Here is a 56,741-nt window from a genome sequence, read left to right as displayed (position 1 = left end):
TCCCTGAGGGCCTGGTCGCCCAGATCCACGTACGGCCTCCTGGGGTGGCCGCCGGGCAGACCCAGGATCCGCAGCATCGCCTTGTAGACGACGACCCTGGGCGCGGAGCGGGCGGCGGAGAATCCGGTGATCTCGCCCCACAGCGCCGTCAGGGTGCGGTAGGCGTCGCCCGTCGCGGCGAGGTCGCCGCGGAGCAGGGCGTCGTAGAAGGTGCGGCTCAGGCGCGGTGCCACGTTCTGGAGGTTGTCCAGTACGCCTTTCGCCCCGGCGGGTGCGGCGAACAGCAGCCTCTGAAGCATCGTCAGGACGGTGGTGCGCGGTGCGAACCGAGTGACGAAGTCCGCGATGTTCTGCTGGTCCGGGTGGTTCTTGAACACCCCCGCCACCTGCGGGTGTTCGGCTATCGGCCGGTCCAGGACGGCGGCCGGCACCTCGAACCCGGTCATCTGGTTGCTGGAGAGGACCACGGGCGTGTCCGCCGACGAGAGGACCTCGTCGTAGAACCGCTCCAGCATCTCCGGGCTCGGGACGGACGAGTGGCCGAGGGTCGGCGGGTACAACTGCACCGCGTCGGCGCCCCGCTGCCGCGCCTCCTTCATGTAGGCGATGTTCAGCGCGGCCGTCGGGAACTCCAGCCCGCTGGCGATCACGGGGACCCGGCCGGCAGCCTCCTCGACGACGATCTCCAGGGTGCGGAAGATCTCCGCGTCACTCATCTGCGCGCCCTCGCCGGTGGCGGGGCTGGCCGGCCAGAATCCCAGGTTCTCGTCGGCCAGCCGTCGCGTGTGCTCGCGCAGGGCGCCCTCGTCGAGGTCGCCGCGCCGGGTGAAGGGGGTCAGGCCCATCACATGGCATCCCGGCAGGAGTTCCGCGGTCTGGGCGGTCCGGGCGGTCTGCGTGGCCTGTGGTACGTCGTGCGTCATGCGGGAGCCTTCCTCAACTGCCGTGGCCCATGAGGCTGGGCATCGGGTCGGGCAGGCCTGACTTGAGCGCCCAGGCACGGTCGGACAGCTCCTCGACCGTGGCCCCGGCGCGCCGGGCCTGGAGCAGGGCCTCGGGGTCGAAGGCGGGACCTACGGAGTCGGCCCGGTACTCCGCGCCCTTCATGTAGGCGGTGGCGTCGTCCGGTTCCTCGAACCGGTCGATCTGCATCTCGACCATGTTGCCGTCGGGGTCGCGGTAGTACAGCGAGGTGGTGACGCCGTGCGCGATGCAGACGGCGGGCAGGACCCCCTGGTCGCGCAGCCGGACGTACCGGTCGAGGAGGTCGTCGAGGTTGTCGAAGGTGTACGCCACGTGGTGCATCGCGGCGGTGTCGGGCGTCTTGGGCCTGAGCGGCGCGGGCGGGTGGATCAACGCGACGCGGTGGTGCTCCTCGTCGAACGTGATGAACGACAGGGCTTCGTCCGAGTGGACGACGTGACCGTCGAGAACGGTGCAGTACCAGTCCCGCATGGGCTGCGGCTGGCCTGTCTGGAATACGACGTGGGCGAACTTCGGGCTCGCTGGCATGACAGCTCTCCTGAATTCGTTCCGCCGGCTCGCGCGGGCGACGCTGACGTCGCCGTCCTGGCGCCGAGGACCGGGTGACTCGGAACACCGTAGCTTTGATATGTGATAACACCAACCCTTCGGACACCGTCTTTTCGGCCTGGGCGTCGTTTCCTGGCCGTTGCGACGCCGTGTACCCGGTGTGAAAGGTGACGTGACGAGGAATGGGGCGCCTGCCCGCCGGGGCGATGGAAGCCCTAGGAGGGCCCGTGCGGCGGTTGGGCGACCAGGTTCGCGGCGTGCGCCGACGCGGACGGCCGGTGCGAGGTGCTGCGGGGACGGTTTCCCAGGGGTACGCGTCCGCACAACCCGGCCGCGCCGGAGGGGTGTTGATCTCCGGTGCTCGCGCCCGGCCCCGGTCCGAGGCACGGCAGTGCCGCATCCGCCGACGGGCCCGCGGGCCGAGGGCGCGAATCCGCGGTCGGGCCGCAGGGCTGCCGGACGCGGAAGTCCCGTCGACGCGCCAGGGGTTGGGCCTCCGTCGGCGGGTCAGTCGGTGATGCCCGCGATGCCCGCGATGCCCTCCAGGGCGAGCCGCTCGTTGGCGTCGAGGTGGTCGGTGACGGCCTGGGCCGCCAGTCGGGGGTCCCGGCACAGCACGGCGTCGAGAAGCAGGGCGTGGGCGGCCTCCCTGCGGCGCGGCTCGTCGGGATCGTCGACGCGGGCGCCGAAGGAGAGCTGCACGTAACGCTCCGCCGCGTGCCAGAGCACGCCGAGGACGCGCAGGTCCCAGCCGGTGGCGGCGGGGCGGAGCAGTTCCAGGTGGAACCGGTGGTGCGCCTCGTAGACCTCGTCCGCGTCGAGGCTCGCGTCCGCGAGGGCCGCCAGCAGTTCGACGAGCTGTGTGTGACCCGGACCGGTCAGCAACAGGCAGGCGCGTGCGGCCAGTTCGGGTTCGATCTGACGGCGCAGACGGTAGACGGCCCGAAGGTCCTCGCGGCTGAGGGGGGCGACCGTGGCGCTCCTGCCGGGAGTGGTGACGACGAGGCCCTGGCTTTCGAGCTGTCTGAGGGCCTCGCGCACGGGGATGTTGCTGATGCCCAGCCGGTCGGCGATCTCGCGGAGGGAGAACTCCTGACCGGGGCGCAGTTCGGCGGCGAGGATCGAGCGACGGATCTCCCGGGTCACCTTCTCGACCAGGGACAGAGGCTTCACCCGAGGCGTGCCGGCAGCGCCTCCAGTCACAACGGGCCCTCCCTTCATGGCGGTTGCTCCTTCATTCGCCTCGGCGAGTGCGAACGATATACAAAATATCGGTGCACCGTCAGGAGCTCGCTCTTGCTGTCCGGGGTTGAGCAGGATGCGCAGCCTTCTCGGGGGCGGGGGAGCGGGATTGGGCATCCTGCACTGTTATATCGCAGGTCCTTGTCATGGCCGGGGGTTAAGTGGTGTCCTCGGACGAAGCGCAGCGCCCCGGCCCGGTGCCCGCACGGCCGCGATCCGGCCCCTTCGCCCATGGACCGACGACTCCCCCGGACACGCCTGTCCGGCCGGGTCGCTCCAAGGCACCCGACCCGACCACCACCACACGGGCTTCGCCGGTACGCGCGCGTGGTCCGGACCGCAGTGGCCGGCCGGCTGCTGCGCCCGATCTGCTGCCGGCTTCCTCGCCCCCTGTCCCACTTACGTAAGGAACATGCCATGAAAGCTCTGAGCGGCATCGAACGTGCCTGGTCGGGAGCCCGTGCGACGGTGTGCGAGCCGTCGCCCGCCCATCGGGCGCACCGGCACCTCGCGATCGGTGGACGCATCGGCGAGGTCGTCCCGCGCAGGGCGAGCGACACGGACGGGACTTCGGTGGACCGGCGTGCCGATGACCACGACCGGGACGGGGCCGCCACCGGCGCCCCGTGACCTGGACGAAGCACCCGCCGGTCCGGGCCCCGAAACCGGGTGGCAGCGCCCGTGCCCGTCCTGGACACGGGAGAGAGCCGACCCCCAAGAGCTCTGCCTGGAGAGGCGTTCCGCATGGACAAGACATTCCCCTCCGCCGCGGATGCGGTGGCCGGCATCGCTGACGACGTGTCCCTGGCCGTCGGGGATTCGGGCTGTGCGGTATCCCGAGCACTTTGATCAGCGCGCTGCACGCCCGGGGCGCGCGGGAGTTGCACGTGGTGTCGAACAACTGCGGTACCGCCGACCACGGTCTCGGTGTCCTGCTGGCTGCTGGCTGCTGGGCGCGGGCCAAATCGCCCGCGTCACCGGTTCGTACGTGGGCGAGAACAAGGAGTTCGCACGTCAGTACCTGACCGGGGAGCTGGAGGTGGAGCTCGTCCCGCAGGGCACGCCGGCGGAGCGGTTGCGTGCCGGAGGCTGAGGCATCCCCGCCTTCTACACCCCCGCCGGGATCCGGGGCGGGCACATCGACACCGCGATCCTCGGGGCCATGCAGGTTTCGGCCGCCGGTGACCTGGCCAACTGGATGATTCCCGGCAAGATGGTCAAGGGAATGGGCGGGGCGATGGACCTCGTGCACGGGGCGCGCCGTGTCGTCGTCCTGATGGAACACACCGCGTGGGACGGCAGCGCGAAGATCGTGCCGGAGCGCACCCTCCCGTTGACCGGGCGCTCCTGCGTCCACCGGATCATCACCGACCTCGCCGTTTCGACGTGACAAACGACGGCCTGGTCCTCGTCGAGACCGCGCCGGGTGTGTCGTCCGCCGAGGTCGTTGCCGCCACCGCGGCACCTGTGCGCACCCGCACTCGGCTGCGCGTCGGCTGACCGCCGACCCGCCCCCACAAGACCCGCCCGAAGCTCAGTCCCCTCGATGAGCGACGGCGGCGACGATGCGGATCCGGAGCGCGGGGCCCGTCCTGCCGACTGACATCTGCCGCTCCGGGTCCGTGTCGTCACACATGTTCCCCGTCCGCCGGAGACACACCTGTCCGCCTCGTGCGGGTGCCCCCGGTGCAGGGTCCGGGGGCGCCCGCACGAGCAGGTGCGTCCCTCGGGACGGCGGACGCCGGCTGCGCAGCGTCCGGGCACCGACTCGCCGCCGGGCGAAGGTGCGTGCAGACCGGGCAGTTGGTGACTGTCGGGTGGCCGCCGGTTGAGGCGACTCGGCGTCAGGAGCACTGTCGGCATCGGCGCGTTGACCGCGCGGGAGCGGAGCCTCGGCAGTCGTGTTGATCAGAGAGTGTCCGGAGGTCCGGGGTGCCGGTCGAGTCTCTGAACACACGAGTGAGTAGCGAAGTGCGCGGCGTACGAGGGGGCGCCGTCCCGCACGGAGTTGGAACGGTTCTTCCTCCTTGACGACGTGGACCGGGTGTTGATCGAGCCGAAACCGCGGTCCCACAACCGGCTCGGGTTCGCGGTGCAGATGACCACGGTGCGGTTCCGGAGTGTTCCTGGATGATCCGACGGACGTGCCGGCGGAAGTGGTCGACTGCCTCGCCGAGCAGTCGGGCTCGCGGACGCGTCTGCGTTGAAGACGTAAGGCGAGCGGGAGAACACCCGGCTCGATCCCGTGTGTGAGCTGCGGCGGGTGCTGGAGCAGTCAGCCGGCAGAGCGTAGGACGGGCAGCCGGCCGTCAGGCTGCCGACGCGGTCGGCATATCCCACGGCCAGGGCCCGGAGCTCCGGGTCGTCAGCGTGGTGGAGCAGCAGTGCTCGGCCGCCGTGGAGGTGGTCCGCGAGGCTGCCACCGGTGAGTTCGAGGTCCGGGGTGCTGCGGCCGGTCAGCGGGTGCTCGCCCGGCAGCTCGTACCGCACCCCGCCACCGTTGAGCCGCGCGGTGAGACATGTGGTGCCCGCCACCGTCTCCGCCAGGTCGCTGACGATCTCGCGCAGGGCCCGGGACTGCGGGTCCGGGCGCATGGCCGCGACCTGGGACCGGGTCCAGTCCAGGACCCACGCACCGACTGGGTGCCGCTCGGCGGTGTACGTGTCAAGCAGCCCTTTCGGCGCCCGGCCGGCGATCACCGCGGCGAGCTTCCAGCCCAGGTTCACCGCGTCCCCGATACCGAGGCTCGGCCCCTGGCTGCCGAACGCGGAGTGCACGTGCGCCGCGTCGCCCGCCGGCAGCACCCGGCCCTTGCGGTAGCCGGTCACCTGGCGGGCGTGGTCGGTGAAGCGGGTCGCGGTCCGCACTTCGGTGATCGTGACGTCCACGCCGGAGACGCGGCGCAGCCGCGCCTGGAGGTCCTCGGTGGTGACCGGCGCGTCCCGGTCGGCCGGCGGGCCGTCGAACTCCGCGGGACGTCGTAGTCGTCGTCCAGGTCGGAGAGTCGTTCGACCAGAGGCCGCTCGTGCCCGAAGCGCTGATGGTCCTGGAGGCCGGCTCGCGTGGCGTCAGTTCGACGGCCAGTGTCCGGGCGGCAAGTGCTCGCGCCACGGCTTCCGGTTCGGCAACGCTGCCCACTGGGTAGAAGGTGAGGCCCAGTTCGTCGAGGGCCGGGGGAAGGAGATCGGGGACGTCGTAGTCCGCCTCCGCGCGTGTGCACGCGGCCGGCATCCGCAGGGCGGGACTGTCGAGGCCGGCGAAGGCGCTTCGCGCCCGTCTGCCGCGACGCCGTGGGGTGCGGCGTGGCAGGCGCCCGGCGTCAGGCCTGCGCGACGAAGCGCTGGCGAAGTTCACCGATCCCCTCGATGGTGCTGACGAGTTCGTCGCCGGGAGCGAGCCAGCGCTGCGGGGCACGGCCCAGACCGACGCCGGCCGGGGTCCCGGTGAAGACGACGTCGCCGGGCAACAGGGGGATCACCGATGACAGGCGTGCGACCAGTTCGGGCACGGAGAAGATCAGGTTGCTGGTCCGACTCTTCTGCACCTCTTCGCCGTTGACGGTGCAGCGAAGGCCCAGGTCGTCGGGGTCGTCGAGTGCGTCGGGAGTGACCAGGCACGGCCCGATGGGGGCGAAGCCCGGGAAGGACTTGCCGAGGCTGAACTGCGGCGAGGGGCCTTCGAGTTGCGTGATGCGTTCGGAGATGTCCTGGCCGGCGGTCAGTCCGGCGACATGGTCCCAGGCGGATTCCGCGGGGACGCGGTGTGCGCGGGTGCCGATGACGACGACGAGTTCGACCTCCCAGTCGGTGTGCCCGCCGGGCGGCAGGCAGACCTCGCTGACGGGGCCGGTGATGCTGGTGGCGAACTTGGTGAAGACCGGTGGCATGGTGTCGGGGAGGGCGAAGCCGGACTCGGCGGCGTGGTCGCGGTAGTTCAGGCCCGCGGCGACGATCTGGCGAGGGGCGGGGGCGGGCGCGCCCAGGCGCGCGGGCTCGACGGGGATCCCTTCGGGCAGGTGGGCCTGTTCCGCCCACTGGCGGAATTCCTCCCACCGCTCGTAGACGGCCTGCGGGTCCGCGGCGAAGCGGCCGTCGCTGGCCTTCTCGACGTCGACGGCGAGACCGTCGACAAGGAGGACCAGGCGTCCGGAGAGGTTGGCGATGCGCACGGAACTGCTCCTGTGTTCGTCGATGGGGTGACACGGGGTGGAGGGAGCCGCCGGCAGGCGGTGACGGCGGCGGGGCGGCGGGCGGACTCGGCGGTGTGCGGGCGGTTGTTGTACTGACCACACAGCATAGGTAGCTATATGTGATAACAGCAAGGTTCTGGACCGGGCCGGCTGAGGCGTGTTGTCCGGCCGGGCTGTCGGCGAGCCGGGACGGACGCCTGTGCGGTGGCGTCCCGATCAGCGAGCGGCGGCTCGGCGCAGCAGCGGGGCGAGCCGGTAGGGGACCAGCTGACGCATGACGAGTGCCGTACTGGTGCGCTCGACCCCGGGAATGCCGAGAATCTGACCGGCCACGCGGTACAGGTCCTCGGCATCGGTGGCGACCACGTGCACGAGCAGATCGGCGTCACCGGTCAGACCGTGCACCTGGACGACTTCGGGGATCGCCGCCAGCGCGTGGGCGACCTCGTCCAGTCTGCGCTGGCCGACCTGGGTGGTCACGAAGGCGGGCAGCGGGTAGCCGAGGGCCGCGGGGTCGATGCGCCGCTCGAAGGACTGCAGGGCGTCGTGGCGGTCCAGTGCCGTCAGGCGGGCCTGGACGGTGTTGCGGCTCAGTCCGCTCGCTTCGGCGAGCGCGACCGTGGTGGCCCGGGGTTGCGCGGCGAGTGCGAGAAGCAGACGCGCGTCGGTGGGGTCGATCCGATCGGAGCTGGGCACAGTGCGCACCTTCCGTGGCTGAGGGGTTGGGTGATTTGGCATTCTGCGTAACTTCCGCGGTGGTCCTTGTGCGGCGTCCCGGTCCGGTGGTCTGCTCGTCCGCAACGATCCTGCCCCTGGCTGCACGCCGCCGACCGTGATCCGGTCCCGAGCCGAACCGATGTGTGCCGGGGCACATCCGGCGCCCTGTACGCGGCCGAGGTTCGTCCCACGTCACTGCCGTCCGCACCTCCGAACGCCGGGGGTGCCGAACGCGAGGAGACCGTTCCGCCATGACCACCGCACCAGCCGCCCCCCGGCGGATCACGGCTGCCGACCTCGACCTGCTCCACGAGATCGAGGACCGCGTGCTGTGGCTGTCCAGCGCGATCGTGCACCACGCCAACCGGGTGCGCCCCAACCCCTCCGGACTGAAGGTCGGCGGCCACCAGGCATCCTGCGCCTCGATGGTGTCCATCATGACGGCTCTCTGGTTCGGCCATCTGCGCCCCGAGGACCGGGTCTCCGTCAAGCCGCACGCCTCGCCGGTGCTGCACGCCGTCAACCACCTGCTCGGTGACCTGGACGCCTCCCGCCTGACCACGCTGCGGGCCTTCGGCGGACTCCAGAGCTACCCGAGCCGCTCCAAGGACCCCGACACCGTCGACTACTCCACCGGTTCGGTCGGCATCGGCGCCACGGCGACGATCTGGGGGGCCCTGGCGCGCCGTTACGCCGACGGGAGCACCGAGGGACGATTCAAGGGCCGCCAGTACGCGCTGGTCGGCGACGCCGAGCTGGACGAGGGCGCGGTGTGGGAGGCCCTGCTGGACCCGCAGGTCGCCGAACTCGGTGAACTGGTGTGGGTGGTCGACCTCAACCGGCAGTCCCTGGACCGCGTCGTGCCGAACATCGCGGCGGGCAGGCTGCACGGCATGTTCGCCGCGGCAGGCTGGCAGGTGCTCACCCTCAAGTACGGCACTCTGCTGGAGAGGCTGTTCGAGCGCGCCGGCGGTGCCGCGCTGCGGGCCCGCCTCGACGAGATGGCCAACCCCGAGTACCAGCGCCTGCTGCGCTGCTCGGCCGAGCAGCTGCGCGAGCGGCTGCCCGGCACCGGCGCGGAGGCCCCGGCGATCAGCCAACTGCTCGCGGAGATCGACGACGCCACCCTCATGGAGGCGGTGTGCAACCTGGGCGGTCACGACCTCTCTGCTCTGGACAGCGCACTGTCCGAGGTGGACGACCACCGCCCCACGGTCATTTTCGCGTACACCGTCAAGGGCCGCGGCCTGCCCACCCAGGGCCATCCGCAGAACCATTCCTCCCTGCTGACGGAGGATCAGATGCGTGAGCTGGCCCGCGAGGTGGGAACCGACCTCGACAACCCCTGGGAGGGCTTCCCCGCGGGATCGGCGGCGGCCCGCCTGTGCGCGGAGACCGGAGCGCGACTGCGCCGGGAAGCTGTCACCGAGACGGCGCCCCCGGCGATCCCCGAGGACATCGGCCGTACCCCGACGGGTGTCGCGACCACCCAGGCGGCTCTCGGCCGCACGCTGCTCGACCTGACCCGCAGCGCACCCGAGGCCGCCCGCCGGGTGGTGACCGTCAGCCCGGACGTCAGCTCGTCGACCAACCTGGGCGGCTGGGTCAACAAGGTCGGCGTCTGGTCGCCGGCCGAGCGCGTCGACTGGTTCGCCGACGACGCGGAGACCATCCTGCACTGGCGGGAGCGGCCGACCGGCCAGCACATCGAGCTGGGTATCGCGGAGACCAATCTCGTGGGGCTGCTCGGCGAGCTGGGCGCGACCTGGAGCCGCTGGGGCGAGCCGCTGCTGCCGATCGGAGTGATGTACGACCCCTTCGTGAACCGCGCTCTGGAACCCTGGTCCTACGGTATCTACGCCGGCGGCCAGTCGATCCTGGTCGGCACCCCGTCCGGCGTCACCCTGGCGCCCGAGGGCGGTGCGCACCAGTCCATCACGACGCCGTCCCTGGGCATCGAGCAGCCCGGCTGCACGACCTGGGAGCCGGCGTTCGCGCTCGACACGGAGTGGACGCTGCTTGCGGCGCTGTCCCGTCTCGGCAGGCCCGACGGCGGCTCCGCCTACCTGCGCCTCTCCACCCGTCCCGTCGATCAGAGCCTCGCTCAGGTTCCCGCCGATCCAGCGGCCCGCGAACGCCGCCGACGCCAAGTCGTCGCGGGCGCCTACCCGTTGCGCCGCCGGGACGGAGCCCGGGTCACCATCGCCGCGATGGGCGCGATGGTCACCGAGGCCCTGGCGGCGGCGGACCGTCTCCAGAACCTCGGCATTCCGGCCGACGTCGTGTGTGTGACCAGTCCGGGGCTGCTGTACCGGGCTCTCGACGCGCGCGCCGGACAGGGTGAGGCGCCGGACTGGATCCTGGACCAGGTGTTTCCGGTTGAACGCGCGGCACCGCTGGTCACCGTTGTCGACGGCCATCCGCACACCCTCGCTTTCCTGAGCACCATCCACGGTGTGCCTGCCCGCAGGCTGGGTGTCACACGTTTCGGCCAGTCGGGCTCCCTGGACGAGGTCTACCGGTACCACCACATCGACACCGACAGCATCGTGAGCGCGGCACTCGACCTCACCCAGTGAGGCGAGGCGCTCATGACGGCCGGTCTCCCGGCGCCACTTCCCTGGCGTCGGGAGCCGGGTCCTTCCTCGTCCCACCACGATCCGTTCAGCCCTTCGCCGTGTCCCGGTCCGGCCTCCCGGCCACCGGCAGGGGCACGGTCCGACACCAGAACCCGACTGCCTCCGGCAGCGACAGTGCTCACCTGCCGGCGGCTACGGAACCGAGCATTCCCCGGCCCCTTGGTTCCCCTTAGGCGGTAGGGGTGTACTCCACGCCGCCGATCCACACGCGCCGCACCGCGCGGGTCGCGGTGATGTCGGCGAGGGGGTCTCCGTCGACCAGGACGAGGTCGGCGCGGTTCCCGATGCGGACGGCGCCCCGGTCCCGCAGGCGGAAGGCCTGGGCGGGCAGGCTCGTCGTGGCGCGCAGGGCCTCGCGGTTGGTGAGCCCCGCGCGGACGAGGAGCTCCAACTCGTGGTGCAGGCTGGTCCCGTACGGTGGCTGCACCGGAATTCCCGGCGTCAGGTTCGAGTCCGTGCCGGCGAGGATGCGCACCCCCGCCCGGTGCAGTGCGGCGACGCTGCCCTCGGCGGCCGCGTAGTCCATGCCGGGTATCCCGAGGTTCCCGAAGCCCTCCATCATGGTCAGGGTGGGTACGGCGACGGTGCCCGTCGAGACGTACCGGGCGGCCAGCGAGGCCGGGAGCGGGTTGTCCATCGGCACGTGATGGATCATGTCGACGCCGGCGTCCAGCGCCCGCACCACCGTGACGGTCGAGGTCGCGTGGGCCATCACGAGCCTGCCGGCCGAGTGCGCGGCCGTCGTCACGGCCCTGACGGTCTCCAGTGAGAGTCCCGGCTCATCAATGATGATCTTGATGTAGTCCGAGCCCTCGGTGATGCGGGAACGGACGAACCGAACGGCCTGCTCGGGACCGGTCAGCACCGCGTCCGCGGGGAAGGCGGGGATCTGACTCTGCGGGCTGCCCGGTGCCACGGCGGGGGTGCCCGCGCTGCGGATGTCGGTGAGGCCGGTCAGCCCGCGCAGCGAGTCGACGAGCGAGGGCGGGAAGGACGCCATGTCCAGACCGGTGGTCACGCCCGAACCGGCCAGTGCGTGCAGGGTGTTGACGTCCCGCAGATGGATGTGCGCATCGGTCAGGCCGGGGAGCAGTACCCCGCCGCCGCAGTCCACCCGGCGTGCGCCGAGCGGGCTGACGCCGATCCGTCCGGCGTCCATGACCACGGTGCGCGGGGAGGTCACCTGGTCGCCGTCGAAGACCCGGACATTCGTCAGCGCGATCCTCTCGCCGAGGCCGGCGCTCTGTTCCTGGGCCTGGGCGTCGGCGGGCGTGGCCAGCGCCGTCACCCCCACGACAGCGGCGCCGGCCGCTGCGGCCGTCTTGAGGAAGTCACGCCGATCCGTTGCGTTCATGCACATCGTTCATGCCTCTCTGGCTGGCGGGTGCGGAAAGAACAGGGTTCGTGCTCCTGGTCGCGTGCGATGCCGATGGAGTTCAGCCGTTGGCGCGGGTGTCCGGTGTGCGGGACCGTCCGCGGTGAGGGCCCGGTGGTGCGGGCAGGGGTGGCGGTCCGGGTCGGCGGCGTCGGCAGCGCGGCCGAGCGGGGCGGCGCGGGGCCGGTCGTCAGGACGAACCGACCGTATCCGCTATATGTTATAACAGCAACCCGTCGGGGCCACTTGCTCACCCGGCCGCCCGTCGGTACCGGTGTGCACGGGACGGCACCGCGGGGCCGCCGCGAAGGCTCGCCGGCAGCTGCGTCCGGCGCCGCCGTGGCAAAGGCATCCGGCGGTCCATGGCTGGCAGGGACGAGGGCGTGCGTCGCGAGGCGCGGCCGCGTTCAGGACAGGGCGGAGAAGGCGATCTTCTCGTTGCGGGCCAGGTGCTGCTCGACGGCGACGGCGACCGTGTCGGGGTCGCGGGTGCGGAAGGCCTCCACGAGGTCCTCGTGTGCCTTGCCGCGCCGCCGGCGCTCGGCGGGGACGGGGTCGAGCCGGCCGAAGCCGATGCGGATGTAGCGCTCTCCGGCCCGCCACAGCGTGGTGAGGATACGGATGTCCCAGGTGGTCGCCGCCGGGGCCAGCAGGGCCAGGTGGAAGGCGTGGTGGTCGTCGTAGATCTCGGCCATGCCGTGTTCCCGGGCGCCGAAGTCGGCCGCGTGGGACGCCAGCCTGTCCAGCTCCTGGTCGGTCAGCAGGGTGCAGGAGCGCCGGGCGATCTCCGGCTCCAGGGTGCGCCGCAAACGGTAGATGCCGCGCAGGTCGTCGAGGTTGAGGGGGGCGACGACGGCGCTGCGGCCCGGCCGCATGATGACCAGGCCCTCGCTCTCCAGGCTCCGCAGCGCCTCGCGGATGGGGATGAAGCTGATGTTGAGCATCCCGGCCAGCTCGCGCAGCGAGTACTCCGTACCGGGCGCGAGGTGCCCGGCCAGAATCGCACGGCGCAGTTCGTCGGTGGCCTGCTCGACCACCGAGCGCGACATGATGGGCTGCACGGCCCCTTGAGGTGTCGCCACGGTGTGTCCCTCGCTTCGGCCGGCCAGTCGTGGATATCAACTATAACGACGCCTTCCACGTGGGGACTGCCGGTAGGGGCAAGGGGGTTGCGGTTGCGTCTGCCGCCGGAGCCGCCCCGGCGGGGGCGGTGCGTGGGTCAGCAGGACGATCAGAGTTTGAGGATGCGCTCGGCATTGCCGCCGGCGATCTTCCGTCGGTGGTCCGCGGAGAGGTTGGCCCCGCGCAGGAACCCGACGGCCTGCTCGCTCTTCTCGAAGGGGTAGTCGATGGCGAAGAGGACGTTGTCGATGCCCACCGACTTGATGGCGGCCTGGAGCATGTTGTCGTCCATCACCCCCGATGTGGTGATGGAGACGTTCCGGGTCAGGTATTCGGAGGGCTTCCTCTTCAGCGGCACCTTGGTGTTGATGTTCTGGATCTGCACGTCGAGACGGGGGATCTGGTAGGGCAGGAACTCACCCATGTGGCCCACGATGAGGCGGGCGCCCGGGAAGTCGTCGAAGACGCCGCCGAGGACGATCCGCAGTGCGTGCCCGCCGGTCTCCGCCGCCCAGCTGTAGAGGGGTCCGACCAACTCGGGGCGGTCCTTCAGCAGGCCCCACTCGCCCGCCGGGGCCGGCGTCGGATGGAGGTAGATCGCGGCGCCCAGTTCCTCGAGCGCCGCCCAGACGGGCCGGAACTGCGGCTCGTCCAGGTACTGGCCGTTGGTGTGGCCGTTGACCAGGAACCCGGCCATCCTCAGGTCACGTATGGCACGCCGCGCCTCGCGCACGGCCGCCCCGGGGTCCTGGAGGGGCAGCGCGGCGAGTCCGCCGAAGCGGGTGGGGTGCTCGTCGATGACGGCGGCCAGCGCGTCGTTGGCCACCTGGGCGTCCCGAACCGCGATGGCCGCGTCCGGCTGCATCTGCACTCCGGGAGGGGTGAGGGAGAGCACCTGCATGGTGACGCCGTTGGCATCCATGTCGGCGAGACGGTACTGGCTGACATCAGGCAGGCGCTTGAACCACTCGGCGGTGACCTCGGGCCTGAAGGGGATCGCGCCGTTCAGTGCGGTGCCCTGGGTGATGAGTCCCGGCAGGATGATGGCTTCCTCGATGGCGATGATGCGCAGCTTGCCGTGCGGGTCGGGCCGGCCGCCGCGGGCCTCGGCGGCGAGAGGAGTCGTCAGTGCGGATGCCCCGGCGAGCGCGGTCGTGCCTGCCGCGGTGTTCAGGACCCGACGTCTCGTCCACTGGTCAGCACTCATACGTATGCCTTCCTTCCGGTGAAGGGGTTCCTTGTGTTCCGTGTGTCCTCGACGAAGGTGTCCGGTGACCCCGAAGTGCGGGGAGCCAGGTGCGCGTCGCAGGCCGGGCTGTGTCGTGGCGGCCGCTGCTTCGTGCGTCCGTCCCGCGCGCACCGCTCAACGGGGTTCTCCGGCAGTCGAGTTGACGGGAGTCAGAGGCTGCGGGAGGCCGCCGCCCCCTTCCGGGGCGTGCCACCGCACACGACGCCGACGAGAGCGAGGGCGTCGTCGGGGGCCTTGTCGCCGAGCCAGGCCACCACCTGGTCCGGACGGACCAGGGCGAGTCGGGCGCCGAGCCGTCCGGCGTATCCGCCGGCCGCGGGCCCCGGCAGGCGGACCACGGTGAGCGGTACGTTCCGCAGGATCGCGGCTTCTTCGAAGGGCGTCACCGACACGTTCTGGTCGAGGGCGAGCAGCGTCAGATCGGCGCCGAGCAGGTCGTACAGGGACCGGCCGTCTTCCAGGAACAGGTGGGGCAGCCGGGCCCCGGTGCACGCCGGACCGTCTGCGTGCCCCGGTTGGGCGGGGATGAGGGGCGAGGTGGCGATACGGAGGCCGAGGACCAGGTCGAGGGAATGGAACTCGGCCTTCTTGGTCTCCTGGATCCGTGCGCCCGCGGCGCGCCGTGCCTGCGCGCCCGCCGGATGGTCGGCGTCGAGGTTGTCGGCGAGCAACTCCGTGGACAGCACCCGCATGTTGGCGGTCGCCTCGCGGATGACGCGCTCCTGCACCGGGCGGCGTTCCGCCTCGTAGCTGTCGAGCATGTCGGGGCCGGCCCAGCCCTTCAGCACGGCCGCGAGCTTCCAGCCCAGGTCGACGGCGTCGCCGATGCCCGTGTTGAGCCCGTGTCCGCCGAAGGGCGGGTTGAGGTGGGCGGCGTCGCCGGCGAGGAAGACCCGTCCGCGCCGCATGCGGTCGACGATCTGCATCCGCGCCGTCCACGGATCGCTGGACAGCACTGTCGCCTGCACCGGGCGGCCCGCCACGGCGTCGATGATCTGCCGCGCCTCGCGCTCCCCGGTCTCCCGGTCGACGCCGAAGCCGATCACCCACCATGTGCCCGTGCGGTCCAGCGGCCCGACCAGTGCGGGCGCCGTCGGGTTGACCACCCAGTACTGCACGGCCGGCCCGTGGGCCACGTGCTCCCACAGGCCGGGGCTCTGGAAGACCATGCCGAAGTTCGGGCGCAGGGCCTCCCCGCCGACGTAGCGGGCGCCCATCTCGTCCCGTACGACGCTGCGCGGGCCGTCGCAGCCGATCACGTGGTCGGCGGTGACGACGGTGTGCGCACCGGCGCCGTTCTCGACGGTCACGGTCACCCGGGCGTCGTCCTGGCTGACGCCGACGACCTTCGAGCCGAGGACGAGCCGCCCCGGGAGGATCTCCTCGACCGCCTCGCGCAGTACCTCCTCCAGGACGTACTGCGGTGCCTGCTGGCCGAGTTCGGGGAAACGGTCGTCCTCCGGGGCGAGGCCGAGGACGCCTGTGAAGCGGGACAGCTCCCTGCCGGTCAGCGAGGTGCAGAAGACCACGTCCTGGGACCAGGAGGTGGGCAGAGGGGCGCGCTCGCGCAGCCGCTCGGCCAGGCCCCAGCGGCGAAGGTGCTCCATGGTGCGCACGTTGAGGGTCTTGCAGCGGGGCCGCGCGCGGGACACGGTGGTGCGCACCTCGACGACCAGGCAGTCGATCCCGCGGCGGCCCAGTTCGACGGCGGCGGCCAGGCCGACCGGTCCGCCGCCGGCGATGAGGACCTGCACGTGCCGTGGCAGGTGCCCGTTGTCGTAGGAGGGCATCAGCGCGCGTTCCCGTTCTTGTGGTGCGTGGCCCAGTGCGCACACTCCTCGGCGAACGCGAGCTGACGCAACTGCGTTGCGACGCCGAGCGTGTGGTGGTCGATGCAGTGGCCCGTGCCGCGGGCGACGCCGGCGTCGACGAAGGGCGCCTCGGTGAACAGCGCGGCGAACGCGGCGACGTTGGCCGCGCCGCTGCTCCACAGGGCGTCGAATTCGGCGAGCGCGTTGTGCACGGGCACGCGGACGCGGGGGGCAAGGGCGGGCAGGTGTTCCGTGGGCCATTTCGGCGCCTGGATCAACTCCCTGACGGGCGTGGGCGCGTAGGAAGCGTGGGCCTGGCGCACCCCCTCGGCCCGGTAGGTGTGGGCGGGGCCGAACATCACCTGGTCCCGCTGGTCGTACGGCAGGTCCACCGTGTCGTCCGGGGGCAGCGAGCCAAGGGCCTCGGCGGCTCCGCCGCTCGGGATGACGGCGCCCATGCCGGTTGCGGAGACACCGATGAGCGGGATGTCCGGCTGGGCGGCGGCGATCATCAGCGCGATCATGCCGCCGATCGAATGGCCGACGAGGAACACGCTGTCGGCGCCGAGGCGTTCGGTGGCCTGTGCCAGGGCGTTGGCGAGCATGTCCGCGTGGCGGGAGAAGGTGTTGGCGGCCGGCTCCAGCGCGGAGCTGCCGCCGTAGCCGGGTCGGTCGAAGGCCACCACCGGGTGGCCGTGTGCGACGGCGACGTCCAGGAAGGACCCGTCGCGGGAGCCCGCGACGTCGTAGTACTGCGCGGTGTACGTGCCGCCGTGCAGGGCTGCGATCAGGGGCTTGCCGGTGGGCTCGGCGGGCTCGGCGACGAGCGCCGTGATCTTGTGTCCGTCGACCTCGAAGGTCAGAAGGTCGCGCTTCTTGGCCATGTGGGGCCTCCTGCCGGGGTGGGTTGTCGGGGCGCCGCGCGGGCGGAGGCCGCGTTCGGCGAACGGAGGGCGCACCCGCGGGGGAGCCGGCCGCGCCGGACACATGGGTGCGAACACCCTGTTCACGGACTCACCGGACCCTGCGAGCGTAGGCGCTATATGTAATAACAGCAAGGCTCCGGGAGCCCCTCGGAAACCTGGTGGTGCGTCCGTGTCCGGGCCCCGTCGTCGAACCCGCCGTGCCGCCGGAGGGCGGCTTCCTGTGCCGGCCGTTCCCGGGCCGCGTGCCGATGGCGGTGGCCCGGCGGCGGGGTGCGAGGGCACGATCCCGCCCGCCCCGGGATACCCGTCAGTGGTGCTGCGGCACGTAGTCCTGGGTGATCTGCTTGTGCTCCAGGAAGTCCTCCACCGACGCCAGGCCGCCGAGCCGGCCCAGGCCGCTGGACTTGAAGCCGCCCTCCTCGAACTCGACGGTCAGGTTGGCCCAGCTGTTGATGGAGACGAGACCGGCGTCGAGCTGTCGCGCGACCCGCATCGGACGGTCGGCGTCACGGCTCCAGACGCAGGCGCTGAGACCGTACTCGGTGTCGTTCGCGAGGGTGATCGCCTCCTCCTCGGTGTCGAAGACCTGGACGGTCTGCACCGGTCCGAAGGTCTCCTGCTGAACGATCGGCAGCGAGGAGTCGGAGACTGCGAGGAGGGTCGGGTGGTAGAAGGCGCCGCCGGCCAGGTCGGGGCGCGTACTGGGACCGCCGCGCACGAGCGGTTTGGCGCCGGCCGCGACGGCCGCCTCCACAGCGGCGTCGACGCGGGCCACCGACGCCGTGTCGATCAGGGGCCCGATCTGGCTCGCCGGGTCGTCGGCCGGCCCGGGGCGTACGTTCTCCAGACGCTGCGCCAGCGCGGCGGTGAACTCGTCCGCGATGTCCCGCTGGACCAGGACGCGGCTGCCGGTCATGCAGAACTGTCCCGCGAAGACGGTGCACGAGGCGACGGCCGTGGCCAGCGCGGCCTCGATGTCGGCGTCGGCGAAGACGAGGTGGGGTGTCTTGCCGCCCAGTTCGAGCCCCACCCGCTTGAAGCGGGGCGCGGCAGCCTGGGCGATCAGCCGTCCCGTGGCGGTGCTGCCGGTGAAACTGATGGCGGGCACCCGCGGCGACTCGACCAGCAGGCGGGCGACGTCCGAGCCGGACTCGACGACGACGTTCACCACGCCCTTCGGCAACTCGGGCACGGAGCCGAGGATCTCGCTCATGAGCGCTGCGGTGAGAGCCGCCTGTCCCGGCATCTTCACCACGGCTGTGCACCCCGCGGCAAGGGCCGGTGCCAGCGCGCGAACGCACAGGTACGCGGGGGAGTTCCACGGCACCACGATGCCGGCGACGCCGACCGGCTGGCGGATCGACATGGCCTGGAGGCCGGGCTGGGTGTCGGTGACACGGCCGTGCGGCTGAACGGCGAGACCGGCCGCGAAGCGCAGCGCGCGCAGAATGAAGTGGGTCTCGAAACCCGCCTCGTGCCGCAGTTTGCCGTTCTCCAGGCACAGGGTGTCGATCACCTCGTCCATGCGCGCCGCGTACGCGTCGGCGAGATGGCTGAGGGCGGTCGCCCGCACCATCGGGTCCAGGCGCCAGTCACCGTCCTTGAACGCGCGGTGGGCCGCGTCGACGGCCCGCTGCCCCACCTCCGCGTCGGCGTCGGCGTATGTCCCGATCACCTCGCCCGTGGCCGGGTTGACGCTGTCGCGGGTGCGGGCGGAGCCGACCCACTCGCCGTCGATCCAGTGCTGTGCGCTTCTCTCACGGGTCATGTCAGCAACTCCAGAGCGGACTTGAGGGACAAACGGAGCGAGAGCCTTCAGAGGCCGAGCAGTTGCTCGGCGTTGACGTGGGCGATCTTCTCGCGGTCGGCATCGCTGATCGGGGCCGACCGCAGGAAACCGGTGGCGGCCGCCATGTCCTCGAAGGGGTAGTCGGTGCCGAAGAGGATGTGGTCCGAACCCAGGGTGAGCAGCGCGCACAGCAGAGGGGCGGGCGAGCATACGCCGCTGGTCGTGATGTACAGGTTGTGGCGGAGGTACTCCGAGGGGTTGCCCCTGGCCAGCTCTACCCCTTGGTGGTTGTGGTAGTCCCAGCGGGAGTCCAGCCGCCACAGGACGTAGGGCAGGCCCTCGCCCATGTGCCCGAGCAGCATCCTGGCGTCCGGGAAGTCGTCGAAGACGCCGCCGAACACGCACCGCAGGAAGTGGGTGGCGGTCTCCGCGCCCCAGCTCCACATCGGGCCGACGAGCTCCGGGTGCCCTGCGATGACGTGGGGGACGTCGACACCGTTGGCGGGGTGCAGATAGAGCGGGACGCCGAGGCCCGCGGCGCGCTCCCACACGACACGCAGTTCCGGGTGGTCGAGGTAGCGGCCCTGCGTGTGCGCGTTGACCAGGGCGCCGCACATGCCCAACTCGCGTACAGCGCGCTCCAGTTCGTCGGCGGCCGTCTTCGGGTCCTGCAGGGGCAGCGCGGCGAGGCCGGCGAAGCGGTCCGGGTGGTCCGCGATGACACCGGCGAGCAGGTCGTTGACGGCCGCGGCCCGGGCGACCGCGGTGGCGGCGTCGCTCTCGGCCTGGATGCCCGGGGAGTTCAGGGACAGCACCTGCATGTCCAGACCCGCCGCGTCCATCTCGGCCAGGCGCGCGCCGGTGATGTCCAGCAGCCGCCGCGACGCCTCGCGCCACTTGTCCGGCTGGAGGATGGCGGCCGCCGGGGCGCCGTACTGCTCCAACTCGGGGGTGACGAAGTGTTCCTCAAGACCGATGGTCCGCATCGCGGCTCCTGATTTCACTTATATGCATTGACTTCATTGATGGTGAAACGTACGTTCCATCGGTGTCAACCCTTGGGAGCGGACGAGTAGTTGGAGGTGATCCATGACGGGCACGGGTGCCGCCGCGGCGGCTCCGGTTCAGAACGGAACCGCGGTGGACGTGATCGTGGTGGGCTACGGTCCGGTCGGCATGGTCGCGGCCGCCGAGCTGGGCCTGGCGGGCCACCGGGTCCTTGTCCTGGAGCGCTACGCGGGCCTGTACAACCTGCCTCGCGCCGCCAGCTTCGACGACGAGACCATGCGCACCCTGGCGCGACTCGGCCTGGCGGAGGAGCTCCTGCCCAAGGTGCGCATCCAGCCCACCTACGAATGGCGCAACGGCAGCGGTGACCTGCTCATCGAGCAGACCTTCGCCGCGACCGGGCGCAGCGGCTGGGCCGAGTGGAACATGATGTACCAGCCCGACCTCGAAGAGGCGCTGGACACCGCATGCCGCGCGATGCCCCGGGTGCAGGTACGGCACGCCAGCTCCGTCGTCGCCCTGGAGCAGACCGAGGACCAGGTCACGGTCACCGTCGAGGGAGCCGGAGGACGCGAGACGGTCCGGGCGCGCTACGTCCTGGGCTGCGACGGCGGCAACAGCTTCGTGCGGTCCGCGCTCGGAGTGGATGTGCACGATTACGGCTTCTCCGAGCCGTGGATGGTGTGCGACTTCCGCTTCCGCCGCCGCACCGAGGTCCCGTGCGCCCTGCAACTCGGTGACCCGCTGGGCCCGACCTCGATCATCTCGCTCGGCCCCGCGCACCACCGGTTCAGCTTCATGCTCGACTCGACCGACGACTTCGAGACCGAGCGGGACCCGCAGCGCGTCTGGAAACGGGTCGCCCCCTACCTCGTTCCCGACGACGCCGATCTCATCCGCGTCGCCACTTACACCTTCCGCTCCCTCGTTGCCGACCACTGGCGGCGGGGCAGGGTCCTGCTCGCGGGCGACGCGGCCCACCAGATGCCCCCGTTCCTCGGGCAGGGCATGTGCTCCGGCTTCCGTGACGCGCAGAACCTGGCGTTCAAACTGGACCTCGTGCTGCGCGGCCATGTGTCGGACGACGTGCTCGACACCTATCAGACCGAGCGCGAGCCACACGTGCGCGCGGTGATCGAGAAGGGCATCGAGCTGGGCCACCTCCAGACCCTGCGCGATCCCGAGCTGGCCGCCGCACGGGACCGGACACTGCTCGCCCGCCGTGCGGAGACCGGCGCACCCGAGCCCACACGCTTCCCGGACCTGGGCGACGGCATGTTCGCCCGGGGCGCCGGTGCCGGCCGGGGCCGGTTGTCGGTGCAGGGCGTTGTCGATGACGGCACCCGCCGCGACCGGCTGGACCAGGTTGTGGGCGGCGGCTTCCACCTGCTCGTCGACGAAGGACACCTGGCCGCCCTGGGGGACCGGCGGCTGCTCGACGACCTGGCCGAGGCGGGCGTTCGCGTCGTCGTCCCCGGCAGACGGGCAGCCGATCATCCCCGAGCAGTCGTGGTCCAGGACGTGGACGGCACCTACCGCGGATGGCTGGCGGAACTGGGCTGCTCGGCTGTCGTGGTCCGCCCCGACTTCTACGTGTACGGCACTGCGAGCGGCTCCGACGCGGTGGCCGCTCTCGCGGCCGAACTGCTGGACACGATCCGGGGCAGCGCGGGCGCACGGGGGCCGAGGACGGGCACCTGACCCCCGCCTTCGCGGAACCTAGGCGGGCGAAGCGGACAGTCCGGGGCCGCGGCATCGGGCCGGTCACTATGATCGCTCCCGTGAAGACGCCGCCCCCCTCCGACTCCGCGCCCGAGCAGGCGTCGCCCGCCCGGCAGGGCATCCAGTCCGTCGAGCTGGCGATGACGGTTCTGCAGGCCCTTGAGGAGGGGCGGGGCCCGATGAGCCTGACGCAGATAGCCACCGCCAGCGGAATGCAGCCCAGCAAGGTCCACCGCTACCTCGTCAGCCTCGCCCGGGTCGGCCTCGTGGCACAGTCCCCCAGTTCCGGCCGCTACGACATGGGCCCCGCCATGCGGCGGCTCGGCGTCGAGTCGCTGCGCAGGATGGACGAGGTGGCTCTGGTCAGCGAACATCTGCCAGGGCTGCGGGACCGCACCTCCCACGCCGTCAACCTCTCGGTGTGGGGCGACCACGGCCCCGTTGTCGTGCGGTGGGAGTACGGCGCCCACGCGCTGCCGATCACCGTGCGCGTCGGCGCCACCATGCCCCTGCTGACGTCGGCCATGGGCGGGGCGTTCCTCGCGCACCTGCCCGTGCAGGTGACCGAACCGGTGCTGTGCGCGCAACTGGAGGCGCGGACACTGGACACGGCCACCCGGGAGCACGTCGAACGGATCAGGGCCACGGTGCTGCGGGAGGGCGTGGCCTCCACCGTCGGCGGCGTGATCCCCGGCGTCACCTCGGCGGCGGCGCCCGTGTTCACCGCCGGCGAGTCCTTCCCGCTCGTCGTCACCCTCGTGATGCCCGCCCGGGGCGTCACGGAGCGGGATGTGGCCGACCTGTCGGCCGAACTGCTGCGCTCCACCCGCGCCATGTCCGAGGTGCTCGGTCATGTCCTGGAACGCCGCCGGCCGTAGGAGCCGCGAAGGCCCGGTCCCGACTCCTTGCCGTTCGGGAGGACCGCCTTCTGCCCGCGGATCCCCGGCACGGGTCAGCGCGTCACGGATGCGGCAGGTCGCCGACAGCACCGTCGACGGGCCTTGACCCTGAATCCCGAACACGGGTTGTGCGGCTGGTGCGAGCGTAGGTCGTGTGCCATGGAAGGCGTTCTCGAAGGCCACGGGTGATCGTTGTCCGAGCGGGAGTGCCGGCGTCCCTGCGAACGCAGAGTCCGCAGGCCGCCTTCCTCCCAGGTCTGCCGCCACCGCGGGAGCGACCGAACACCGACCCGCAGGTCTCCGGGACCGACTGCGGAATGCCCCTGACCGAGGCTGAAGACCTTCTCGGTCCGGGGTGCCCCCCCGCCCACAGCATGAAGGGGCCCGATGTCGACGGCTACCCCTACTCCTGGAACGGGCTGCGACTGGTGGTCATGCAGCGGGCCGTCAGTGGCATCTGGATCAACCTCTGGCCTGGTTCGCGGAGGAACCTCCCTGTGGGAACCGTCTGTCCGACGAGAAGCAGCATCGTCGCCGACACGATCGGCCTTCTCGCGGTGCGCCGAGCGCGCGCCGGTCACCGCCTGAGAACGCCGCTGTCGGGGCGGGTTGGAACGCGCGGGACGGTAACTGTCCGTGCACGTAGGGGAGTTCGGCGGAGCGAGCGGGTGGCCAGGCCTGGGCAGGCGCGGGCTGCGGGGTCGCGGCGTGTCCGGTCGGGACTCTTGACACCTCTCGTCCGTCGGCTCACCATCGCCTGTGTGGAAGCGCTTCCAGAAGCGTGGTGACAGGACTTCCTGTTCTCCAGGCTGCGTGAGGCGCATGACTGTAAAGCACCGGATCAGAGCGCCCATGGGCGTTGGTTCTCGGGGAGCGTCGTGAGGGAAACGCTTCCAGTATTGAGGGCCCTTCGCCTTCGTGCCGCGAACCGGCCGGCCTCAGGGTTCTCCCTCGTGAGCTCAACGGCCGAGCCCGTCATCGTGCTCTGCCGGCTCCCTTCGGCCGTCGAGGCCCGCGCGCAGCGGGTCGGCCGGTGGCCGAGACGTCCGCACCACCCGACCCGCACCGGGAGGTACCACCGTGTCCCTGACCCTCGTGAGACCCCTTCGCCTGCTGATCGCGGCCCTGGCGACCGGCCTGCTCTTCACTCTCACAGCCAACCCCGCCCATGCCAGTGGCTGGGGAGCACCCCAGAGCCTGAACTCGCTCAGCTCCTGGAACGTCGTCAGCGGCCGGTGGACGGCCAACAACGAACTGGAGACGTACACGCCCAACTGCGTCTGGTACGACGGCAGCACCCTCATGATCAAGACCTACAACGCCGGGGGCGGCGTGTACTACTCGGGGCGTGTGGAGTCCAAGGCCCTTTACGGGTACGGCACTTACAGCTTCACCGCGAGCATGCCCAGCGGCAACGGACTGCTGCCCGCGGTCTGGGGTGCCTACCTCAACCCGTGGCTGCCCGAGATGGACGCCGCGGAGATCATCGGCTCGCAGCCGAACACCGCCTACCAGACCTATCACGACCCGAGCAACAACCAGACCCAGTGGGCCGTGAACAACTTCAGCGGCTGGACCAACGCCTTCCACACCTACTCGTTCACCTGGTGGCCGGACCACATCGACTTCAGCGTCGACGGCGCCTTCACCGGCACCAAGTGGTACACCATCGCCTCCGGCGTCGGCATGCACTTCATCATCGACACCGCCGTCGGCGGCGACTGGCCCGGCAACCCCGACTCCTCCACCTGGGCCACCGGCGACGGAGCGCGCTACCTCAAGGTCAGCGCCGTCACCTACACCCCCTACATTCCCTGACCCCGGGCTCACCGCCCCGATCTCCTCGGCGGCGTCCGCCCCGACAGGCGGACGCCGCTCCGGCCGCCCGGCGCGCCCGCCCGGCCTTCAGCCGAGGCTCTGGCGGGCGGGGGCGGTGCTCTCACGGACCACCAGCCGGGTGGGCAGGATCAGCGGGCTGGGGTCTTCGCCGTTGATCAGTGCGAGCAGCATCCGGGCCATCTCGGAACCCAGTTGACGGATCGGCTGCCGCACCGTCGTCAGGCGCGGGGTCATCAGGCCGGCGACCGGGGCGTCGTCGAAACCGACGACCGACACGTCGTCGGGGACGCTGCGTCCGGCGTCCCGCAGCGCACGCAGTGCCCCGGCCGCCATGTTGTCGGAGGCGGCGAAGACGGCGTCCAGGTCGGGGTGCTGATCCAGCAGCCGCCGTGCCGCCTCGTACCCCCCGGACTCGTTGAAGTCGGCCTCGGCGACGAGGGAGGTGTCCAGGCCGGCGACCGCCAGCGCCTCCTGATGGCCACGCAGTCGCTGCACGCCGACGTCCGTGTCGAGCAGGCCGGTGATGGTCGCGATGCGGCGGCGGCCGAGGCCGATCAGGTGCTCGGTGGCGAGCCGTGCTCCGCCCCGGTTGTCGGCGTCGACGTACCAGCGCGGCTCCGCGCCGAGGGGGCGACCGCCGCAGACGACCGGGAGGTCGGTCTTGTCGGCGAGGTGGTGCAACGGGTCGTCGCCGTGCAGGGAGAGCAGCATCAGGCCGTCCGCGCGGCGCGCGCGCAGGATGCGTTCCAGGCGGGCGCGCCCGTGGTCGGAGTCGGCCAGCACCAGCATCAGGACCAGGTCGGTGCGCTCCAGCACCGCGCTCACGCCGACCAGTACCTGGGTGTGGAACGGGTCGGCGAACAGTTCCGGGTCGTGGTGGGACACGGCCAGGACCACCGCTTCGGCCCGCTGGGTTGCCAGGGCGCGGGCGGTCGGGTTGGGGACGTAGTCCAGCTCCCGTACCGCGCGTTCCACCGCCTCGCGCGTGGCGCGGCTGACGTGACCGCTCCGGTTGAGGGCGCGGGAGGCGGCCGCGCGGGAGACTCCGGCGGTTCTGGCGACCTCGTCGAGCGTGGGGCGGCGCTTGGGTGGAGTGGACACGAGGAGATGCTATCCGTGGTGGAGAAAGCATGGAAGCGCTCCCAATCCTGCGTTCAACTCATTGACAGGGAGGGGGTGAAGAAGCACGATCTCGTCCAGCTTCCACCGGCGCGGCGACTCCGGTCGAATGGTGGAAGCGCTTCCAGTATTCCTCGCACCCGTGGAGTCATCGTGCAACCACGTTCTCTCAGACGGTCGTTGACCGCTGTCATGGCCCTGGTCCTCGGCGCCGGCCTGGCGGTGCTTGCGCCCGGCACGGCAGGGGCCGCGTCCGACGGGCACGCCATCAGTCCGTCCACCCGCTTCTTCGTGCCCCCACCGGCGAAGGGATCCGTGCAGCAGATCGCCCAGTTGGCGAAGAAGGGGGCCCTCAAGGACGCCGCCCTGCTGGCACGGATGGAGGCGCAGTCGTCCGCGGTCTGGCTCACCGGCGGCACGCCGGCCGAGGTCGGCAAGCAGGTGCGGACCACGCTGGCAGAGGCAGCCCTGCAGCGGGCCGAGCCGGTGTTCGTCGTCTACGACATACCGGGCCGCGACTGCTCCGAGTACTCCGCGGGCGGGGCCACCGACCAAGCGGCGTACGAGAGTTGGGTGGACAGCGTGGCCGCCGCGGTGGGCAACGCCCACGCCGTGCTGCTGGTCGAGCCCGACTCGCTGGGCAACGAGCCCTCCGACTGCCACCTCCCGGCCTCGACCTACCCGTACACCGACGCCGAGCGGAGCGCCGAAGTCGCCTACGCCGCACAGACGTTGGAGAAGGCACCGAACGCCGCCGTGTACCTCGACGGCACGAACCCCCACTGGCAGGCCGTCCCCAACATCACCGCACGGCTGCTGGCCGCGGGTGTACAGGGGACACAGGGCTTCTTCCTGAACGTCTCCAACTTCCGTACCGACGCCGAGTCACAGGACTACGGCACGTGGATCTCCGACTGCATCGCCATGGTCACCGACCCCTCGCACTTCGCCCACGGCCACCCCGAGTACTGCGCCAGCCAGTACTATCCGGCCACTGTCGACGACTTCAGCACCTGGGGCCTGACCACCGACTGGTACAACCAGAACCTGAACGGCGCCGTTCCCACGACCCACTTCGTGGTCGACACCAGCCGCAACGGCAAGGGCGCCAACACGATGGCGGCGTACGGCGCTGCGCCGTACGACCAGAGCGCCGCCACGGTGGCCACGCTGATGCAGGGCAACTGGTGCAATCCGACCGGCGCGGGTCTGGGCGTCCGGCCCACCGCCGACACGGGCGTCCCCCTGCTCGACGCCAACCTGTGGGTCAAGACTCCGGGCCAGTCCGACGGCCAGTGCGACGCCCTGGGCGGCGTGCGTGCCTGGGACTACTCCGCCTACAGCCGCCCCGACTGGCCCAACGACGAGAGCGGCCGGGCGGAGTTCGACCCCCTGTGGGGCCAGGTCGACCCGGCCGCCGGCGCCTGGTTCCCCGCGCAGGCCCTCCAACTGGCGCGCCTGGCCACCCCCAAGCTGGGCTGAGCACAGGCACGGGCCCTTGCCCGGAGCTCACCCCGCAGGTCTCCTTTCCGATCCCGGCACAGTGCTGCCGGGATCGGAGGGAGGCGGGGGCGGGCGTGGCGGGCATGGCGGATTTCCGGTCGGCGGGGGAGAGGGATCGGCGGAACCGTCCCGCCCTTCGACACCGGCTCCACGGAGCCCTGCGCGGCCACAATGACGTTCGGCGGCACGGCATTGCCGGGATTCGGCTCCGGGTCCGCCGCGGGTGCGGGTGGGGCGTGCTGGTCGTTGTGGCCGCTGCGAGGCAAGCGGTGCTGGCGGCGCAGCCGGTGAGTGCGTCAGCGGTGTTGTCGAGGACGTCGACGACGCTTCCGACGGTTGCTCACGGCTGCCCCTGCCCGGTCATCGCCTCTGACCGGGCAAGGGAGTCCGGGTTCAGTTCCTGGACCAGGTCGTACAGCAGACCGTGCAGGGTGGTGTTGTCCGCCGGAGAGAGGTGTGAGGTCGCCTCGGCCGTGATGCGGCTGGCGATCTCGTCGGCACCGGCTCCTGCGTTGTGCCCCTCGGCGGTGGCGAAGAGGCACATGCTGCGGCGGCTCGTCGGATGGGGTTCCCGGCGCAGCAGTCCTCGCTCGATGAGCTGGTTCACCGCGGCCCCCATGGACTGGGCCGTGAGGCCGGAGCGGCGCGCGATGTCCGCCGAGGAGAGCCCGGGGGTGCGCACGGTGTGCAGCAGGGCGTTGTACTGCGCAAGCGTCAAGTCCATCGCCCGCAGCTCCCGCTCCAGCCGCCCGGCGATGTTCTGCGAGACCTGCCAGGCGAGGTATCCGATGGTGGGGAAAACGGTGTCCGTCACCCCTCCAGTCTAGGAACTGCAGTGTCGCGGTGGGCGGGAGCGGGTCCTGTCCCGCTGTGTCAGGCGGTTGCCCGGCGGCGGGTGCTGTGCGAGTCCCGCCAGTACAGCAGTGCTGCGGCGGCCAGGGCCCAGGTCGCGAGGGTCAGGACGCCTACGACCAGGCCGTCGTTGTCGAAGTGCGACAGTCCCTGCAGGGCGCGCACGCCGACGCCTCCGGGAAGGATCCCGGACAGTGGCTTCAGCCAGTCCGGGAGGTAGGCGGGCGGCAGGGTGCCGCCGCTGGTCGCGTTCCCGAAGGTCAGCAGAACGACGGAGGCGAGCGACATGCCGGCCTTGCCGAACAGCCTGACGAAGGCCATGGTCGTGCCACCGACGGCCGCCGCTATCAGGGCGACGATCACCGCGATCCCCAGGAAGGGGCCGGGCAGTGCCGCGAACCCGAGGCTGCCGGTGATCAGCGCCACGATGATGCCGCCGAGCACGGCGAACGTGCCCAGGCTGGCCATCCGCCGGCGGTACTGGAGACGCGGCGCCATCTGATAGGTCATCGTGCCGAACAGGAAGCCCGCCAGGACGATGCCGAAACCGGCGTAGAAGACGGACATGCCGCGGGTGTCGCCGGCCGAGGCGGGGACGACGTCTTTCTGGACGAGACGGTCACCGCTTGCCTGGGCGACGCCGGAAAAGGCGCCGACGAGGGTGGAGGTCACGGTCGGGCCGTTGGCTCCGGCGTACAGGAGTTCGGAGGAGGCGCTGTCGCCGACGACGTAGGCGGCGTAGACGTCGCGTTCCTGGAGGGCGTGGCGTGCGGAGTCCTCGTCGGCGTAGTCCTTTACCTCGAAACCGCCGGGGAGGCCGCGCTCCAGGCCGTCGGCGACCTGTTCGGCCTGTGCACCGGTTCCGACGACTGCGACCGGCAGGTTGTGGGGTTGGGGGGCGTGGAAGGCGGCCAGGAAGATGCTGACGAAGAGGGAGCCGGTGATCAGCACGATCATGACCGGGAGCAGGACACCGGCGACTCCGGAGGCCCCTCCTTGCGCGGGTGCGGTGTCCATCTTGTGGTGGGGCGGCGCGGGGTGCGGTTCGGTGTGCGTGGTGGGTTCGGGCATGGAAGGGTCACCGGTCTCTGTTAGTAAGCTGCCCTCTAATTTCTAAGCGAAACTATAAGGTAGCTTACTGATGGTCCGGCAGGCCGGGCTCCGAACTGAAGCCCTTCACTTCGCGGCCGGTGCGGGCGTCCAGGGAGAGCGCCGGCGACACGTCGGGCCTCGGGCATGTCGGCGTGCGGGTAGCCGTGGCCCTGGTGGCGTGCAGCTCGGCGTTGAGTTGCCGGGGTGACTCTGTGGGGCGTAACCCTCGCGGCGCCCGTTCGTCGCCTGACGTCCGACCAGCCACCCCGCCACCGCACGGCGCACAGACAGAAATCCCCGACCGCCACACTGCCGACGAGACCCGACGCACCCCGCCGCCGCTGAGGCCACGGCGCTGCCCGGCCGTCACCCGTTCTTCGATCCTGCGCCAGTACTCGGCGGATACCCCGTCCGGCCGTGCACCGCGGGGGCAAAGCACCACCTCCTGAACCGAGCCGCCAACCCCACAGTGGGCGCCCAGCTGGCACCCCCGGCGGTGAACACCCGCGGGCGGCCGGACGTTCTTGGCCGGATGGGGAACCCGCGAGAAGCTCGAGGTCGTGCTGGAGGTGGCCGTCTACTCGCCCTTGCGCAGCGGGCGGTGGCGACACCGGTTAGGACCCATCGTGTCCAACTTGACCGGCCTCGACGACGTACCCGCCCTTCGACGAGTCCGACACCCGCGCACCCCGTGACCACGCTCGGCACCGTGGCCGGACCGTCGGCAGGGCGCCGCCGCAGCCTGGTTGGGAGTCGTGGTGAGGTCTTGGCGCAGGTCGAGGCAGGCGCCTCACGGCACCAGGCTGTCAAGGAGACCAAGGCGATGGGCGACGACACCGCCCGTCACCGGGTCAACCGGGCCCAGTTCGAACGCGGCCAGCGGGCCCGCGAGGACTTCGAGGAGAACAACCGCTCGCCCTGGCGAGCCGTGCAATCGACCGGTCGGTGGAGTTCCTCGACCTCGTCACCGCCTGCCACGCGTTCGTCGCTGCGGCCGGCCGCGTCGTCCCGGGCATGCGCGACCGGCAGCTCGGCGATGACGAACGCGTCCTCGCTCATGAGAACGTCGCCCGGGTGCGTGCCACCCTCGACTGGATCGAGACGGCCGTCGACACTGGGAAGGTCGACGTCGACGGTGAACTTGCCCGGCTTCTGCAAGGCGAATAGCCGGTGCCACGCGCTTCCGAGCGCAGATCGGCGGCCTCCCAGCGGTACGCCGACACCGTCCGGTTCGTGCTCTTCGAGGCCCGCCCGGCCGGGCTGGCGGTCCCTCAGCTCGTCCGCTCGGGCGAGCTGACGCCCGGCCAGACCCGCGCGAGACTGGCCTGCCTGCGCGACATCATCGCCGAACGGGGTTGGCCGCCCCTGATCTGGACGAAGAAGGACGGCTACCGGTTCTGCACCGAACCCATCGAACTCTAGGCATAAGAACTCTCGATCGTGAGGGAGAAAATCACCGAGGTCCGCCGGTTCATCACCGCCGTCGTCGGCCCGCATGCCGCTCTCCAGCTGAAGGGACGGTGGATCAAACACCTCAACACCCAGCTCGGCTCGGTCGAGTCCACGCTCGATATCATCGCCGAGTACATCGACACCTGACCGGGTTGGGGGACGGCACAGCCGTCCCCCAACCACCGCTCCAGGAAGGGAGGTTGAGTTTGTCCCGGCACCGCCGCTACCCCTCCGACACCTACGACGACGAATGGGCCCTCATCGTGCCCCTCCTCCCACCACTCGCCTGCGAATCCCCCAAGGGGGGACGACCCGAGAAGCACCCTCGCCGCGAGATCGTCGATGCGATCCGCTACATCGTGGACAACGGATGCAAGTGGCGGGCTCTGCCCAGAGACTTCCCGCCTTGGCGGACCTGCTACAACTTCATGGCCCGCTGGGCCGCGGCCGGCGCCGTCGGACAGATCCGCGACCAGCTCCGCAAACGCATCCGCCGCGAGATAGCCGGGCACCCGGCGCGGTCGCCACCGTCATCGACTCCCAGCCCGTCAAGGCCGCCGAGACCGTCGGGCGCGACTCGCGCGGCTACGACGGCGCGAAGAAAATCAACGGAGGCAAGCGGCACCTGGTCGTTGATACCAAGGGCCTGCCGCTGTTCGTCATGGTCACCCCAGCCGACACGACCGACCGCGACGCGGCGAAGGAAGTCCTCTTCAGGCTCCGGCCGATGCACCCCGAGATCACCCTCGTCTGGGCCGACTCCGGCTATCCCGGACAGCTCGTGACCTGGGCGAAGACCCGCCTGAACCTGACGCTCAAGACCATCAGCCGTCCGAAGGGCGCCACCGGATTCGTCATCCTCCCCCGCCGCTGGGTCGTCGAGCGGGGCCTAGCCTGGATCATGCACGCCCGCCGTCACGCCCGGGACTGCGAACGACTCGTCCAGCACTCGGAATCTTTGATCACCTGGGCCGCGATCACACTGATGACCAGGCGCATCACCCGCCGGTCCTCCCACAGGAGCACACAGCCCGCCTCCCGCGAGGCCAACCGGGACTGATCGTTCTCGTGTTCACGGTCGGCAACACCACCAGGACCGACCCGTGCTCCCGGCCGGGAGCCCACTGCCCCACGAACTGCTGTGATGCCGCAGGAGACCGGTCGACTCTGACTAATGACGGGCTCTAGTGGGAGTACCCGGGTGCTACTCGGCCTGCAGCACGAAGAACAGGAAGCACAGGAAGCGACGCTTGGCTGCGATGGCTTCGGGGTACAGCTCGCGAGCGGCTGGATCAGGCTCCGGCTCGCTGATGACCGTGATCCGGAAACCAGCCCCGGTGAATGCTTCGATCATCGCGTGCAGCGGCCTGTGCCAGATACTCATCAGAGCGGTCTGACCGCCCATGGTCCACTCTTCGGTCCAGTTGGTGGTGTCGAAGTAGTCGTACTCGGCCTCGCGGCCAGCCTGGCGGTGCATGAGGTTGATGGCAAAGGGATGGTCGACAGACGCGATCAGCCGACCGCCGGGCTTGAGCACGCGGCGCAGCTCAGCCAGCGCCGGCTCCCAGTCCTCCAGGTAATGCAGCACCAGGGAGGCGACGACATCGTCGAACGTGTCATCGAGGTAAGGAAGCGGGCCGCCCAGGTCCGCCACCTGCAGATCCGCGCTGTCGCCGAGCCGCCGACGGGCCAGCTCCAGCATCCCGGCACTCGCGTCGAAGCCGCTCACAACGGCGCCACGCTCGCGTAGCGCCCCGAACAAGGGCCCGGAGCCGCAGCCGGCGTCGAGTACCCGCCGACCGGACACATCTCCGGCGAGAGCCAGCATCGCGGGCCGCTCGTAATGGGCATTGATGAGGTTGGATTCAGTCTCGGCCGTGTACGCCTCGGCGAAGCTGTTGTAGTCGTTGGCCTTCGGCGGATCCCCAGCTAACGCGGACGGTGCGGTCAACCGTGCGGAGCTCACGTGCTCCTGGTGCTCATTGGAGATCATGGTGCGGGAGACGTTGTGCCGCATCACTTCGGTTCCTGGCCGCTCCCGATCGTCCTCACAGCCTCGAGGATCCAACGAGCCGTTCGTTCAAGCATCACGACCACCGTTATGTCATGTCGGCCTCAGGAGCAGGCACTGAGCTTGTCGTTTAACCCTCAGGCTGCCCTCGGTATATCAGTCGATCCAGATCAGCATCGCGTGACCGGCGGATGCGGCGCCGTGGAAGAACTCGGTCAGGGGAGTGAAGAGGTCGCCGGCCCACTCCAGTGAGGCAGGCGAGTCCCAGATTTTGGGGGTAGATCTCGGCCTTGGTGAGTTCGGAGGGGTCGACACCTTGGATGAGCTGGTCATACGTCGTCCGGTGCAGGGTGTCAGCGGCTAGCTGTACTCCCTCTGGAGTCAGGTACTGCGGCGGTCCGTAGCCCCAGTCGTCGGTGGCGAGGGGTTCCTCGCCGTGGACTATGTCGACGGGGAAGGCCGAGCGTTGCAGAAGGAACCCGAGCAGGTGCCATGTCTGGTGTGTGGTGAAGTGTCGCGCTTCGGCCGGTGCAGGTTCGCCCTCCGCATCCTCAATCTCCTCGACGAGACCCCACGCCCACTCGGGATCCTTCAGTTCGGCAGGCGTGACGCGCAGGTACTCCCCGTTCATACTCATGGGCGGCAGCATACGGAGCGTGTCCGACAGTGGCGTTGGTCGACCCCGAACCGGACTCACTCTGTGCGGCGGGGCTTGGTGCCCTTTTTGTGGTGAGCCGGCCGGGCGTATGCCTCGCCAGTGGCAAGCACCCTCTCGACGTCGTGGCGGGGTGCCGGTCGCTGGTTTTTCGAGCCGCGTGGTCGTCCCGGACCCGGGCGGGAAGGTTTTGGTGCACCGGCTGGCGAGCCGGTCTTCACACGTAGGTTCCTGAACCCCCTGCGGACCCTTGCTGGCGTGAGCTTGTTCGGTTCGGCCGGTCTTTCCCATGGCCGACGAAGGTTCGTGTGCCAGCGGGCGGGCGAGCCGGTCCGCGGATGTGTCGGCGTCTGGCCGCAGCCACGGGGAGACGTCGACTGTCAGGACCAGCCGACCACCGGAGGCACGGGGCAACGGCAGGCCAGCCAGCGTCTGCCGATACCGAGCGATGTCGATCCGGCCCCGGTTGAGCCGGGCATACAGGGCCCCGTGCCCACGACGGTGTTCAGGCGCGAGTGCCAAGTCCACGAGAGTGCGAACCGGACCATCGGCGCACAGCAGTGTGTCGCACAGCTCGAACAGCGTATCGGCTCGTGAGGTCAGACACGCATACAGCTGCGACCGGAACTCCGACACCTTCTCAAACGCTTTGCGTTGGACGCTGTGCTCAGCCAGTCCCACGATCTCGGCTTCCGTGCGGCGTTGACTGCTGAGCACAGGTTGAGGCCCCGGCCTCGTATCCGTCCGGTGAACAGGGAAAACACCGACCAAGTACGAGCCTCGTTCGACGTCCGGGGTTAAACGACAAGCTAAGCGCGAACCGGGCTTTGTGCGGCGCCCGTTGAGGGTCCGGTCCGGGCCTGCGTGTCCGCGTCTTCCGGGCCCTGGCCCCTGGCTTCGCTCGCGACCTGATCCCGTGGCGTCGGCTGGGCGTGTGGCCCCGCCGCGCTGAGCCGGTGGGTGGCCTTCAGTCGTCGAGGGTGGTGGTGAGGTGGTCGAGAACGTGCCGGATGCCGGGTTGCCGACCGGTCCCCGAGCGGTGGAGGGCGTGGATGCTCCGGTGGACGGGCACGCGCAGTGTGTGGATGCTCAGGCTCGGTCCGGGGGCAGGCAACGCCATGCGGGGGATGAGAGCGACTCCTGCGCGGCGGGCGACCAGGGCGGTCAGAACGGCGAAGTCGCTCGCCACAGCCACGGCTCGCGGGACGAAGCCGGCGGCGCCGCAGGCGCGTTGTGTCATTTCGTGGCAGGCCGTCTCGGGTCCGGGAAGCAGCCAAGGGGCTTCGGCGAGCCTGTGCAGATCTGCCGGAGAACCGGGAGCGAGGCGGTAGTCGGCGGCGTCGGCGGGGTGCAGGACGAGATGGACGGGTTCGTCGAACAGGGCCGTGTGTTCACAGCCCGCGGGAGTCGGGCGGGGAAGCAGGCTGTAGGAGTGGGTGACCGCGATGTCGACCTCGCGGCGGCCGAGGGCGGCCTCCGCCTCCGGGGGTTCGTGTTCGACCAGGAACACGGCGGGCCCTTCCGGGGCCGGTGCCGTGCCGGGCTCGGGCCAGAGGCTGGGGATGATCGTACGTGCGGCGGAGGCGAACGCCGCGATGCGGACCGTGCCGCGTTCGCCGTGGCGCAGTGCCGTCAGATCCGACTCGGCGGCGGCGAGGTTGCCGAGGAGGACATGCGCGTGATCCACGAGACGCTGTCCCGCGCCGGTGAGGTGAAGGGTACGGCCCCGTTTCTCCAGAAGTTGCACCCCTGCTTCCTTCTCCAGTACAGCCAGTTGCTGGGAGACGGCCGGGCCGGTGAGATGCAGAGCCTGGGCCGCGGCGGCAACCGTGCCGTGCGAAGCGAACTCGGCCAGCACGCGGAGCCGACGGACATCCAACAAGGAAGTTCTCCTACCTGGTAAGCAAGAAAAAGATAACTAGACCTAATTGATGCTACCCGGCAGAGTCGACAGGGTGAAGCTCAACAAGACCTCGCTCGCCCTCGCCGCCACCGTGCTGCTGTGGGCCACCGCCTTCCCCGCGATACGGGTGGCACTGGACGGCTACGGACCGGCCCAACTGTCCTTCCTCCGCGTTGCCGTCGCCTCCCTCGCCCTCGGGGCCGTCGCCCCGTCGCTGGGAGTACGCCGCCCCGCGCGCACCGATCTCTGGCGCATCGCCATCGCAGGGGGTGCCGGGATGAGCGCCTACCAGCTGCTGCTGAACTGGGGGGAGATTCACGTACCCGCGGGCACCGCCAGCCTGATTGTGGCCGCCGTTCCCGCGATGAGCGCCGTCCTGGCGTCCTGTTTCCTGGGCGAACGGTTCACCCCGACCAAGGCCGGCGGGTCACTCGTCGCCCTCGCCGGCGCGGCCCTCGTCGCCGTGTCGGGCAAGGAGAGCGGATACACGGCAGCGGCCTGGGCCATCCTTGCGGCCGCGTGCAGCCAGGCCGTCTACCACCTGACGATCAAGCCTCTGCTGCAGCGTTACAGCGGGCTCGAAGTCGCCGCCTACGCGATGTGGGCCGGAACGGCTCTTCTCGTCCCCCTCGCCCCCAGCACCGTCCGGGCCGTGCTCGATGCCCCCGCCGGTGCGACCGGAGCGGTCGTCTTCCTCGGCCTTCTGCCCTCGGCCGCCGGCTTCGTCATCTGGGGCTACGCCGTCGCCCGGCTCAGCGTCACCGCCGCCACCGCCGCGCTCTACCTCGTCCCCGCGGTCACACTCGCCGCTTCCTACCTCTGGCTCGGTGAGCAACCGCGGCCCCTTGCGATCCTCGGTGGACTCGTCACCATCGCCGGCCTCGTCCTTCTCAACAAACGCGGCAGCTCCACCAAGCGCGTCCAAGCCCCGCGCCCGTCGCCCTCCCGCGCCGCCACTCCTGAAGCTCCTGTCACTGAAGGACTCCCCGCGGCTACGAGGCGGTGAAAGGGATCAACGGCGGGAATCGTCATCTGGCCCGGCTCATGCACGCCCGCTGCCACGCACGGAACTGCGAACTTTCGGTGAAGGTTACGGCCACGTCGCGCAGGCCCCCCAGTGCGATCCAGAGATCACCCCCGGCGCCCGCGACGCGCTCAGTGGGTGGCGGCCCTGTCTGAGCGCACCAGGTAGTCGGCGGCGGCCAGCGGTCTGGTCGCAGACGGCCGCCTCGCCGAGACCGGCCCGACAATCAGACCCACCTAAGCCACCCGGCGACATCACGAGTTCAACCTCAGTAATACTCGAACGGGCATTGACCTTGTGCCCGAGGGGCGTCCGAAGCGGGATCAGCGCACGGGCTGTGCCCACCTACCAGGGAGTCGGCATGAATCGGCGGGTTCTGCCCGGGCGCTTCCGGGAACGCGTCTCGTCCGCCTCGGGTTGCGCGGCGAGCCACGTGCGCAGTTCCGCGTGGCGGAACTGCCAGGAGACCCCCTGGACCCGCAGGATCCCGACGCGGTGCGCCCAGTCCAGGAACGCCGCCATCTTCCACGGCAGTTGGCCCCGTGCCTTCATGAGGGACATGGCCACGACGTAGCGGAGCCAGGCGATCAGTCCGACCGCGAAGGCCCCGAAGTAGCCCAGGGCGGTACCGAACGCGGCCCCCGCCCATGCGCCGCCCCCCGCCCAGGCGAAAAGAGCCGCCCCGGTCGCACCGCCGAGCAGCGCCGCGATTCCCTCGCACGCCCAGTAGAACTCCGGCGCGAAGTTGCCACTGAGAGTTCGGTCCAGCCCCACTCTGGCCTCCATGAGCCAGCCCAGGGGGACACCCACGGCACACCCGACGGTGAACCCCGCCCACGGACCGAACAGCAGAAAGGTGCTGACGCCGAAGGCCGTGCCGATGGCGCTGCCGATCTCGCAACCGGAGAGGAGCCGTCGCAGACGGGTCTTCGTGTCGCTCTTCATCCGCCGCATCCGGAGACCGCGAGTGCGACGGGCCACTTTCGGGATCATGGAGTACGGCATGCACGCCGTGACGAGGGCCGCGGTCACCAGGAGAGCCGCGAAGGCGCAGGTGGCCCAGAAGCGGCAGGCGGCATGGCCCGACAGGGACGGCGAGTCCGCGACCGCGTGCCAGGCGTGTGCGCCGTTGCCCGGGCCGCCCGCGACTGCGAGCACGCAGGCGACGGCGAAGAAGGTGACCACCAGGACGTGCACGGCGGCCTGCGCCGCTCTGACCCGTCCGCGGCCGGCGATGGTCCAGAGCCCGTTCAGGGTCAGGTCACCGGAGCCCTCGCTGTCCAGGTGCCGGGCGATCCGGGCCAGCCACGGGGTCACGACGGCGGGGTCGGTCCAACGGGGAACGTCGGCCACCTGGTCCACGCACGCGGCGGGAACGAACGCCGCGAGGAACCTCTCCTGAAGGGCCTCGTCCACGCCCTCCCCCTGCTCGGCCAGCTCGTACGGATGCACGACAGGACCGGGGGAGTGCAGTGCCCGGACGGCCAGGACCAGCTTCCACGGTGTGTCCAGGCGGCGGGCGACGAGCCGGGCACCGCGGGGGGACAGGTCGTGGCGCACGTCGGCCCATTCGGGGGTGTCCGAGTAGCCGGGGAAGGCCGCGCGCAGCGCTCTCTCGATCTCGGCCACGGACAGCCGCTCCATCTCCACCACACATCCCTGAAGCCGGGTCGTCGGGGACTCATCGTCGTCGGCGGTGCGCGTAGTGACAATGAGGGGGGAGCCCGCCTGCCGCATGTAGCGGTTGATCGCCGGCACCAGTTGGGTGATCGGATCGGGATCGTGCACCGGCGGCACGAGGTCCGCAGGGCCCGTCCCCGTGCGGCTTGCGACGGACGGGCCGCCGATCCCCCGGACGACCGTACCGCGGGCCTCGTCCAGGCCGTCGAGGACCGGAAGCACCCATCGGCCGCGTACCAGGTCCAGCGCCGCGCGCGGGTTCGAGCAGAATTGCTGGGTCACCAGTTCGTCGGCGAGCCATTGCTCGAACCGGCGGAACAGGTCCTCCTCGTAGCTTCGCGTTCCGTCGGGCCGCGGGAGGTTCGACGGCTTCCAGTGGTAAAGGGAGACGAGGACGGGCACCGGGTGCCAGGTCGGCCCCGATTCCGAGGTGCGGGGCCCGCGTTGCCTCAGCAGCAGGTCGACGATGTGGGCCGCGAGAAAGGTCTTGCCGGACCCTGCCGGACCGGTGACGACGAGGCAGCCGCGGGGCAGCTGGTTGTAGAACCGGACGACCGAGTGATAGGCGGCGCCCGCCGGATGACCGGCCTCCCGGGTCAGGGTGCGGAACGGCACGTCGATGGGGGACTTGCCCTCTAGGGCGGCGATTTCCCGGGACGCGCGGAGAAACTTGGCGATGTGTACGCGGGACATCTCGTGCAGTTCGCCGACGGCCCGGCGCAGGTGGGCCGGCGCGACGGGCAATTCCGGGCGTGCGTCGGTCAGTCCGCCGACAGTCTCCCGCTCGGAGCCGCCCGGGGAACGTCGGTAGACACTGACCGGCGTCTGCCGGGCGAAGTCCTTGTCCCGCTCAGTGAAGTAGGTCTCCACCCTCCGCGTGAGGTGGCCGATGTCGGGCGGGAACTCCGCGGGACGCTCGGCAAGAGCCGCGAGGACCGTTTCGGCGAACTCGCCTGCCGCCCTGCCGGGGTGGTTGAGGGCCCCCTCTCCCTCGCGGGAGGCGTAAAGCACGAATTGCTCGACGGGCGGACGGGCCGGTCTCCCAGCCGTCGGAAGCGAGATGAGCGCGGGCGATTCGTCCGCCGCGCCGAGCTGCCAGGCACAGGCGTCGATCAGTAGTACCTGCCGGCGGAGGGACTGGTTGGCGCGCTGCCGGAGGAGCTCGCACAACCGGGTCAAGGAGACTGCCCAGGGCTGGCTGGAGGTGGCGTCCTCGACGAAGACGACCCTGTCCGTGTCGGTCATGGCGCCGTGGCCGCTCCAGAAGAGGATCAGCGTCTCGCAGTGGTTCCCCTCGGCGAGGCTGGGGATCGTGTGCACGACGCTCTTCAGCGAAGCCGGCGTGATCTGCAGACCGAGCCTCGCGGCCTCGGCCTCCGTCTCGGCCCGTGCGTCGTCGCGAGGAGTGAGCAGGAGGCTGATGTTGTCGGCCGGGACACGCTGTTCCAGCAGTTGGCGGGCGAGGCGCAGCGCGTCGTCGACCGGCCCGGCCAGCGGATCGTGGGCCTCGTCGCCGTCCTGTTCGACGGCCACCAGGACCGCTCTGACCAGGTGGGGCTCCACCGTTCCCGGTGTCAGCCAATCCACTGGATCACCGCCTTCCAGAAGGTGCGGGACACCCAGTAGGCACTGTGGGACTCGAGGAACGGCTCGCCACCTTCGACGCGCAGATCCTGGACCCGGTCGGTGAAGACGCCCTCGGCCGCGTACGAGAGGAAGTCGTTCGGGTCGTACACGTTCAGCCAGCGTGCCGGGAACGCGTCCGGGAGCTTGCGCCCGAAGGGAAGCGTGGCGAGCGCGTCGATCTCGTGGAGGTACGGCCCCTGGCTGCCGACGGTGATCAGCTGATCCACCTTGCCGGGACCGTGCTCGACCATCGTCTCCAGGCATGCCACTCCACCGAGGCTGTGGCCGAGGAGGGTGACCGCGCCGCCGGGCGCTCTGGCGACGGCGTCCGCGATCTGGTCGCGGAGGGCGGCGCCGTGCACCTGATAGCGCAGGATATCTCCGGCGAGCGGCGTGCCCATGTCGTCCACCTCGCCGCGGTTCCGCCGTCCGTACCAGGTCGCGAGCGGCGAGGCGATCTCCCGCGTGACGGCGAGCAGGGCCGAGGCTCCGCCCTTGTCCTGGGCGTCGAGGTCGCCGCGTACGAAGGAGAGGAGGGTGTCGCGCTTCTCGGCCGGTGTGTCGGGACCGTCCTGCCGCCGGGCGGTGGTGACCGTGAAGGCGACCAGGCCGCGGGCCACCGCGCTGCGGTGGGCGAATCCGCCGGGCCCGACCGTGGTCGCCGCGGCGGTCAGTTCCGTGCCACGGCGGAGAGCGGCCAGCGCCTGTGCGAAGAACTCCTCCAGCCCGGCCGCGCGCAGCAGTTCCGCGGTCTGCGGGGAGGGCCGGTAGTCCTCGGCCTGCACCACGAACGCGTCCTCCTCGGCCGGATCCGCCTCCGCGCCGAGCCGCAGCAGACGCAGCTCGTGCCAGGGGTCGGCGTACAGCACGGCCCATCGGTCGGCCTCCCGGTCGGCAGCGGTTTCCCGCTGCCCTCCTCCTGTCCGCGCGTAACCGGGAACCGATGCCCCGCCCAGGCGCAGCCGCGCACCGTGCGAGTCCGCCCAGTAGCAGCCCTGTACGTCGAGTTGGGGTGCGCCGCCTTCCGCGAACCCCTTCCGGATCTTCTCCAGCGTGGCCGCGAACTTGGCGCCCCTCACTCCCGTTCCGTGGACGAAGACAACCGATCGATACATGCGCACGCTCCGTGAACCGGACGGGACCGCCTGCCCCGTCGTGACCTCGACCGGGGGGCCCTGCGCGACCGTCGGTCGCGGAGGATCCCGCGGACCGGACCCGGCGGCCCCCGTTCGAGAGATCTCGACCTGCCGGGCCGGTGCCTCCTTGATACCGGCCGTCCCGTCGTGCCGACCCGCCCGTTGCACGGCGACAAGCACCGTGCAACGGGTCTTGCCGGAGGCGCCAACGGGATGGTGCGGCACGGTGGTTGATGCCTCGGATGCGACGTGCCACGGGCCGGCCTCCGTACCGGATCACCGCAGAACCCGGGGTGGCGCCGGGCATCTCCTGGCAGAATGTCCGGCATGAGCGTCCTTGCGAAGTCCGGGACGGGGCCGGGCAGTCGAGCCCGGGTGGCATGGTTGCTGCGCGTCAACCGGCGCCTCGGACCGGATCCCGCCCTGCGCCAACTGCGAACGTTCGCCGCGGCCTTCCACGGAGGGTCCTTCCGCCGCGAGGTGAGCGCCAGCGCCGTCTCCCGCTGGGAGACCGGACAGACCGCCGTCCCGTGGGAGGCGGTGCGCCGGTACGAGGAACTGCTCGGGCTGGAGCGCAACCTGCTCACCGCGACCGCCCGCACCGTCTCGCGCTACCTCGCGCCGGGCGTGGTCCGGACCGTCGAGCCGGCGGGCCCGGCCGGGGAACCGCTGGAGGATCTGCTCGAACAGGCCGTCGCCGGTTGCCTGATGACGGGCGACGCCTGGGACCGGCTCGTCGACGGCCTGTGCGAGCGCCCGGACGTCAACCTCCTTCAGGCGGGCACGTGGTCCCGGCTGGCCGAGCGGCTCGTCGAGGAGATGGTCAGGGCCGACGGACTTCCCTGGATGCTGCGCTTCGAGTCGCTCAACCGGCTCCTCAACCACCCCCGCGCCGTTCCTTACGTGGTCCGCGCGTGCGCCGACCTGGCCTCCGGTCCCGCGCGGTCCTCCGCGACCGAGATCATCTGCGCACTGGACAACTGCGACCACCCAGCGGCGGCCGACCGGGTCCTCGCCGAACTGTCCGAACCGAGCAGCCTTCCGGCCCGCCGCGGCGCGGTCATGGCCTGCTTCCGCAAGACCTCCTACCGGCACTTTCCCCCGGATCGGCTCGCCGACCTGGTCCGCTCGCTGCACGAGTGGGCTCCGGCGGCCAGCCCCCTCGGCGACCAGGACGAGCCGCTCCGCGCCCACTTGGCCGCCCTGCGACCCGAGCACGCCCGTGCCCTCCTCGGGCCGGCGTGGACAGGTACGCGGCAGCCTCTGGGGGAGCGGCCCCGGGTGTCGGGCAGGCCCCACACCCGGGGGGACGGTCGCTCCGCCCTGCTGTGGCACCCGGCTCCCTGGGCCGTGCCTCTCCGGGCGGGCACGCGCGGCCACTGGCCGTCGCTGCTGCGCCGGGTCGCGGGGCACGTGGACAGCAACGTGCCCGTGTCTGACAGCACCTCCGCGGACGAGGTCGGCATCCCCGCGTCGCTGTTGGCCGAGACCCTCGTGCCACCCCTCTTCGACGTGCGGCTGTACGCCTGCTTCCTGCTGGCCGCGACCCCGTACCGGGCGGCGTTCGCCGACGCCCTTGTCGCCGAACTCGGCCGTCCTGCCGCCCGCCTCACCCCTGAGGCCGCCGTTCCCCTGCTCGACGCACTGCGTGTGGTGGGCGACGCCCGGCACCGGCCGGCGGTCGAGGAGTTGGCGGTGCGGCCCGGGGTTCCCCGGCCGGTCACCTACGCCGCCGTGCGCAGCCTCGGCCACGTCGCGGCCGACGCGGCCGAGACGGGCCACCTCCGCACCGCGGTTGCCCAGCAGCGTGCGGTCTGGCGCAGGGCGAGCACCGAGACCAGCGCGGCGACGCTGATGAGCCTGGTGTACGCGCTGGGCATGGCCTCCCGGACCGACGTCCTGACCGACGTCCTGACCGAGATCCGGGCCGACGCCAGTACCCTGCCGGGCGCGCGGGAGGCCGCCGCGTGCTGGCTGGCCGTGCCCACCCACCTGCGGGCGAGTGCCCAGCTCTAACGAGGTCGTGCATGGTGGGCGGTGGCGCGTCGAAGGCTGCGGAGCGGCCGTGGTGTTCACATTCGCGTACCGTCGGCCGCCGTGGCGGTCTGCTGGTGGGAGAGCAGTCCGGCGACGGCTTGGATCATGTCGCTCATGTGGTCGCGGCGTCCATAATGTCGCGCCAGGCAGCGCCAGTTCTTCAGATGTCCGATCCCGTGCTCGACCCGGATGCGTCGTGAGGCGTAGGCCTTGCGCTGGCGTTCGTGTATCTCCTCGTACCACTCGGGCGGATTCTTCTTGAACTTGCGGTGCGGCGGTGTCACCACGTGCCCGCCGGTCCGGGGCTCCCAGCCCCTGGTATCCCGGCGTCGGCGAGGATCTCCATGGCCGGCCCGTCGGTCAGCAGCTGGATCAGGCCCAATTTCCGGGCGTGAGTGATGCCTGCGCAGCTGAGGGGCTCGGCCGTGCTAAAGAACAGCAGCCTTCCGGTGGCGCCAGTGACCACTACGGTCGCGGCTTGATGATCTTTCTCTGTGTCGGGTGGTTTGTTCGACGCATAGATCCTGCTTGCGAATCGGCGGGGATCCCCGGGGGCATGCCGGTGCCGGGTTGAGGGTCCGGACCTGGACCGGCTGGAGCAGGAGATCGAGAAGCTCGGCGGGAGTTCACCGCTGGCGGCCCTACGCGCGGCACGGCTGCTGCAAGTCGCCGCCGCGCGGGTGGCGTACTGGCCGGCACACCAGGCACACGACAACGCCAGCGACGAAGAGACAGCCGCCGCCCTCGGACTGGACGAGGCGGCCGCCCGCAGACTCCTGGCCCGCCTCGGCCGCTGGAACCCGCACTACTGACCACGCCACACCAGGAGCATGGCCAAATCGAGCCGGTCGGACCGACGGCGGACGGCCGGTCGGCACCCGAACGACTGGGCCGAGAAACGTAGTTGAGGACCTGCCCTGCACCGGCGTCCCTCGCTTCACGCTCGCGCCGGGCGGCGGGGCAGCCTGTTTGGATTCCAGGATGTGTGGTGACGGCCCGGTTGGTGTGCTCCTTACATCCCGCGCTCCGGCCCGTGGGCCACTCGGGCACGTTGGCCCGGTTCGACGGGCAAGTACTCCAGCAGGACGGGACCCGGGTAGAAGACCGTGCTGTCCCAGCCGGCCATTTCCTCACCCGTCAGGTAGCGGTAGAGCCACTCGGCGAAGGTCATCGCGTGGCCGGCCCAGTCACCTTCTGATCCCTGCACCACCACACCGTCCGTGAACCCGTGCACCTGCGGGGCTCCGAAGATCGCCGCCCCCTGGTCCGTGGCTGCGAGCGGGACGAGGCCCTGTGCGGTTCCGAAGGTGAGGTGCGACAGATCGCAGAAGACGCGGGGATCGTCGTCAGGGCCCGTGACGTAGGACTGCCACGCGCTCTGGGCCCAGGTCGCCGACGTGGAGCGGATGTCCTCGCCCAGGTTGAACCTTCCGGTTGCCGGATGGGCAAGAAAGAGGTGCCCGTTGATCTGCACGGGGGCGTAGGCGTCGACGATCCGTTTGTAGTCCGACGGAAGCTTCCTGCCGAGATCTTCTTCCAGCCTGTGCCAAGCGGCAGCGTCGGCGAAACGCCCCTCTCCCGGCCCGAGCATGGCAAAGACGGCCTGCAGGTAGTCGGTCACAGCACCGATCCTTTCCGGGAGAGCGTCCGTACAGCATCCGCCGTACCTGTTGTCCGCGGTGCGGCGGGGTGCTGTTCCGGGCCGGTGGCTGCACTTGACCGTGCAGGGCATTGGCTTCGTCGGCGGGGCCTGCAAGGACGACGTCGACGCGATCGTGGAGGCCGCGGCCGGGCGTCTCGCCGCGGTGCCAACCTTCGGCCGTCCTGTTCGGCCCGGCCACCGCGGACCCCGAAGCCCTTCTGCTGCCCACCCGCCCCACTGCTCCGGTGCGCGATGTCCGGGAGGCGATCGGCGACGTCCTGCACGAAGTCCCCGAGGAGCCCGGCGGGTTCACCCCGCACGTCTCCGTCGCCTACAGCGCCGGCAACAGCCCCGCCGCGCCAATCGCCGCGCGCCTGGCCACCGTGGCTTTGTTCACGAGAAGGGGTTCTGGCTCACTTTTCGTGGCCTGACTGAGTGTGAGGTCAGTGGTGTGTGGTGGGATGGCCGGACTTTGATGCCGTGACCTGCTGGGAGTCTGCCTTGATGCCCGTGTACTCGTCTCTGGCCAAAGGCCCTGGCCGAGGCTTTGGTCGACGTCCTGTGGTTCATCGAGGGCTGCGAAGACGAGCAGATGGATCCGGACGACGCGGTCAAGGTTCTGGAGGGCGTCGGCCACTTGGTCTGCAAGCTTTCGAGTGGTCAGCGGAGCGAGTTCCTGGAAGGGTTCCCGGAAGGCTTCGGGCTCCTTGATGACGCGGTCTGACCGGGGCCCACGAGTAGAGCAGGACGCGCTTGCGGAGGGGATCGAAGCCGGCCCGGCCGAACATCTGGCGTTTGAGCATCTTGATCCGGTTGACGTGTCCTTCGACGACACCGGAGTTCCAGGGCAGGGTGAGGCCGGCGATGACGGCATCGCGGTCACGGTCGATGCCCGCGGCGAGGGGGTGCAGGCTGGGGAGGTTGTCTTGCCGGACGGCGTCGAGCCACTGCGGCAGCCTTTCGCCTTGGCGCTCGGTGAGCATCTGGCCGAAGGACCGGACGTGACCGGTGAGGGCGTCGAGTTCGGGGCAGTGGACCAGGACGGCCTTGAGCCGAAGGCGGTCGGTCTCTGTTCGGGATTCGGGGCGGCGGAGGATCCATCCGGCGACGACGCGGTGTGACGGCGGCCGAGCTGTGACGGGGCCGGGAGAGAGAGCCGCTTCTCCCGGAAGTAGGCGCGAACGTGCTGGTAGCTGCCCTGATAGCCGAGCGGCACAATCTCCTCCCACACGGTCCAGGCATTCGTGCAGCCCTGATTCCAGCGGTCGTCCAGGTAGGGCTCGAACGCGTCAAGCTTGGACGGCCGACCCTGCCACTGTCCGTGGAAGAGATCCTCCGGGGTGGCTGCGTCGGCGAAGAGCTTCACGGTGCGGGATGTCATGTGGAGCTGGCGGCCGATTGCCCTCCGGCTGAGCCCGGCGGCCAGCAGTTCGTGGACGGTCGCGTGCTTGGCGCGGGTGCGGTCGGCGAAGCGGTGGCCGGTGCGTCAGGGCGAGCCGGTCGGGTCTTGGACCGTGTCGGGCGAGCAATAGTCAATACCTGTGGATGGGCTTGGTCATGGCGGCGGGTTGATCCCCTGGATCGCCTGCCAGCCGGAGCGCGGAGTGGCTGAGGTCAGGAGTTGGACTCCTGTGCCCCGGAGGGTCACCAGCGCGGTGTAGACGGGGTCGAGTTCGTCGACGGAACGTCCGAAGTGGGCCAGGATCTGCGTCAGCTCCAGGTCGATTGCTCTTGCCGAGCCGCGGATGCGGTCGAAGCGGGCGCCGCGACGAGCCGGCCCCAGGATGCAGCGCACGGTGGCGGTGGCCTCGCCCGGGTTCACGACGGTGACCTGGTCGATCTGCAGTTCCACCTCGGCCACGTGGCTGCCGGGAATGAGGGGCTCGGTCATGCCGCAGCCTCGCTGCGCTCGACCAGGGCGCCGTTCTCGAATCTGCTGCCGGCACGGACCACGGCGACCAGGTGGGCTCCGGTGATCGCGCGCCGTCGCGCCTGAGCGGACTCGACCAGCTTGAACACCATCGCGAGGGCGGCCGCTGGGCTGCCCGCGCCGCGGGTGACCTTGGTGCGGAGTTTGACCGTGGAGAAGGTCGACTCGATGGGGTTGGTGGTCCGCAAGTGAATCCAGTGCTCGGCGGGGAAATCGTAGAAGGCGAGCAGTTCGTCACGGTCGTCGGTGATCTTCGCGGCGGCCTTGGGCCACTTGGCGCCGTAGGTTTTCGCGAACTCCTTGATCGCCTTCTCGGCGTGGGTGCGGTCCTCGGCGTTGTAGATCTCCTGCGTCGCCTTCGTCGCGCCTGGCTGCGCGGACTTCGGCAGGGCATTGGTGGCATTGCGGGCTTTGTGAACCCAGCAACGCTGATGGCGGGCTGCGGGGAAGACCTCGGCCAGGGCCTTCCGCAGGCCCATCGCGCCGTCGCCGACGACCAGCTCCGGATCGCGCATGCCGCGACGGCGGCAGTCCCGCAGCAGGTCGGCCCACGACTCGGTCGACTCGCGCAGCCCCTCCGTGAGCGCGATCAGCTCCTTCGTGCCGTCGATGCGCACCCCGGGCAGGACCAGGACGCACGGGTGCGCCTGACCGAGGCGCACCTTGGGGTGCACGCCGTCGGCCCACACGTAGACGACGTCGCGGTCGGACAGGTCACGGGCCTGGAAGGCGGTGTGGTCCTCGCCCCACTGCTTCGTCAGCCGGGTGACGGTGGCCGGCGAGAGTCCGGCGGCCGAGCCGAGGAACTGCTCCAGTGCGGGCACGAAGTCCCCGGACGACAGTCCGTGCAGGTAAAGCAGCGGCAGCACCTCGCTGACCTTGGGCGACTTGCGGCACCACGGCGGAAGGACCCTGGAGGAGAACCGCTTGCGCTCTCCCGTGGACTGGTCCACGCGGCGGTCGTTCACTCGGGGCGCGGAGACCTCGATGGCCCCGGTCCGGGGCCGGTGGCGGCCGTTGCGGACCACCAGGCGACGTCCTTGCTCGTCGGTCTCAGCAGCCAACTCGGCTATGTACTGGTTGACTTCCGCCTCCAGGGCGGCGGCCAGCATCCGGCGGGCGCCCTCGCGCACGATCTCGTCGGTCAAGGAGCCGGACTGGGTGGAGCCGTCATCGGTGACTACGCTGAGCACCGGGCGTGCCTTCCCGACCCGCGCTGCAACGCGGGCCTACTCGGAGACCTTAAGGATCATTCGGGAAGGTACGCCCTCCGCGCACCCTCCCGAACCGGTCCACAAGTTCTGAGCATTGCTCCGGAGCGCCACGGGGACGGTCACCCTGGTGGCGGCGGGAAGAGTCCAGCTGCTGTGCGACAGTGAGAAGGTCCTTGCTGCGTCACAGGATCCCGCGGCCAACGGCATGCTCGTGGCCACCAGGGCCGGGCTTTTCGTCGATCGGGGAACCGTCGCGCAGTAGTCCCCGGGCGCCGCAGCCACACTCCTGTCACGCAGGCGCTGCGCTGTCACCCGGAGGCCGACGCAGCAGGTGCAGACAGATGACGGCGGCGACGACGGTGCGCCGATCGCCCGCCTCCAGGCGGGGGTCCATGTCGACGACGTACTGCTGCAGCCCGATCCACGCGTCGATGGTGCTCACCGTGACTCGACCGAGAATCCCGTGGGTGGGCTTTCCTTCCGGGGTGGTCTCGGTGAGATGCCATTGGGTGAACGGCAGCCCGGGCCGGGTGAGGAAGAGGTGGCGCCTTTGGTCCGTACGGAGTTCGAGCTGGTTGGACTTGAAGAGTCCGGGGGCGCCCGCGCTGCCGATCTCCCGGTGCGCGGCGTCAGTGAAACGGAACTCTGCCGGCCCGGAGTGCTCGATGCGGACGACGACCTCGCCGGACGTGTGGGTGAGGACGTAGTGCGTGTCGTCGGTGCAGGTGAGCGAGGCCAGCGTGGTTCCCTCCCGGGTGGATACGGCCAGGGCGGGACCCAGGTATCTGCGCCACCGCGAGCGCTTCGGCTGCCCGACCACTACGGCATCCAGATCGAGCAGGCCGGGCTCCGTCTTCGGTACTGCGTCCTCCGCCACGATTCCCCCTCAACCGAGTAGGTTCACTGTGACGGAGAACCGGCCCAACTCCCATCCCGCGGGCAAGCATTAGGGCCTTTCCAGCCTGGCTGTTGTATTGGGCAGTTGGGCTGACAACGTGGTTGATTCCCTGGTAGATGGGTTTTCGACCAAGAGAACCGTCTCCACCAGAGGCTTTACGTGCTTGTCTGCCCGTCGGGCGTCGACGTGTCCAGCTCTGCTCTGGGCTTCCGCACGCAGCAGTTGCGAAGGCACCGCCGGACGATCGGCTCCCGTTGGCGGCGTCTGAGCGCCGGCCGCCACGCTCTTCTCACCCTCGCCCACCTGCGGGTGGGGCCCACCCATGCCCAGCTCGCGGCAGGGTTCGGCATCGGCACCACGACGGCCTACCGCTACGTCACCGAGGCTGTCGAACTCCTGGCCGCTCTCGCTCCCGGCCTGGCCGACGCGGTGCGGACCGCGTCGGTGACGGCGTATCTGAACCTGGACGGCACGCTCCTGCCGATGTGGACGTTCATGTTTTCGGCTCTGGCGACGATCACGTGATGTTCTCTGGCCGATGCGTCGCGGCGTACTTGTGGCGGAGCACAGCTCACGCCAGGGTGACGTGCATGTCGCCCTCGGCCAGGACGTTGAGGACTTCGGCGAACAGGTCGTAGGGCTGGCCGTCCGGTGTCAAAGTCTTGGACAGGTGCTCGCGTGCGGTGACGGCGTCTCGCCAGAGCAGGGTTGAGGGGGCGGTGTAGCCGAAGGTGCCGCCCAGGCAGTCGTCGAGGGCGTCCAGGCAGCCGCCGAAGTAGCCACCCGGTCCGTTCACCGCCTCGCCGAGCGCCAGGTAGAGGCCCGGTTCGTCGGTGATGTGCCGGCCGTCGACTTCGTAGGCGTGACGAGCCGGCCGGTCACGGTGGGCGCGCCGGCAGGCCCGCTCCCGGACGAGGTCGAGCCAGGCCCCGCGGCGCCGGGTGTCGAGGCAGGCCCAGGCGCCGAGGGTGTTCGGTGGCCTGGCGAGCCACCGTTCCCAGACGGGCCGGGCGTATTCGGGGACGGGCGTGAAGAGCTTTCCTTCGAGCTCGAGGTCGATCAGGTCCGTCCCGTTGGAGGACGGTTGCCAGGCGGTGACTGTGGTCCACAGCAGTCGTTCCGTGAGGGGTTCGCCCTGGTCGTCCCGTATCTCGAGGGCGGCCTCCTCCAGATCCAGCGCCCGCCGGGTGCCCTTCAGCAGTGCCGCCCTGAGCTGATCACTCGGGGCGAGTCCCCTCAGGACGAGCGGGGTTGCCACCTGCTCGGGTGGTAGGACGCGGGCGAGTTCCCGGCACGAGCCCAGCCACCGATGGCCGTCGTGCACTCGCAGGGAGCCCCTGTGGCCCTCGGGCGGGCCTTCGTAGTCGTCCAGACCGGTGAGCAGCAGACTGTCTGTTCCGGGGAACTGCCCTGAGCTCTCCGCGTCCTCCAGCAGCCAGGGTTCGAGTCCCTCGTCGTCCGGCATCAGCCACACCCGGCTGCCTACCCAGTCCCGCACCTCGCCGTCTACCGGGACCCAGTCGAGCAGTTCGTACGTTCCACGCCGGGGTTCCCCGAACAGCCCCTCCGCCTCGACGCAGACTCCCCAGGCATGGCCGTGCTCGGTCTCCGTCAGTGTGTACCGCGTGGGCCCGCGATGGGTCTCGTCCTCCTGCACGGAGGGAATCATGTCCGGAACAGGCTATCCAAGCGCAGCCTTGCCGCCACAGTCAGGCGTAGTGTCGTGAAGCAAGGGTTGCGAGCCAGATCTGGGGGGATCTCGTGAGTGAGCGAATTCTGTACTTCGCGTCGACCGATGGCGGCTCCGAGCACCGGCTCCGGCCGGGCGACTTTGAGGACAGTCTCTTCTACAACATCCTTTTCGGAGACGCCGCGCTCGTTGTACCCGATGTTTTCTTCTTCAACTGCGTTCCGTTGCTGCAGCATGTGGACGAACAGGCAACCGGGAGCCTGCCCTTCTTCGTTCAAGCCCTGAAGAAGGGATTGGTGATCCCTGGCTTTCGGTCGGCGGCGACTACTTCGTTCGTGGAGAGCCTTGCGGCCCTGGGAGCCGCGCAGATCCGAGGGATCGAGCTCCAGGGGTTCAACGTGGAGGAGAAGGCCCGCCTACTCGACGGGAACTACTCCGAAGGAGCCAGTCCGGCGATCTGGCTCCCGAATCTGGGAGAGCGATTTCAGTCAATGGTTGAGACGGTCTTCCAGCAACCCGGTTCCGGAATTGTCAGCGAGGACATCCAGAATCTCTGGGCGGCAACTGAATCCTGGCGCCTCAACAGTGTCGATGCGGCAATGCAACTCACCGCAAACGTCGGAGGGACGGGCCTCAGGAGAGCCGAACTGTTCAACGCCGTTGGTCATCACCTCGGTGTGTTGGATGCAGACAGGTCTTTCAATAAGCCCTTCGAACTCGTCGCTGCGGTTCGCTCGGCGCCTCACTTGGCTCATCTGACAGATCAAGCCGCGTTCTACGTGGACATCGTCAACGTTTGCTACCAACAGAATCAAGCCCGTGGGCTCGTACGACAAGGGCTCACAGCCGAACCCAACATCCCCCAAGGGCTGTCCCGCGCGGCCGAAGCGGTGGTTCCAGGGCTTCAGGCAGTCGGCGCCTGGGATGAGCCGGATCACTTTTTCGAACATAACGTCAGGCTGCCGAAGACCAGTGCGTTGCTCGCAGCGACCAGTAGCGAACTCATAGCTGTGCGGGAGGATCTGGGAGGGGTGTACCACCATCACCGACGCGAGTGGGTGCGTAATCCCGTCGAGGATCGGGCCGATCTCCTGCGGACTGCGATCGACGAGTACGCGAGCGAGATATGCCGCGTAGCGGAGGGCGCCCAGCAGACGGCCAAGATTAGTCAGCGCAGCAAGCTCGCACGCACAGGTCTCGGCAGTGTTGCCGGTAGCCTCCCGGGTATTGCACTGGGGTTTGTGCCCGGTGTCCCCAGTTATGCGATGGTGGCGATTACGGCCATCGGTAGCGCTGTCGGGTCCATGGCGCAGGCCATCGTGCAGAAGGATGTGACCACGCTCGGGCGACGCCGACAACGGCAGGTCGAGGTCCGCTCCTACCCCGGTCCAGCCGAATACAGCGGCATCGTTCCGACGCCCTGACGCCTCCGGCCCCGGGCGCGAGGCGTCCCGTACGTCCTTGCAGGAGCCAAGTTCGGCGCACCACTTACGAGTTGGTGCGTGATAGCGGGTGGGCAGACTCTTGTGGTGAGGGGCATAGCCGATCGTTCGGTACTGGCGCATCCTTTGTTCACCGGGATCTCGACAGCTCATCTGTCGTCTCTGATCGTGGAGTTGGCCAGACCCTGGGTGGTTGCGGTCGTGGGGCGCCGGCATCAGGCGAGGGGCGGGGCGAGGAAGCGGGTGCCAGGGGCCGGGGCCCGACATCAACTGGTCTTCGTGGACCGGCTGGTGCTTACCCTCATCCACCTGCGGCATGATCTGCCGCATGCAGTCCTTGGAGTGCTGTTCGGCGTCGACCGCTCGACCGTCACCCGTGCTGTCGGTGAGGTGCGCAGGCTCCTCGCGCAGCGGGGCTTCGCCGTTCCCGACAGGCCGGGACTGCGCCTTCGGACGTTGGAGGACGTGTTCGCCTACGCACAGGCGGAAGGCGTCGAGCTGCGCCTGGATGCCACCGAGGTCCAAGTCCGACGACCGGCAGCGAGCCGCGGCGGACGCCGTTCCTTCATCTCGGGCAAGAAGAAGCAGAACACGATGAAAGCCACCGTCATCGCCGACCACCGCGGCCGCACCCTGTGGGCCGACAGCCTGCGACCGGGACGGTACCGATGATCACCGTCGGCGGCAGTCCTCTCCGCACCGGCCCCTCCAGCAGGTTCACGCGCGACACCTGGTGAACTACGATGCGGCCACACATGGATGGGAACGGTGGGGGTGTCGTGTCATTTCCTATGGCCCTGGGCCTTGTCCTCACGCTGTTAGGATTCTTTGCCCTGTTGGCCCAGTCAGGCAACTTCGTGGAATACCGCCTCATGCGGAAGTTGAAGCACCATGGCGTCGACGGGCAGGCTGTCTACAAATTCTACGAATACGTGACCAATTCACACCGGGCCTTCTTCGACGTATGCCTGCCGGAGGGGGAGCCGCCTGCCAGATTCCATGAGTACATGCAGTCGCTGCCCGGCCCCGAGGGCACGGTCGTACCGGTCGTGCACGACAGCCGGAAGCCGCGGCACGCGAAGACGGGAACCCGCGCGGACCTCGACTTCGACAAGGAGCGGCCAGTCGTGCTCCTCATGGGGGGCACCGGCCTAGCGCTGCTCGGCGTCGGGGCGATGCTCTGCCTTATTAGCGCGGTACCGTGACCTGCGAGAAGTTGAGTCCACGAGCATGAAGGTCACGATCTACAGCTGGAGTGCTAGGGGCTTGTGGCTTGATTGCTGGGGTGCTGTGACAGGCGGCTTTGGGCGTGAACTGGATTTCGTGCGGTGGCTGTTGGCGATCCATTTTCAGTTGAGGGCCGAGGGTGCTTTGTACGTCAGTAGCGGCGCTGGTTCAATTTCTGTGATCCGTGACTGTTGGTCACCGATCAGACTCCGACCAAGGGCTTCCCGTTGTGGCGGGATCGGAGGGGCAAGGACGTTGCGGAGGCGGGTACTGTCCTGGCGCTCCTTCGACCGATTCGCAGCTTCGGCCCATCGCGCGGCGGGTTCGGATCGGTTGGAGATAACTTGGTCCAGGGCGTCGACGGCGAGACCGAAGGGCCCGTAACGTCGCTGCCCATACAGCCGCCGTAGGACCGGATTCTCAGCCGCGGAAGAGGAGGGCCATGAGGTAGACGACGATCACCAGCGCCATTGCCGCGGATGCCGCCGTCCCAACGAAGCCGTTCTCCTCGGTGAAGCCCTCGACTTTCACCCGCGTCGGACGGGCTGGGTCGTATCGGACCCTGACCTCCATCGGAAACGACAGCGGGAAAGACCTGCTGCCTGTCGCCCGCACGGAGACCGGAGCGTCGCCCCCCTTTGGCGTGAACAGCAGTCGGGGGTGGAAGTGGGACACCCCGTCGCTGTCGACGCGCTCATCCGCGTCGGACACCACCCCCGTCGTCGACGCACCGCGCCGGGACAGCCGGTAGTGCCGGTAGGCGGATCTTCCCGCTCCCACTGCCAACCCGACCGACAAGACGAGCAGTAGCCACTTCCCCACCGTGTCACCCACGCAGGGAAGTTTCCCCTTCTCCGGCCTCCATGCACAACAGCCCCCACCCGCCGGAGCAATGTGGCGGGCCTGGGTCGGGGCGGTCGGTGGGAAATCTGGGACTGTCTTGCTTCGCAAGGTAGCGGTCAGCTAGCGTGCATCGCATGGAACCTGGCAAGACAATGAGCCAGCTCCGCAAGGGGGTCCTTGAGTACTGCGTGCTGTCGCTTCTGCGTGACGGCCCGCGCTACGGCACGGAACTGGTGGCGACATTGGCGGATACCGGAGCGCTGGCAATGAGCCAGGGCACGGTGTACCCGCTGCTGTCACGGCTGCGCCGCGAGGAACTGGTGACCACCGACTGGAGCGAATCGCCGAGCGGACCGCCCCGGCGCTATTACGCGCTGACCGACACCGGCCGTGCGGCACTCGCTGACTTCGCCTCGGTGTGGGCGCAGTTCACGGACGCGGTCGGCCGCCTCATCACCCCCGACCTGATTTCCGACCGGAGTAAGCAGTGAGCGTTTTCAGCGTTGTTTCTCCAGGGTGAGGACGGCTTTGGCGATGACGGTCATGCGGTTGGGGCTGATGCGGGATCTGCGGAAGATCTGCCAGGACTTCAGTCGTGCCATGCCGCGTTCGACAGGTGCCCTCGCGGCGGACAGGCCCCGGTTCAGGGTCCGCTCGGTAACGGTGAGTTCACCGCCGGGTGGTCGGCGCTTGGCGGTGGTGACCCAGTCGCCGGCCCCGATGTAGGCCATGCCGGCGAGGACCGGGACGCCCTGGCGCTCGCAGATCCGGAGGATCTTGTGGGTGCGGGCGGCCGTCAGGTCGTGGGTCCGGCCCGGCAGTGTCGGCGACAGCCAGAGAATCTTGCCGGCCGGGTCGGTGACGACCTGCACGTTCACGCCGTGCCGCTTGTGCTTCGCCGAGTAGTCGGCCCTGCCGTCGCCGACGCGGTCGCACCGGCGAGCGTGCCGTCCAGGAGGACGAAGTCCGGATCGTGCGCGCGCAGCGTCTTCAGCAGACCCGGCGCCTGCTCGGCGAGCAGGCCGGTGACCGCGGTGACGTAGGCGTGGGCGGTGCCGACCGATATCCCGAAGCCGGCCGCGATCCGGGCGAGGGTGTCATGGCGGCGCAGGTACACGAGCGCGACCAGCGCACGCCTGTGCGGCGGAAGCTTGCACCGCCTCTCACCCTCGTGGGTGACGATGAGCATCGTGACCCACTCGACCAGAGCGTGGGACAGGTCGAGTGCGGCAGGATAGGGAACCAACAGGGCTCCTGTGCTGCTGGGTTGAGACGTCGAACACCTCCCTCAACGGCACGGGAGCCCTGTCCGTTGCGCACCCCCACCTCACGCCGCCCCCGTCACCCGATCAGTGGCCACACTGAAAATGCTCACTGGCCGGTCGCCGGTGTCATCGAAGAGCGGCACATCGTCGATGCCGGTGTCGACCGGCGCCCGGTGGACCCGCACCGGGTGCCGCCACCGCCCGCCCGCGTCCCGGGCGACGTCGACGGCAACCTCCAGCACGACGTCCGCGCGCACCAGCACGATATCGAGCGTCTCCCGGCTGCCCCACCCGGCGGAGAACGTCCAACCCGCCCGGGGGTGTTCACCGCCGGGGAGCGTCAAGTGGGCGCCCACGGTGCGGCCGGTGGCTTCGGACAACGTGGTGCTGCGCCCGGCGTACCGCAGGCGGCCGGCGGTGTCGTACCGGCCGAGGAGCAGCGACCGGGGTGCGGTGGGGGTGCCGGTGATGGCGCCGATGACGGCCTCGGTGGTGACCCGCACCTACTGGTGAAGAGGCATTGATCCGAACCTGCGCTATTCCCACCTGACCCCGGCCTCTTGGACCTTGCGGTGGCCGAAAGGCCAGCAGGCCTCGACGGTTGCGCCCCGGTCCTGGTTGAGGTCCGCCTCTGCAGCGGTAGACCGGCTCGGGGTCGTGCTCCCTCCTGTCGTGCTCATGCCTCATGCTGTTCCATGCGTTGATGAACCGAGGGAGACGACATGACCGAGGACGAACTGATCGCGGCTGTCAGGAAGCAGACACCCGACGACAACCTGGCACCGGTCGCTACCCCTACCGTGATCTCCGCCGTCGAGGCGGAGGTCGGTCACCCGATGCCCCGTTTCCTCCGCAGGCTCTATGCCGAAGTCTCCAACGGCGGCTTCGGCATCGACGGCTGGGAGTGCGCCTCGTTGAGCCCGCTTCCTGACCACTACTTCTGCGACGGCGAGGACATCCTCGAGCTCTACCGCGGTTTCACCACTCCCACCCAAGACCCGGACGGTGAGACCGTCCCGCACGGCATCGTTCCGATCATGGACCGCGGCTGCACGATGTGGACTCTTGTCGACTTCCGCACGCCCGACGGCCGCATCTGGGTGTGGGATGGGAACGAGTGCTGCCGCAAGCTCTGTCCCACCACCATCACCTCCGTGCGGGAGTACTTCGCCGAGGGCATCGCGGGTCGACTGGACGGCGCCAGCCCGCTGCACAGCCAGTTGATAGGGGAGTCCTGCGAGCACTGAGGATCAAGCGGCCGGTGTCTTGAACTCCGAGCGGAAGCATCACCTCACGGGGCGTCTTCAGCGCTGCCTCTCCATGGTGAGGACCGCGGCGGCGATGATCGTCCTCCGGTCTCAAGCGCGGGCAGGATGGGACCCGCCAGGTAGTCGGACCAGTTCTCGCCGGCCAAGGCTGCGAAGCGTTCCGCTGTTCTCGGCTGGATGCCGATTAAGTCGGAGAGCACGACGGGTGGCAGGTCGGCGAGCGCTTGCATCATGGCCGTGTTCCGGGCTGCGCGGGCGGGTAGGCCGTAGCGTTTGAGTTTGTCGGACAGTCCCGCAGGGTTGCGGGGGCGCCCGGGGGCTCGGCCCGGCAGTAGGTACCTGGTGGCTTCGTTGCCGTGCCGGGATCCGCCTTCGAGGTGGTCGTCGATGAGGCGGGCGAGCTTCGAGCAGGGCCCGGCGGTCGGCGTAGGGCAGGGCGGTGAGGTCCTGGTCGCCGTGGTGGGTCGGGTCGAACGCGACGAAGTGCGCCGGCCACCGTCGTCCGCTTCGGCGGCCGCGGTCGTGCCGCGGCGGGCGAGGCGCTGATGGAGCCGCTCGAACGCGAGCCGGCCCTCCTGCCACACCACCATTTCGCCGTCCAGGCACACGTTGTCGGGCAGCTGTGCGAGGGCCGCGGCCCGGATCTCGGGGAACGAGCCGTCATGTCGGTGCCGCGCCGGGACGCAGCAGCACCTGACCGTCGCGGACGGCGAGTTGGGCCCGGTAGCCGTCCTTCTCCAGACTTTGACGTGTCTCATGAGACATCGTGGGTCGATCGCAACGCCCGGGTTCCGCGGCTGCGCGCTCGCCAACTACTTCGTCGAGCGGTGCAGTCGAAGGAGGCGACGTATGCCGCCCTTACCGCTCCTTCCGTTCCACAGCACGCCCCCGAGCCAGATGGGCAGCCAGTGAACCGATTCCGGCAGGGGGGACGTGAGGAGGAGCCATACGCGAAAGAGCGCGCTGCCTACCACGTAGCCGCCACGCTGTGCCTTCGAGCCGGCGGCGGCCTGCAGCATCGGTTTCATGGCCATCCTGCGAGGTTATGCGGCCCCCTCGGCCATGTGCCTGAGTAGGCCTACTCACAAGGGCTCCCGAGCTGGGTGCTGTCTGTTTCAAAGGATGCTCCGGGCGGCCCGAAAGGGTGCTGGGGATGCCGCGAAGCCCCTGG

Annotated in this window: 46 protein-coding genes and 10 pseudogenes (1 of these 56 running past the window's edge); 24 read left to right on the top strand and 32 right to left on the bottom strand. The window is 69.9% G+C overall.

From position 1 onward, the window contains the following. From ACFZA0_RS33700 to ACFZA0_RS33690, 3 genes are all read right to left on the bottom strand, one after another. Nucleotides 1-923 carry the 5' portion of a dihydrodipicolinate synthase family protein gene (locus ACFZA0_RS33700; RefSeq protein ID WP_391024067.1) on the bottom strand. It extends 55 nt beyond the left edge of the window, so only the first 923 of its 978 coding nucleotides appear in the window; its start codon is at nt 921-923; the stop codon falls past the left edge of the window. 13 nt (nt 924-936) lie between these two features. Next, nucleotides 937-1,512 carry a VOC family protein gene (locus tag ACFZA0_RS33695; protein WP_391024065.1) on the bottom strand — a complete coding sequence of 192 codons (576 nt, stop codon included), beginning with the start codon at nt 1,510-1,512 and terminating at the stop codon, nt 937-939. Between the two features lie 528 nt (nt 1,513-2,040). Then, entirely contained in the window at nt 2,041-2,736 is a 696-nt protein-coding gene (locus tag ACFZA0_RS33690) for an FCD domain-containing protein (protein ID WP_391024063.1), read from the bottom strand. Between the two features lie 456 nt (nt 2,737-3,192). Here ACFZA0_RS33690 and ACFZA0_RS33685 point away from each other — a divergent pair, with 456 nt between their 5' ends. From ACFZA0_RS33685 to ACFZA0_RS33675, 3 genes and pseudogenes are all read left to right on the top strand, one after another. After that, nucleotides 3,193-3,405 (top strand): hypothetical protein, encoded by a 213-nt coding sequence (locus tag ACFZA0_RS33685; RefSeq protein WP_391024062.1) that lies wholly within the window; start codon nt 3,193-3,195, stop codon nt 3,403-3,405. Nucleotides 3,406-3,519: 114 nt separating this feature from the next. After that, nucleotides 3,520-4,275: pseudogene (locus ACFZA0_RS33680) on the top strand (3-oxoacid CoA-transferase). A gap of 466 nt (nt 4,276-4,741) precedes the next feature. Beyond that, nucleotides 4,742-4,987, top strand: a pseudogene (locus tag ACFZA0_RS33675) (DUF4158 domain-containing protein); the annotation flags it as partial. An 80-nt stretch (nt 4,988-5,067) separates the two neighbouring features. Here the strand turns inward: ACFZA0_RS33675 and ACFZA0_RS33670 are convergent. The 3 genes and pseudogenes from ACFZA0_RS33670 to ACFZA0_RS33660 all read right to left on the bottom strand — a co-directional run. Beyond that, nucleotides 5,068-5,772: pseudogene (locus ACFZA0_RS33670) on the bottom strand (FAD-dependent monooxygenase); the annotation flags it as partial. Between the two features lie 323 nt (nt 5,773-6,095). Beyond that, a complete protein-coding gene (locus ACFZA0_RS33665) occupies nt 6,096-6,944 on the bottom strand; it encodes a fumarylacetoacetate hydrolase family protein (protein ID WP_391024060.1) in 849 nt (282 codons plus the stop codon). Nucleotides 6,945-7,181: 237 nt separating this feature from the next. Continuing rightward, nucleotides 7,182-7,703 carry an Lrp/AsnC ligand binding domain-containing protein gene (locus ACFZA0_RS33660; RefSeq protein WP_391024058.1) on the bottom strand — a complete coding sequence of 174 codons (522 nt, stop codon included), beginning with the start codon at nt 7,701-7,703 and terminating at the stop codon, nt 7,182-7,184. A 230-nt stretch (nt 7,704-7,933) separates the two neighbouring features. Here ACFZA0_RS33660 and ACFZA0_RS33655 point away from each other — a divergent pair, with 230 nt between their 5' ends. Continuing rightward, complete coding sequence (locus ACFZA0_RS33655) at nt 7,934-10,261, top strand: transketolase C-terminal domain-containing protein (protein WP_391024056.1); 2,328 nt, start codon at nt 7,934-7,936, stop codon at nt 10,259-10,261. Between the two features lie 229 nt (nt 10,262-10,490). On the opposite strand, the gene ACFZA0_RS33650 is transcribed toward ACFZA0_RS33655, so the two are convergent. From ACFZA0_RS33650 to ACFZA0_RS33620, 7 genes are all read right to left on the bottom strand, one after another. After that, nucleotides 10,491-11,681, bottom strand: coding sequence for an amidohydrolase family protein (locus ACFZA0_RS33650; protein WP_391024054.1), 1,191 nt, complete (start codon nt 11,679-11,681; stop codon nt 10,491-10,493). A 422-nt stretch (nt 11,682-12,103) separates the two neighbouring features. After that, on the bottom strand, nt 12,104-12,778 hold the full coding sequence (locus ACFZA0_RS33645; protein WP_391024052.1) for an FCD domain-containing protein: 675 nt from the start codon (nt 12,776-12,778) through the stop codon (nt 12,104-12,106). A 149-nt stretch (nt 12,779-12,927) separates the two neighbouring features. Next, a complete protein-coding gene (locus tag ACFZA0_RS33640; RefSeq protein ID WP_391024050.1) occupies nt 12,928-14,025 on the bottom strand; it encodes an amidohydrolase family protein in 1,098 nt (365 codons plus the stop codon). A 191-nt stretch (nt 14,026-14,216) separates the two neighbouring features. Continuing rightward, nucleotides 14,217-15,857: an FAD-dependent monooxygenase gene (locus tag ACFZA0_RS33635; protein WP_391024048.1), complete on the bottom strand. Its 1,641-nt coding sequence runs from the start codon at nt 15,855-15,857 to the stop codon at nt 14,217-14,219. Beyond that, a complete protein-coding gene (locus ACFZA0_RS33630; RefSeq protein ID WP_391024046.1) occupies nt 15,857-16,762 on the bottom strand; it encodes an alpha/beta fold hydrolase in 906 nt (301 codons plus the stop codon). Before ACFZA0_RS33630 ends, ACFZA0_RS33635 begins: the two co-directional genes overlap by 1 nt. Nucleotides 16,763-17,111: 349 nt before the next feature. Next, on the bottom strand, nt 17,112-18,572 hold the full coding sequence (locus ACFZA0_RS33625) for an aldehyde dehydrogenase family protein (protein ID WP_391024044.1): 1,461 nt from the start codon (nt 18,570-18,572) through the stop codon (nt 17,112-17,114). A gap of 47 nt (nt 18,573-18,619) precedes the next feature. Then, nucleotides 18,620-19,579 (bottom strand): amidohydrolase family protein, encoded by a 960-nt coding sequence (locus ACFZA0_RS33620; protein ID WP_391024042.1) that lies wholly within the window; start codon nt 19,577-19,579, stop codon nt 18,620-18,622. Between the two features lie 103 nt (nt 19,580-19,682). Here ACFZA0_RS33620 and ACFZA0_RS33615 point away from each other — a divergent pair, with 103 nt between their 5' ends. The 3 genes from ACFZA0_RS33615 to ACFZA0_RS33605 all read left to right on the top strand — a co-directional run bounded on the left by ACFZA0_RS33615 (nt 19,683) and on the right by ACFZA0_RS33605 (nt 24,040). Further along, nucleotides 19,683-21,302 carry a bifunctional 3-(3-hydroxy-phenyl)propionate/3-hydroxycinnamic acid hydroxylase gene (locus ACFZA0_RS33615; RefSeq protein WP_391024040.1) on the top strand — a complete coding sequence of 540 codons (1,620 nt, stop codon included), beginning with the start codon at nt 19,683-19,685 and terminating at the stop codon, nt 21,300-21,302. An 80-nt stretch (nt 21,303-21,382) separates the two neighbouring features. Continuing rightward, a complete protein-coding gene (locus ACFZA0_RS33610) occupies nt 21,383-22,201 on the top strand; it encodes a helix-turn-helix domain-containing protein (RefSeq protein ID WP_391024038.1) in 819 nt (272 codons plus the stop codon). A 1,116-nt stretch (nt 22,202-23,317) separates the two neighbouring features. Continuing rightward, a complete protein-coding gene (locus ACFZA0_RS33605; RefSeq protein WP_391024036.1) occupies nt 23,318-24,040 on the top strand; it encodes a family 16 glycosylhydrolase in 723 nt (240 codons plus the stop codon). Between the two features lie 87 nt (nt 24,041-24,127). On the opposite strand, the gene ACFZA0_RS33600 is transcribed toward ACFZA0_RS33605, so the two are convergent. Next, the gene (locus ACFZA0_RS33600; RefSeq protein ID WP_391024034.1) at nt 24,128-25,162 is read right to left on the bottom strand and encodes a substrate-binding domain-containing protein; all 1,035 of its coding nucleotides are present in this window, start codon (nt 25,160-25,162) and stop codon (nt 24,128-24,130) included. Between the two features lie 198 nt (nt 25,163-25,360). Between ACFZA0_RS33600 and ACFZA0_RS33595 the strand changes: the two genes are divergently transcribed. Continuing rightward, nucleotides 25,361-26,662, top strand: a complete 1,302-nt coding sequence (locus tag ACFZA0_RS33595; RefSeq protein ID WP_391024032.1) for a glycoside hydrolase family 6 protein — start codon at nt 25,361-25,363, stop codon at nt 26,660-26,662. A gap of 361 nt (nt 26,663-27,023) precedes the next feature. On the opposite strand, the gene ACFZA0_RS33590 is transcribed toward ACFZA0_RS33595, so the two are convergent. Both ACFZA0_RS33590 and ACFZA0_RS33585 read right to left on the bottom strand, forming a co-directional pair. Further along, nucleotides 27,024-27,497: a MarR family transcriptional regulator gene (locus ACFZA0_RS33590; RefSeq protein WP_391024030.1), complete on the bottom strand. Its 474-nt coding sequence runs from the start codon at nt 27,495-27,497 to the stop codon at nt 27,024-27,026. 59 nt (nt 27,498-27,556) lie between these two features. Then, the gene (locus tag ACFZA0_RS33585) at nt 27,557-28,606 is read right to left on the bottom strand and encodes an ABC transporter permease (protein ID WP_391024028.1); all 1,050 of its coding nucleotides are present in this window, start codon (nt 28,604-28,606) and stop codon (nt 27,557-27,559) included. Between the two features lie 838 nt (nt 28,607-29,444). Here ACFZA0_RS33585 and ACFZA0_RS33580 point away from each other — a divergent pair. The 4 genes and pseudogenes from ACFZA0_RS33580 to ACFZA0_RS33565 form a co-directional block, all read left to right on the top strand. Then, a pseudogene (locus ACFZA0_RS33580) lies at nt 29,445-29,794 on the top strand (DUF6192 family protein); the annotation flags it as partial. 3 nt (nt 29,795-29,797) lie between these two features. Continuing rightward, complete coding sequence (locus ACFZA0_RS33575; RefSeq protein ID WP_391024026.1) at nt 29,798-30,049, top strand: hypothetical protein; 252 nt, start codon at nt 29,798-29,800, stop codon at nt 30,047-30,049. Nucleotides 30,050-30,067: 18 nt separating this feature from the next. Further along, a complete protein-coding gene (locus tag ACFZA0_RS33570) occupies nt 30,068-30,226 on the top strand; it encodes a hypothetical protein (RefSeq protein ID WP_391024024.1) in 159 nt (52 codons plus the stop codon). Between the two features lie 59 nt (nt 30,227-30,285). After that, nucleotides 30,286-31,250 (top strand): annotated as a pseudogene (locus tag ACFZA0_RS33565) (IS5 family transposase). A gap of 33 nt (nt 31,251-31,283) precedes the next feature. Here ACFZA0_RS33565 and ACFZA0_RS33560 read toward each other — a convergent pair. From ACFZA0_RS33560 to ACFZA0_RS33545, 4 genes and pseudogenes are all read right to left on the bottom strand, one after another. Continuing rightward, complete coding sequence (locus ACFZA0_RS33560) at nt 31,284-32,072, bottom strand: methyltransferase domain-containing protein (RefSeq protein ID WP_391024169.1); 789 nt, start codon at nt 32,070-32,072, stop codon at nt 31,284-31,286. A 148-nt stretch (nt 32,073-32,220) separates the two neighbouring features. After that, nucleotides 32,221-32,727 carry a DUF1877 family protein gene (locus ACFZA0_RS33555; RefSeq protein ID WP_391024168.1) on the bottom strand — a complete coding sequence of 169 codons (507 nt, stop codon included), beginning with the start codon at nt 32,725-32,727 and terminating at the stop codon, nt 32,221-32,223. 342 nt (nt 32,728-33,069) lie between these two features. Then, a pseudogene (locus tag ACFZA0_RS33550) lies at nt 33,070-33,429 on the bottom strand (transposase); the annotation flags it as partial. Between the two features lie 283 nt (nt 33,430-33,712). Next, nucleotides 33,713-34,627 (bottom strand): LysR substrate-binding domain-containing protein, encoded by a 915-nt coding sequence (locus ACFZA0_RS33545; protein WP_391024022.1) that lies wholly within the window; start codon nt 34,625-34,627, stop codon nt 33,713-33,715. A 73-nt stretch (nt 34,628-34,700) separates the two neighbouring features. On the opposite strand from ACFZA0_RS33545, the gene ACFZA0_RS33540 reads away from it, so the two are divergent. After that, entirely contained in the window at nt 34,701-35,654 is a 954-nt protein-coding gene (locus ACFZA0_RS33540) for an EamA family transporter (protein WP_391024020.1), read from the top strand. Nucleotides 35,655-36,017: 363 nt separating this feature from the next. Here the strand turns inward: ACFZA0_RS33540 and ACFZA0_RS33535 are convergent, their stop codons facing one another. Together ACFZA0_RS33535 and ACFZA0_RS33530 are read right to left on the bottom strand one after the other, a co-directional pair. Next, nucleotides 36,018-38,939 carry a caspase family protein gene (locus ACFZA0_RS33535; RefSeq protein ID WP_391024018.1) on the bottom strand — a complete coding sequence of 974 codons (2,922 nt, stop codon included), beginning with the start codon at nt 38,937-38,939 and terminating at the stop codon, nt 36,018-36,020. Continuing rightward, nucleotides 38,927-40,093 carry a hypothetical protein gene (locus tag ACFZA0_RS33530; protein WP_391024016.1) on the bottom strand — a complete coding sequence of 389 codons (1,167 nt, stop codon included), beginning with the start codon at nt 40,091-40,093 and terminating at the stop codon, nt 38,927-38,929. The genes ACFZA0_RS33535 and ACFZA0_RS33530 overlap by 13 nt, the downstream gene beginning before the upstream one ends. Nucleotides 40,094-40,441: 348 nt before the next feature. Between ACFZA0_RS33530 and ACFZA0_RS33525 the strand changes: the two genes are divergently transcribed. Next, nucleotides 40,442-42,130, top strand: coding sequence for an XRE family transcriptional regulator (locus tag ACFZA0_RS33525; protein WP_391024015.1), 1,689 nt, complete (start codon nt 40,442-40,444; stop codon nt 42,128-42,130). A 56-nt stretch (nt 42,131-42,186) separates the two neighbouring features. On the opposite strand, the gene ACFZA0_RS33520 is transcribed toward ACFZA0_RS33525, so the two are convergent. Continuing rightward, nucleotides 42,187-42,438 (bottom strand): transposase family protein, encoded by a 252-nt coding sequence (locus ACFZA0_RS33520; RefSeq protein WP_391024013.1) that lies wholly within the window; start codon nt 42,436-42,438, stop codon nt 42,187-42,189. A 393-nt stretch (nt 42,439-42,831) separates the two neighbouring features. On the opposite strand from ACFZA0_RS33520, the gene ACFZA0_RS33515 reads away from it, so the two are divergent. After that, the gene (locus ACFZA0_RS33515) at nt 42,832-42,963 is read left to right on the top strand and encodes a hypothetical protein (RefSeq protein WP_391024011.1); all 132 of its coding nucleotides are present in this window, start codon (nt 42,832-42,834) and stop codon (nt 42,961-42,963) included. 200 nt (nt 42,964-43,163) lie between these two features. Here ACFZA0_RS33515 and ACFZA0_RS33510 read toward each other — a convergent pair whose 3' ends face one another. Then, nucleotides 43,164-43,772, bottom strand: coding sequence for a hypothetical protein (locus ACFZA0_RS33510; protein WP_391024009.1), 609 nt, complete (start codon nt 43,770-43,772; stop codon nt 43,164-43,166). A 266-nt stretch (nt 43,773-44,038) separates the two neighbouring features. Here ACFZA0_RS33510 and ACFZA0_RS33505 point away from each other — a divergent pair, with 266 nt between their 5' ends. Together ACFZA0_RS33505 and ACFZA0_RS33500 are read left to right on the top strand one after the other, a co-directional pair. Further along, a complete protein-coding gene (locus ACFZA0_RS33505) occupies nt 44,039-44,224 on the top strand; it encodes a hypothetical protein (protein WP_391024007.1) in 186 nt (61 codons plus the stop codon). Nucleotides 44,225-44,340: 116 nt separating this feature from the next. Next, nucleotides 44,341-44,517 carry a hypothetical protein gene (locus ACFZA0_RS33500; protein ID WP_391024005.1) on the top strand — a complete coding sequence of 59 codons (177 nt, stop codon included), beginning with the start codon at nt 44,341-44,343 and terminating at the stop codon, nt 44,515-44,517. An 85-nt stretch (nt 44,518-44,602) separates the two neighbouring features. Here the strand turns inward: ACFZA0_RS33500 and ACFZA0_RS33495 are convergent. From ACFZA0_RS33495 to ACFZA0_RS33480, 4 genes and pseudogenes are all read right to left on the bottom strand, one after another. Beyond that, nucleotides 44,603-45,022: pseudogene (locus ACFZA0_RS33495) on the bottom strand (ISL3 family transposase); the annotation flags it as partial. Between the two features lie 326 nt (nt 45,023-45,348). Beyond that, on the bottom strand, nt 45,349-45,684 hold the full coding sequence (locus tag ACFZA0_RS33490) for a hypothetical protein (RefSeq protein WP_391024003.1): 336 nt from the start codon (nt 45,682-45,684) through the stop codon (nt 45,349-45,351). Then, nucleotides 45,681-46,916, bottom strand: coding sequence for an IS256 family transposase (locus tag ACFZA0_RS33485; protein ID WP_391024001.1), 1,236 nt, complete (start codon nt 46,914-46,916; stop codon nt 45,681-45,683). Before ACFZA0_RS33485 ends, ACFZA0_RS33490 begins: the two co-directional genes overlap by 4 nt. Before the next feature lie 310 nt (nt 46,917-47,226). Next, nucleotides 47,227-47,814: a hypothetical protein gene (locus tag ACFZA0_RS33480; RefSeq protein ID WP_391023999.1), complete on the bottom strand. Its 588-nt coding sequence runs from the start codon at nt 47,812-47,814 to the stop codon at nt 47,227-47,229. Between the two features lie 180 nt (nt 47,815-47,994). Here ACFZA0_RS33480 and ACFZA0_RS33475 point away from each other — a divergent pair. Next, nucleotides 47,995-48,321, top strand: a pseudogene (locus ACFZA0_RS33475) (transposase family protein); the annotation flags it as partial. 85 nt (nt 48,322-48,406) lie between these two features. On the opposite strand, the gene ACFZA0_RS33470 reads toward ACFZA0_RS33475, so the two are convergent. After that, a complete protein-coding gene (locus tag ACFZA0_RS33470) occupies nt 48,407-49,504 on the bottom strand; it encodes a barstar family protein (RefSeq protein WP_391023997.1) in 1,098 nt (365 codons plus the stop codon). A 92-nt stretch (nt 49,505-49,596) separates the two neighbouring features. Here ACFZA0_RS33470 and ACFZA0_RS33465 point away from each other — a divergent pair, with 92 nt between their 5' ends. From ACFZA0_RS33465 to ACFZA0_RS33455, 3 genes and pseudogenes are all read left to right on the top strand, one after another. Next, a complete protein-coding gene (locus tag ACFZA0_RS33465) occupies nt 49,597-50,949 on the top strand; it encodes a hypothetical protein (RefSeq protein WP_391023995.1) in 1,353 nt (450 codons plus the stop codon). A 114-nt stretch (nt 50,950-51,063) separates the two neighbouring features. Further along, nucleotides 51,064-51,630 (top strand): annotated as a pseudogene (locus tag ACFZA0_RS33460) (transposase family protein); the annotation flags it as partial. A 344-nt stretch (nt 51,631-51,974) separates the two neighbouring features. Next, nucleotides 51,975-52,172 carry a hypothetical protein gene (locus tag ACFZA0_RS33455; RefSeq protein ID WP_391023993.1) on the top strand — a complete coding sequence of 66 codons (198 nt, stop codon included), beginning with the start codon at nt 51,975-51,977 and terminating at the stop codon, nt 52,170-52,172. Between the two features lie 442 nt (nt 52,173-52,614). Here ACFZA0_RS33455 and ACFZA0_RS33450 read toward each other — a convergent pair whose 3' ends face one another. Further along, nucleotides 52,615-53,028, bottom strand: coding sequence for a DUF3592 domain-containing protein (locus ACFZA0_RS33450; RefSeq protein WP_391023991.1), 414 nt, complete (start codon nt 53,026-53,028; stop codon nt 52,615-52,617). A 143-nt stretch (nt 53,029-53,171) separates the two neighbouring features. Here ACFZA0_RS33450 and ACFZA0_RS33445 point away from each other — a divergent pair, with 143 nt between their 5' ends. Then, on the top strand, nt 53,172-53,528 hold the full coding sequence (locus tag ACFZA0_RS33445; RefSeq protein WP_391023988.1) for a helix-turn-helix transcriptional regulator: 357 nt from the start codon (nt 53,172-53,174) through the stop codon (nt 53,526-53,528). 6 nt (nt 53,529-53,534) lie between these two features. Here the strand turns inward: ACFZA0_RS33445 and ACFZA0_RS33440 are convergent. Together ACFZA0_RS33440 and ACFZA0_RS33435 are read right to left on the bottom strand one after the other, a co-directional pair. Further along, nucleotides 53,535-54,283, bottom strand: a pseudogene (locus ACFZA0_RS33440) (transposase family protein). Nucleotides 54,284-54,364: 81 nt separating this feature from the next. Next, complete coding sequence (locus ACFZA0_RS33435) at nt 54,365-54,565, bottom strand: hypothetical protein (protein WP_391023987.1); 201 nt, start codon at nt 54,563-54,565, stop codon at nt 54,365-54,367. A gap of 103 nt (nt 54,566-54,668) precedes the next feature. Between ACFZA0_RS33435 and ACFZA0_RS33430 the strand changes: the two genes are divergently transcribed. Beyond that, entirely contained in the window at nt 54,669-54,815 is a 147-nt protein-coding gene (locus tag ACFZA0_RS33430) for a hypothetical protein (protein ID WP_391023985.1), read from the top strand. Between the two features lie 209 nt (nt 54,816-55,024). After that, nucleotides 55,025-55,549, top strand: a complete 525-nt coding sequence (locus tag ACFZA0_RS33425; RefSeq protein ID WP_391023983.1) for an SMI1/KNR4 family protein — start codon at nt 55,025-55,027, stop codon at nt 55,547-55,549. Nucleotides 55,550-56,741: the final 1,192 nt, after the last annotated feature.

Origin of the sequence: Streptomyces sp. NPDC008150 (genome assembly GCF_042956945.1) — a bacterium.
Classification (GTDB): Bacteria; Actinomycetota; Actinomycetes; order Streptomycetales; family Streptomycetaceae; genus Streptomyces.
Note: the sequence above shows the minus strand (reverse complement) of the source record. Positions and strands in the feature narration are given on the sequence as shown.

What these genes read in the sequence shown, in the direction of transcription:
- ACFZA0_RS33530 (WP_391024016.1), bottom strand. Translation starts at nt 40,093, where the DNA reads ATGTATCGATCGGTTGTCTTCGTCCACGGAACGGGAGTGAGGGGCGCC.
- ACFZA0_RS33525 (WP_391024015.1), top strand. Translation starts at nt 40,442, where the DNA reads ATGAGCGTCCTTGCGAAGTCCGGGACGGGGCCGGGCAGTCGAGCCCGG.
- ACFZA0_RS33555 (WP_391024168.1), bottom strand. Translation starts at nt 32,727, where the DNA reads ATGAGTATGAACGGGGAGTACCTGCGCGTCACGCCTGCCGAACTGAAG.
- ACFZA0_RS33625 (WP_391024044.1), bottom strand. Translation starts at nt 18,572, where the DNA reads ATGACCCGTGAGAGAAGCGCACAGCACTGGATCGACGGCGAGTGGGTC.
- ACFZA0_RS33620 (WP_391024042.1), bottom strand. Translation starts at nt 19,579, where the DNA reads ATGCGGACCATCGGTCTTGAGGAACACTTCGTCACCCCCGAGTTGGAG.
- ACFZA0_RS33655 (WP_391024056.1), top strand. Translation starts at nt 7,934, where the DNA reads ATGACCACCGCACCAGCCGCCCCCCGGCGGATCACGGCTGCCGACCTC.
- ACFZA0_RS33455 (WP_391023993.1), top strand. Translation starts at nt 51,975, where the DNA reads ATGCAGTCGCTGCCCGGCCCCGAGGGCACGGTCGTACCGGTCGTGCAC.
- ACFZA0_RS33695 (WP_391024065.1), bottom strand. Translation starts at nt 1,512, where the DNA reads ATGCCAGCGAGCCCGAAGTTCGCCCACGTCGTATTCCAGACAGGCCAG.
- ACFZA0_RS33640 (WP_391024050.1), bottom strand. Translation starts at nt 14,025, where the DNA reads ATGAGTGCTGACCAGTGGACGAGACGTCGGGTCCTGAACACCGCGGCA.
- ACFZA0_RS33560 (WP_391024169.1), bottom strand. Translation starts at nt 32,072, where the DNA reads ATGATCTCCAATGAGCACCAGGAGCACGTGAGCTCCGCACGGTTGACC.
- ACFZA0_RS33425 (WP_391023983.1), top strand. Translation starts at nt 55,025, where the DNA reads ATGACCGAGGACGAACTGATCGCGGCTGTCAGGAAGCAGACACCCGAC.
- ACFZA0_RS33585 (WP_391024028.1), bottom strand. Translation starts at nt 28,606, where the DNA reads ATGCCCGAACCCACCACGCACACCGAACCGCACCCCGCGCCGCCCCAC.
- ACFZA0_RS33615 (WP_391024040.1), top strand. Translation starts at nt 19,683, where the DNA reads ATGACGGGCACGGGTGCCGCCGCGGCGGCTCCGGTTCAGAACGGAACC.
- ACFZA0_RS33660 (WP_391024058.1), bottom strand. Translation starts at nt 7,703, where the DNA reads ATGCCAAATCACCCAACCCCTCAGCCACGGAAGGTGCGCACTGTGCCC.
- ACFZA0_RS33470 (WP_391023997.1), bottom strand. Translation starts at nt 49,504, where the DNA reads ATGATTCCCTCCGTGCAGGAGGACGAGACCCATCGCGGGCCCACGCGG.
- ACFZA0_RS33685 (WP_391024062.1), top strand. Translation starts at nt 3,193, where the DNA reads ATGAAAGCTCTGAGCGGCATCGAACGTGCCTGGTCGGGAGCCCGTGCG.
- ACFZA0_RS33490 (WP_391024003.1), bottom strand. Translation starts at nt 45,684, where the DNA reads ATGACCGAGCCCCTCATTCCCGGCAGCCACGTGGCCGAGGTGGAACTG.
- ACFZA0_RS33650 (WP_391024054.1), bottom strand. Translation starts at nt 11,681, where the DNA reads ATGTGCATGAACGCAACGGATCGGCGTGACTTCCTCAAGACGGCCGCA.
- ACFZA0_RS33445 (WP_391023988.1), top strand. Translation starts at nt 53,172, where the DNA reads ATGGAACCTGGCAAGACAATGAGCCAGCTCCGCAAGGGGGTCCTTGAG.
- ACFZA0_RS33635 (WP_391024048.1), bottom strand. Translation starts at nt 15,857, where the DNA reads ATGCCCTCCTACGACAACGGGCACCTGCCACGGCACGTGCAGGTCCTC.
- ACFZA0_RS33630 (WP_391024046.1), bottom strand. Translation starts at nt 16,762, where the DNA reads ATGGCCAAGAAGCGCGACCTTCTGACCTTCGAGGTCGACGGACACAAG.